This window comes from Mesorhizobium wenxiniae (genome assembly GCF_002284535.1).
Classification (GTDB): domain Bacteria; phylum Pseudomonadota; class Alphaproteobacteria; order Rhizobiales; family Rhizobiaceae; genus Mesorhizobium; species Mesorhizobium wenxiniae.
The window spans coordinates 225,114-281,331 of sequence record NZ_NPKH01000024.1 but is presented as its reverse complement, the minus strand read 5'-3'; the positions used below and the strand labels follow the sequence as shown (position 1 = coordinate 281,331).

Genomic DNA, 56,218 nt, shown 5'->3' with positions numbered 1-56,218 from the left:
GACGGGAAGCGCGAAACGCAGCTTGTGGGCCCGACCGTGTTCGGCGGCGGCACTGCGCACCCGCTCCATCAGCTGGCGGATCTCGTTGAGCGAACCTGGCGCCAGTTCGAAGACATCGGCATGCCGCCCGGCCACCTTGAGTGCCGTTCCGGACTGGCCGCCCATGCGGAGGGTCACGTCAGCGACAGTCGGCCCCTTGCGCGGCACATAGCCGCCCTTGACGCTGTAGAAGGCGCCTTCATGATCGAACGGCCTGTCGTTCGACCACAACCGCTTCAGCAGCGCCAGATATTCGTCGATCCGCTGCCAGACGACCGTATGACCGACCGGACGTGTTTCGGCATCGTCATCGTTCAGCGGCTCGCTGAGCATCCTGAGCGACAACCGCGCGCCGCTTTTCGCGTCGAGCGCCGCCAGTTGCCGTGCCGCCACCGTCGGCTCGATCACACCGGTCCAATGCGTGAGAACGACCTCGAGTGAGGACGTGCGGTCCAGCGCCCGGGCGGCAATATCCATATTGGTCAGCAGCCCGGCCGGATCGTCGACGACGATCTTCTGGAAACCGATGTTCTCGATCAGCGACAGCTTTGTCGCGGTTTCCGCGAAATCGTAGAAAAACGGCACGGTTGAATCGGCGGGGTGAGTTTTACCGGGAACATGCGTGAACTCGATCGGCATTGCCATCTCCTCCATCACGTTGGGATCACTGGGCGCGCAAAAGCGCACCTGAATTCGGTTCATTCAACTCCGGTATTCTGAAAGCGGCAGGTCGCTACCTGATTTATTCAGAGCCCGATGACTCGGGACTGCATGGTCAAGGTATGAGGCCCAGAACGACTGCCCCGGTGAACACGAACGCAAGGGCAAAGACGAGATAGGCAAAGGCGCCCGAATAGGCCGGCCGCCAGGTCTGGTCAGAACCGAGCCTTTGGCCTTTGCGGGCAGTCCGGGCGTTCCGGAAATAAAACATATCGACCTCCGTCTCGGCGGTTAATCTATAAAAATACTAGACTTTGTCGAGTGCTATTTTCCAGCGATACTTGGAATTTTTTTCTCAAACCGGATGACAATTTGGTTTGTTTGCTGCTTAGCGCGGCGCTTTCCGGGCCGATGCCCGATGGCAAAACGCCAGGCTCGTGCGGGCGGAGGGACAGGGATGGGCGGAGCGGCCGCCTATTTGGCGGGCGGCCTGTAAGCTTCCAGGCCGAACAGCATCAGCACGAGCGACACCAGGAAGAACCCAACCGCCACGCCAAGCGCGATCTTGGCGTAGAGTTTATAAACGTCGCCCATGATGGTGCCGAACACCCGTCGCGCCGGACCATCGGCTGGGCGCGATTTCTCATCGAGGTAGAGCCAGACTTCGGTGTGCTTGGGATTCTTGCTGGCTGCGGTCATAGCTTTCCACATCAGTGCCAGAACCATGGTCAGCGTGAGGAACGCGCCGGAGCGAAATGCGGATACCGGGTTGAAGGAGAAGCCGACCATGACACAGCCGATGGCAAGCGATCCGAACATTACGGCGCGCCCGATGCACTCCACAGCAATCCGCCTGATCTCATCCATCGGCTGCCTCGGCAACAAACTCGCCGACAGTGCGCGAGCGCTGCGACCGTATCAAATCACTTTAAGGCGAATGTGCCGCCTGGACGGGTGGTCCTCCGGGATTCAGTATGGCCATGCGGGCGCGCAGCTCCAGGCCGACCGGGGCATCTTTGCGAACGCCACAGCATGAAATTCGGCCATCGACGCGGCCCGCCGGCGCGCTCTATGCTGCAGGGCAAGCAGGATCGACCTTTCCGGCATCAACAGGGCGCTGTCTCGGCAGAAATCCGGCAGAGGAAGGCTATCGGCTATGCCGAAGGGGACGGAATTGAAGCCGGCGACCGGCGCGACACCGCTGATAGCAATAGCGGCTGCCGCTGTTGACACCGAAACAACCGGGCCCGATGCCACCAAGGCGCGCGTGGTCCAGATTGGCGCGATCGGCATCGCGCATGGCAAGGTCGTCCGGCAACCTCGGTTCGATCTCCTCATCGATCCTGACGAAGCAATCCCGTCCGAGGCTTCGCTCGTCCACGGCATCACGGATGGCGATGTTAACGGCGCCGGGAGCTTTCCGGATGCATGGGGGCAATTCCAGAAGTTCGTCGGCGACCGCATCCTCGTCGGCCACTCGATCGGCTTCGACCTGGCGGTATTGGAGCGCGAATGCCGACGCGCCAGTTTGCCCTGGAAAAAGCCTCGGGCGCTGTGCGTCCGGCTTCTTGCAACCATAGCAAATCCCAATCTGGCGGACCATTCGCTGGAGACGATCGCCGCCTGGCTTCGCCTGGAGATAGCTGGCCGCCATTCGGCTCTGGGCGATGCGATCGCGGCGGGAGACATCTTTGCCGGGTTGATACCGGAGTTGCGCAAGCGCAACATCCGAACACTCGGAGAGGCCGAAGTCGCCTGCCTTGCCCTTTCGGATGCTCTCGAAGCCGGCCATCGCGCCGGCTGGGCCATCGCGACCCCAGGCTCCCGCGTTTCAGCCGGTTGATCCCTATGCCTATCGCCATCGCGTCGGCAGCCTCATGAGCAGCCCGCCAGTCGTGGTGAAATCGACCAAACCGACAAGGCAGGTCATCGACCTCATGGTCAAGCGCAAGATCAGCTCGGTCCTGGTGTCCGACCGAGGAACGCCGGATCGACCGATTGAGGAGTATGGCATCGTTACCGAGCGTGACCTGCTGCGCCGCATATCGTCCGACGCCGAGCGGGCTTTTGACATGCCGGTCGGAAGCATCGCAACGCGACCGCTGATAAGCATCCGCGCCGCCGCCTTCGCTTATCGGGCGATCGGCCGCATGGATCGGCTGAAAGTCCGCCATCTCGCCGTTCACGACGGGGGCGTGTTGGTCGGCGTGCTTTCGGCGCGTGACCTGCTGAGGCTGCGCGCCGCCGCTGCCATCGATCTCGACGACACGATCGAACATGCCAAGGACGCCGCCGAACTGGCCGCCACCTGGTCGATGCTGCCGGGCGTGGTACGTTCGCTCATCGGCGAAGCGATCGACCCGCGCGCGGTGGCGGAAATCATCAGCGATGAACTTTGCTCGCTTACCCGCCGCGCCGCCGTGCTTGCCGAACAACAGATGCAGATCGAAGGTCACGGCCCGCCGCCCTGCGCCTACGCCGTGCTCGTGCTCGGCTCAGGCGGCCGTGGCGAAAGCCTGATAGCCCCCGACCAGGACAACGCAATCGTCTTCGCAGATGGCGAGCCGGGCGGGGCCGAAGACAGCTGGTTTAAAAAGCTCGGCACCAAGCTCGCCGACATGCTCGACATCTCAGGCGTGCCGTATTGCAAAGGCGGGGTAATGGCCGCGAACGCCGCATTCCGCGGAAGCCTCGACATCTGGAAGGGGCGCGTCGAAGATTGGGTTCGCCGCCTACGGCCGGAGGATCTGCTCAACGTCGATATCGTCTACGATCTGCGGCCGGTTCACGGTGACACGACGCTGGCCGCGCAGTTCATCGAATATGCGTATGACCGTGGCCACGCCGAGCCGGTATTCGCGAAGCTTCTCGGCGAGCAGATGACAACCGGCAATCCCTTCACTGTTTTTGGCGGCTTTCAGCTTGAAAATGGCCGGCTGGACATCAAGAAGTATGGCCTTTTTCCTATCGTCGCGACCGCACGCACGCTTGCAATTCGCCACGGCATCCGCGAGCGGAGCACGCGTGCCCGGCTCGAGAGACTGATCGCGCAGGATATCGGCGGCGAGCGCGACATGAAGGCGATGCTGGCCGGCCATTCCATGCTGATCGGCTTGCTGCTCGCTCAGCAGACGCATGACATCTACGCTGGTATACCTGTATCCAACCGTATCGAGATCAATGCCCTGACGCGCGAGCAGCAGGCAGAGCTCAAGAGCCTCATCAAGCGCCTCCAGTCGGCACCCGACCTGGTGCGGGACCTGATGTTCGCATAGCCGGCGACGCTCGGACGGTGCGAGGCCGAACGGGGAGCCCTGGATATCGGCGCGCCGGAACAAAGCTCAGATGCGCGCGGCACCCAGCAACTCGTCGACGAGGGCGCTGCGGTCAGCCTGCGCAAGGAAATCCTCATGCGCGCGCAGCAGATTCATCCTCAGGAAGTTGAAGATATAGTCATAGTCGTTGGTCAGGAGATTGGGGTGGATCGGGACCATCTCGAAAACCGTTCGCGCCAGCGGCTCGGGGATTTCGCGCACCGGCCGCGGCGGACCGATCTGCGTGGCGGCGAGACGTTGACGTGTGAGCTCGGTGGCGTCCTCCCAGAAAGTCGGGGGCGAGCCGTCCGGAACGGCATATTTGGAGAAGCTTGCCAAGGCCACTTTTTCCAGCGCCGCTGGCAGGCCTCGCTGGCGCAAGCCGGCGGGCTCGCGCAGCGCACCCTCCACCATTTCCGCCACGATGGCATAGCAGGCAGGGTAGGCGCGCCAGCGTGAATGGTTGAGCGCCGCCTGGAACTCCTTCTCGCTGAACAGCTTCTGCCAGTAGACCCCTGCCCTGACGCGGCAGAACTCGACGATGCTTTTCTGCGCCAGGAAGGCGGCGCGCGAATCCATGAAGTCAGCCAGGTCGCTGACGCTGCCGATCGGGTGCGGCTTACGCAGGAACTCGGGCAACAGGTTGGTCAGCAGGCCCATGACGCTCTCCCTTCGGTTTTGTTTCCAACCGATGTTGATCGTTTAGCCTCCGCGACGCCGCACCGCCAGCCCTCTTACCGATTCAAGTCCTCTCACCGGTTCTCCAGTCCTCTCACCGATTCTAAAGTCGTATGAACAGAAGCGGCAAGAAGTGTTACTCCTATAAAGTTACGGTCACTGATTCTATACCTGACCGCTACACATGCCGGAGGGCTTCCGCCTTAGCGGAAGAGGCAAGCTTTAAACGGCGCCTTGCGGTCGAAACGGTTCGCAAGCTGCCAACCAAGGGAGGTTCAACGCTATGGCGACACCAGACCGCGTAAGTTATTGGAACAAGACCAAGAGCCTCATGTTCGTCATGCTGGGCCTGTGGGTGTTCTTCGGTTACGTCATCCACATGTTCGTGGAGCAACTCAACACCATCGTCATTTTTGGTTTTCCGCTCGGCTTCTACATGGCCGCCCAGGGTTCGCTTATCGCCTTCGTCGTCATGCTGTTCTGGTTCGCACGGCGCCAGAACGCGATCGACGAAGAGCATCATGTCAATGAAGATTGATCGGGGGGAACGTCAATGGCTAACACAACATCTACCACCGCAAGCGGAGGCGACTTCACCTCCAATCTTGGCCGCATCTACGGCCTCTACACCGGCGGCTTCATAGCCTTCATCATCCTGATGGCCATCTTGAGCGCCATGGGTGTCGAAAATGTTGTAATCGGCTACCTGTTCATGGGCTTTACCATCGTCATCTACGCGGTGATCGGCGTCCTGAGCCGCACCATGCATGTCGGCGAATACTACGTCGCCGGGCGTCGCGTACCGGCGCTCTACAACGGCATGGCGACGGGCGCCGACTGGATGTCGGCGGCTTCCTTCATCGGCATGGCCGGCTCGCTCTACCTGCTTGGCTATGACGGCCTCGGTTTCGTGCTCGGCTGGACTGGCGGCTACGTGCTCGTGGCCATCCTCGTTGCGCCCTATCTGCGCAAGTTCGGCGCCTACACGGTTCCCGACTTCCTGTCGGCGCGCTACGGCGGCAATCTCGCCCGCTTCATCGGCGTGATCGTTCTGTTCTCATGCTCGTTTACCTATGTGGTCGCGCAGATTTTCGGCACCGGATTGATCTCGGCTCGCTTCCTTGGCATCGACTTCAACGTAGCAGTCTATGTCGGCCTCGCCGGCATTCTGGTGTGCTCGATGCTCGGCGGCATGCGCGCCGTCACCTGGACCCAGGTCGCCCAGTACATCGTGCTGATCATCGCCTACCTGATCCCCGCCATCTGGATGTCCACGGTGAAGACGGGCATTCCTATCCCGCAATTGATGCAGGGCCAGGCGCTGGCGAACATCACCGCGCTTGAGACGGCGCAGGGCATCGCGGTGCATCACATCACGCCATTCGTGCATGGCGGCTATGACGCCAAGAACTACTTCCTGCTCATTCTCTGCCTGATGGTCGGAACAGCGTCATTGCCGCACGTCCTGATGCGCTACTTCACCACCCCGTCGGTGCGGGAAGCGCGTGTCTCGGTCGCCTGGTCGCTGCTGTTCATCTTCATCCTGTACTTCACCGCGCCCGCCTATGCGGCATTCGCCAAGTGGACGATGCTCGACCTGGTGGCGTCGGGCCTGACGCCTGAAAACATCGCCGAGAAAGCCGGATGGATGATGCGCTGGGCCGCTGCCGACAATACGCTCGTGCAGATCTGCGGCAAGGCGGCGACAGACACCGCGGCGATCGTCGCGGCCTGCGCCGAAAAGGGCGTCACGACCCTTTCGTTTGCCGACATCAACCTCAACGCCGACATGATCGTGCTGGCCACGCCGGAAATGGCCGGCATGCCTTATGTCATCTCGGGCCTCGTCGCCGCCGGCGGCCTTGCCGCCGCGCTGTCGACTGCGGACGGCCTGCTGCTGGCCATCGCCAACGCGCTCAGCCACGACATCTACTACAAGATGATCGACCAGAATGCGCCTACGTCGCGGCGTCTGATCGTGTCCCGCATCTTGCTGGTTATGGTCGCGGTGCTGGCCGCCTACGTCGCGTCAACCAAGCCGTCGGACATCCTGTCGATGGTGTCGTGGGCGTTCTCTCTTGCCGCCGGCGGGCTCTTCCCGGCGCTGGTGCTCGGCGTCTGGTGGAAGCGGGCCAATTCGACCGGCGCTGTCGCCGGCATGATCGCAGGCTTCGGCATTACCCTCTTCTATCTGGTGATGACCCAGTACGGCGCCGATTTCGACAAGGCGACGCCGAACATGGAATTGTGGTGGGGGGTGAAAAACATCTCGTCGGCGACTTTTGGACTGCCGGTGGGCTTCGCCGTGATGATCATTGTCAGCCTTCTCACCAGGGCGCCGTCACGGGATATGCAGGATTTCATCGAGGAAATCCGTGTCCCTCGCGGCAAGCAGATGATGGAAGAAAAGATTGCCTGATTGCGCATAGTGATCGGCGCAAGAGGCGGGGTCCGGTGACGGACCCCGCTTTCATTTCGGGGACGTCGCTGGCATAACGCGGCGCCGCCGCCGCTTGGAAAATCGCCCATGAACGATTTCTGGTCCTATTGGTATTTCCACATACCGAATTTCATCCTCGCCGCGGTGATGTACACGCTGATGGGGCGTCTCCTGCTCGGCCTCTTCGTGCCCGAAAGCTGGGACAACTACATCTGGCGCTTCTTCAAGTCCGTCACGGACCCGGTCCTGCGGATCGTGCGGACCGTCACGCCGTCGATCCTGACCCAGCCGGTGGTGATCGTCTTCAGCGTGCTCTGGCTTATGGCCTTGCGCGTCGGCTATCTCGTTTTTCTGATCAATTTCGGCATTGCGCCGATGGCTTCACAAGGGGGTTGAGGCAATGGACAGAAACGCTCTTGTGCCGGTCATGGCGGTCGCCATCGTCAACGGTATCTTTTCGCCGTGGGTGCTGTTGGTGTTCCTGTTCTATCCGGTCTGGTATCCGGGCTGGGCGCCTCCCTTAAGCCAGATCGTTTACATGGCAAGTGCGCTGATCCTGTCGACGATGACCATCATGCTCGCCGGCGTCCCGGCCGCGCTCTATGAGCGCTGGTCGGCGTACCCCAGGAGCATCGTCGTCTCGTCCATCTGGCTTGCCGGCACGGTTTTGTTGACGCTGCCGGCGCTGCCGAATGTGATGCGGGCGCTAAGCGGCGGCTGAGAATTTCCCGCCCCAGCCTGTCAGCGTTCTTCCCTGCGGAACGGCTTGAGCAGCGCCGAAGGCGCGACGGCATTGCGCGACATCACCGCCATGGCGACGATGGTGAAGATGAAGGGCAGCATCAGGAACGCCTCATAGGGGATGTGGCCGAGCCCGCTCGCCTGCATGCGCAGTTGCAAGGCATCGACGAAGGCGAATAGCAGGGCGGCCCCTGCCGAACGCCAGGGGTCCCAGCGACCGAAGACGACGAGCGCTATCGCCACCCAGCCACGTCCGGAGACAAGGCCGAAGGTGAAAGCGTTGAACTGCACCATCGACAGGAAAGCCCCGGCCAGCCCCATCAGGGCGCCGCCGAGGATCACCGCCTGGAAGCGCGTGGCGATAACGCCGACGCCGGCCGAATCGGCGGCGCGCGGATTTTCACCGACCATGCGCACGGACAGGCCCCACGGCGTCCGGTAGAGCACGAAGGCGGCCAGGGGAACGGCTGCCATCGCCATGTAGACCAGCGAAAACTGGTTGAACACCGCCGGTCCGAGCACCGGGATGTCGGAGAGAACAGGGATCGGCAGCGTCTCGAAACTCTTGATGCTGGGCGGCACCGATTGCTGGCCGAAGATCAGCCGGTAAAGGAAATAGGCGAGGCCCGACGAGAACAGCGTCACGCCGATGCCGCAAACATGCTGGCTGAGGCCGAGCGCCACCGTGAACAGCGCATGCACGGCACTCATCAGCGCACCGGTGACAACTGCCGCAAGCACGCCGAGCCACAGGCTGCCGCTGAGGCTGGTCGCGGTGAAGCCGGTCATCGCCGACAACAGCATGATGCCTTCGATCCCTAGATTGAGCACGCCGGCGCGCTCGGAGAACATCTCGCCCAATGTTGCGAAAGCCAGCGGCGTGGCAATCCGGATGATGGCGGCCAGGAAGCCGACCTGAAAAATCTGTTCGAGCACGACGCTCATTTTGCTGTCCCCACGCGGCGGATGCGGTAGGCGGTGAACAGCAGCGCCACCAACATGGCGAGCAGCGCGGTTCCCTGGATGACATCGCTGAGAAAGGCCGGAACGCCGGTGGCTCGCGACATCGCCTCAGCGCCGGTCATGACGGCGGCGAGGAAGAGCGCCGCCGGCACCACGCCGAGCGGGTTGAGCCTCGCCAGCATGGCGACTACGATGCCGGAATAGCCATAGCCCGGCGAGATGTCGCTCATCACCTGGAAATGCACGCCGCCGACCTCGCCGACGCCGGCAAGCCCGGCCAGCGCGCCGGACAGCAGCGCCGTCGAGATCAGCACGCGCTCGACATGGATGCCGCCATAGCGCGCAGCTTCTGGATTTTCGCCGATGACCCTGATCCTGAAGCCGAGCGTCGTGCGCGCGATCAGGAACCAGATGACCGGCGCAGCAAGGAACGCTGCCACAACGCCGAGATGCAGCCGCGTCCCTTCGAGCAGCACCGGGAAATTCGCGGAATCCTCGATCGGCGGCGAGATCGGGTAGCCGCTGAATGTGTCTTTCCACGGGCCCTCGATCAGCGCCATCAAGGCGTAGAAGATGACCGAGTTGAGCAGCAGCGAGCTGACCACGTCATCAACACTAAATTTGACGCGCAGCGTCGCCGGCACCAAGGCGACTGCGGCACCGGCGGCAGCGCCTGCCGCCGCCATGAGAAGCATGGCGAGCGGCCCCGGCATCGGGATGGCGCCGACCGCGCAGCTCGCCACCGCACCGGCCAGCAACTGCCCCTCGGCGCCGATGTTCCAGAATTTGGCACGGAAGGCGACGGCGACGGCCAGCCCGGTAAAGATCATCGGGGTCGCGCGCACCAGCGTTTCGGTGATGGCGTAGCTGTCGCCCAGCGACGCCGAGAACATCACACCATAGGCTTCGATGACGCCGGCACCGGCCAGCGCGATGAGGCCGCTGCACAGCACCAGCGTTGCTCCGATCGCCAGCAGTGGCAGAGCGAGATTGAACCAGCCGGGCGTGCTGGTGCGGGCTTCGAGGCGAAACATCAGGCTGTCCCCTCCGCCCCGGTCATCATCAGGCCGAGCCGCGCAATGGTGGCGTCGGCGCTGTCGAGCGTGCCGACGATCCGTCCCTCATACATCACCGCGATGCGGTCGCAGAGCATGAGCAGCTCTTCGAGATCCTCGCCGAGGACGATGATGCCGCAGCCCCCGCCACGCATGTCGAGGAACTTTTCGTGGATGAAGCGCGCCGCACCGATGTCGAGACCGCGCGTCGGCTGCGACACGATCAGCACCTTGGGGTCGAAGGCGAGCTCGCGCGCCAGCAGCGCCTTTTGCAGATTGCCACCGGACAGCGCTCCGGCCCGCGTCATCGGTCCGGGGCAGCGTATGTCATAGGCCTTGATCTGAGCTTCGGCGAAGGCGCGGATCGCATCCGGCCTGAGCAGGCCGTTGCGGCTGAACGCCCCCGTGCCGATGCGCGGCAGCACCATCGAATCCGCCAGCGGCAAATTGGTGACCAGACCGGTCGTCATCCGGTCTTCCGGGATGCGCCCGAGACCGAGCGCTTGCACCTCGCGCGGCGAGAACCGCGAGACCATTTTGCCGGCTATCGTCATCCGGCCGGCATCGGGCGCGCGAACGCCTGAGATCACCTCGGCAAGCGCCCGCTGGCCATTGCCCGCGACACCGGCAATGCCGAGGATCTCGCCGGCACGCACGAAGAGCGACACGTCGCGGAGCGCCATGCCGGAATGCCGCGACGTCGAGATGCCGTCGAGGGTCAGCACCGGGGCACCTGGCGTCGATGGTCCCCTGGCCGGCGGAACGATTTCGTGGCCGCACATCAGCCTCGCCATCTCCGAGGATGTCGTGCTTGCGGGGGTATCGACGCGCCCGGTCACGCGGCCATGCCGCAGCACCACGCAGCGATGGGTGAGCGCCCTAACCTCGTTGAGCTTATGCGAGATGAAGATGATGCCGAGGCCCTGGGCCGCCATCGAGCGCAGCGCCGAAAACAACCCATCGACCTCTGTCGGCGCCAGCACCGCCGTCGGCTCGTCTAGGATCAGCAGCCTTGCACCGCGAAACAACGCCTTGACGATTTCGAGCCGCTGCTGCTCGCCGATCGACAGCACCGAGACGGGAAGGTCCGGATCGAGCGTGAGTCCATGCTGCCGGCCGATCTCGTTGAGCCGCGCCAGCCCGCCGGCGCGGTCGATCCGGCCCGACTTTCCGGGGATGCCGATCAGCAGGTTTTCCAGCACCGAAAGCCGCGGTGCGAGATGAAAGTGCTGGTGCACCATGCCGATGCCGGCGGCAAGCGCGTCGGCCGAGCTGTTGATCGTCACCGGCCGGCCCTGAACCAGGATCTCGCCGGCGTCGGGCGCATAGGCGCCGAACAGCACGTTCATCAGCGTCGTCTTGCCGGCGCCGTTTTCACCCAGCAGCCCGAGAATCTCACCCGGCGCGACGCTGAGATCGACGGCTTCGTTTGCCTTGACGGAGCCGAAGCTCTTGGAGATGCCGCGCATTTCGATGAGTGGGGCAGGCGTCGGCACGGATACTCCTGATGAGAGATGGCGCCGATAGCCCTCCCCCTTGAGGGGGGTACCGAGCGAAGCGAGGTGGGAGGGGTCACCTCAACTGCCTCGACCTTTACACCGATAAGGTCTCGACCTTAACACCGATAAGGATGGAGCGCGTCACAGCGGGCCCCACCCGGCCCTTCGGGCCACCCTCCCCTCAAGGGGGAGGGCTGCGCCGCTCAATCCGAAACCGGCGTGTCCTCGTCGACGTTGACGCGGAAATTGCCGTCGAGGATCTCGGCCTTCTTCTTCTCGACCAGCTCCTTGACGTCGGCGGGCAGCGTCTTGTCGAACTTGTGATAGGGCGCCAGGAAGGAGCCGCCCTTGGCCATGCGCGAGAAATCGCCGTAATCCTGCGCGGTGAAGACGCCGGCCTTAACCAGTTTGATCGCGTGCTCGACCGTCGGGTACATGTCCCACACCGGGCCGGTGATCACTGTATCCGGGCCGAGGTTGGACTGGTCGGACATATTGGAGATGGCGAGGATCTTCCTCTCGACCGCCGCTTCGATGACGCCGAAACGTTCGGCATAGATCACGTCGACGCCGGCGTCGATCTGGGCGATAGCCGCTTCCTTGGCCTTTGGCGGGTCGAAGAAAGAGCCGATGAAAGCGACCTTCCTCTTGATGTTAGGATTGACTTCCCGGGCGCCGGCAAAGAAGGCATTGACCAGCCGGTTCACTTCCGGAATGCCCATCGCCGCGACGGCGCCGATCGTGCCTGATTTCGACATCTTTCCGGCGATCAGGCCGGAGAGATAGGCCGGCTCGTGGATCCAGTTGTCGAAGACTGCGAAATTCGGCTCAGCCGGCCCGGCGCCGGAGCCGAACAGAAAGGCGACCTTCGGAAATTGCTTGGCCGTGCGGCGGGATTCGCGCTCGGCGGCAAAAGCGTCGCCGAGAACCAACTCATAGCCGCCTTGCGCGTATTCGCGCATGACACGGCTGAAGTCGGCCGTCTGCACCTTCTCCGACCATTTGTATTCGATGCCGAGTTCCTTCTCGGCCCTCTGCAGGGCGACATGGATCTGGTGGACCCATGGCTCCTCGGTCGGCGTGGCGAAGATCGCCGCCACCTTCAGCTTCTTGTCCTGCGCCAAGGCACTGCCCGGCAGCATCACTGCCGCCAGGCCAAACGCGCCGAGCTCCAGGACGCTGCGTCGCGAAAGTCCTTCGCGTTTCAATTGGATTTTGCTCTTCCCATTTTCCATTGCATGCCCCTCTGTTCGACAGCCATGTCGAGCCGACTGTTCGGAAAAAATAACAAGACAGGGAACTATGGAACGACGCCGGACCTTTGTCCACATGGTCAAATTTGGGGTAGCATCTCAGTTTGAAATTTGACGCGACTGAACGTGTAGCCAAAGGACGTAAGGCTCTATCTGAAGCCTTCGCGCTGTTGACAGGATGCTTTCCCACGTTTTTTGCGGTTCACAGCCATTTGCGATCATGCTCGGCGCGTTGTGAAAGGCGTCCGCAAGCATCCGTGCCTTTTCCGGTTTGTCAGTCCCTCGAATTTCGACGAGAACGTAATGCAAAATTATGAGGATTGTATCGTTGGTAATGGGCTGAGGATCGCTCAATTCAAGCAGCCTTCTTGCAAGGGCCACGCTCTCCGGCTTAGGCGCAACGGCATCCATCATTTCGCAAAGATCTCCCATTGACCAGAGCGCCTTTTGCATATCGGGTTAACGAGATAGGCGGCTCCGGAGCTCCCCGGCCAAGGCGACCGAAAGGGCTGGATCAAGCCCGTTCGAGCGCTATCGCAATGCCTTGGCCGACGCCGATGCACATGGTGGCGAGCGCGTAGCGGCCGCCGCGCTCGCGAAGTTCCAGCGCCGCCGTGCCTGATATGCGGGCACCCGACATGCCGAGCGGATGGCCGAGCGCGATGGCGCCGCCATTCGGGTTGACGTGCTCCGCGTCCTCGGCGATGCCGAGCTGGCGAAGCACGGCGATGGCTTGGGAGGCAAAGGCTTCATTGAGCTCGATGACGTCGAAGTCTGTCGGCTTCAGGCCGAGCCGGGCGCACAGCTTCTGCGTCGCCGGCACCGGGCCGATGCCCATGATGCGCGGCGCCACGCCTGCGGCCGCGCCTCCAAGAATGCGGGCGATCGGCGTCAGGCCGTATTTTTTCACCGCGGCTTCCGAGGCGACGATCAGCGCCGCGGCACCATCGTTGACGCCCGACGCGTTGCCGGCCGTGACCGTGCCGCCGTGCCGGAACGGCGTCGGCAATTTCGCCAGCACCTCGATCGTCGTACCCGCGCGTGGATGCTCATCCTTCGAGACGATGACCGCGTCGCCCTTGCGCTGCGGGATCGTTACGGGAGTGATTTCCTTCGCCAGCCGGCCATTGGCCTGCGCGGTCACCGCCTTGTCCTGGCTGCGCAGGGCAAAGGCATCCTGGTCCGCGCGGGAGACGGCATACTCTTCTGCGACGTTCTCGCCGGTTTCCGGCATCGAATCGATGCCGTACTGCTCCTTCATCAGCGGGTTGACGAAGCGCCAGCCGATGGTGGTGTCATGGATCTCGGCATTGCGCGAAAAGGCGGTCTCCGCCTTGGGCATGACGAAGGGAGCACGGCTCATCGATTCGACGCCGCCTGATATCATCAGCTCCGCCTCGCCGGCCTTGATGGCGCGCGCGGCGATGATGACGGCATCCATGCCCGAACCACAGAGGCGATTGACGGTCGAGCCGGAAACCTCCTTGGGCAGTCCGGCGAGCAGCAGCGCCATGCGCGCCACATTGCGATTATCTTCGCCGGCCTGATTGGCGCAGCCATAGATGACGTCGTCGATATCAGCCCAGTCAATGCCGGGATTGCGTTCGATCAAAGCCCTCAAGGGAACCGCGCCAAGGTCGTCGGCGCGGACCGACGCCAACTGCCCACCGAAACGTCCGATCGGCGTGCGGATATAGTCGCAGATATAAGCCTCGGCCATCTATGCAGCTTTCTCTCTTGCGTTTCCCTGGTGCGGGCCCACTTGCCGATCCTCAATGCTTGATGCGGTCGCGCATCGCATACCAGAGCATGCCGAGCACATAGAGCGGACCGCGCAGCGCCGTGCCGCCGGGAAACGGCATTGGCCTCAGCGTCGAGAACAGATCGAGCCGCGACGCATCGCCGGTGATCGCCTCGGCGAGCAGCTTTCCCGACAGGGTCGACAGGATCACGCCCTTGCCGGAATAGCCATGCGCAAAATAGACTTCGCCATAGTGGCCGACATCCGGCAGGCGCGATGTCGTCACCGAGACCAGCCCACCCCATGCATGATCAATGCGGCGGCCGCGCAATTGCGGAAAGGTCTTTTCCATATGCGGCCGCACGAAGCCGGCAATGTCTGCGGGCGGCGACGGCGTGTAGCGCTCGCCGCCGCCGAACAGCAGGCTTCCGTCCGCCGACAGCCGGTAGTAGTTGACCACGAAGCGGGTGTCGGAAACGGCGACATTGCTTGGGATGACGTCGCTCGGGTCGTCCAGCGGCTCGGTGGCGACGATGTAGTTGCCGACCGGCATGATGCGGCTGTTGACGCGCGGCTCGAGCCCTTGGAGCAGGGCGTCGCCGGCCAGCACGACATGCCTGGCCCGGACCGAACCCTTGGCCGTCGCAACCCTGATGGCAGGTTCTCGCTCCAGCCGCAGCGCCACCGAATTCTCGTGGATGGTGACGCCCGCCGCTGCCGCGGCGCGAGCAAGACCCAGCGTGTAGTTCAGCGGATGCATATGGCCACCGAGCTTCTCGTACATCGCGCCGTGATAGGGCGTGTTCACCATTCCACGCGCCTGCGTTGCCGACAGCATCTCGACGTCATGAAAGTTCATCACGGTGGCAAGGCACTCGGCCTCTTCCTCAAGGCCGCGCAGATCGGAGCTGTTGACCGCACCGGCCAGATGGCCGGTGAGCCGGAGGTCGCAATCGATGGCATGGCGCTCGATCAGGTCGAGCACCAGCCCGCGCGCCTCGAGGGCGAGATCGAAAAGCGCCCGCGCCCGTTCGGGCCCATAGAGCTTGGCCAGACCCTTGGCGCCCTTGCGCAGGCCGGGAATGACCTGGCCGCCATTGCGCCCCGACGCCCCCCAGCCGATCTTGCCGCCTTCCAAGAGCACCACCTTCAGCCCGCGTTCGGCGGCATGAAGGGCTGCGGACAGGCCGGTACAGCCGCCGCCGACCACCACGAGATCGGCGTCGACGTCGCCCTGCAGCGCCGGATGATCCGGAGCCGGATTGGCCGTCGCGACATAGTAGGATTTGCCGATATCCAGGCCGGAGTTGAAGCCCATCATCAAACCTTGAGCAGCAGATGATCGCGTTCCCAGCTGGTGACGACGCTTTGGAACAGGTCGAGCTCGACGCTCTTGACGCGCAGATAGGTCTGGACGAAATCCTCGCCGAGCAAGTCCCGAACCGGACTGCACGCGGCGAAACGATCGAGCGCCTCCTCCATGGTTTTCGGCAGCGTGCTCTTGCTGCGATAGGCGTTGCCCGATGCCTCGGGCGAACGCGAGAGCTTTTCCTCGAAGCCAAGATAGCCACAGAGCAGCGTGCCGGCCATCGCCAGATAGGGGTTGGCATCGGCGCCGGGCAACCGGTTTTCCACCCGCCGCGCGGCCCGCCCGCCGGCCGGCACGCGCAGGCCGCAGGAGCGATTGTCATGCGACCACTCGATGTTGGCGGGCGCGCTGTGGTTCGGCCGGATGCGGCGGAACGAGTTCACATTCGGCGCAAACAGCGGCATCACCTCGGGAATATATTTCTGCAGGCCGCCGATGAACTGCCCGAACATCTCGGTGTCGGAATCGTCACCGGCAAACAGCGTATTCCCGGCCTCGTCGATGACCGACATGTGGAGATGCATGGAGCTGCCGGCTTGTGCGGCGATCGGCTTGGCCATGAAGGTCGCATGCATGCCATATTCCTGCGCGGCCTGGCGGGTCATCCGCTTGAACAGCAGCACCTTGTCGGCCAGCGGCAGCGCGTCGCCATGCAGAAAATTGATCTCCAGCTGCGCCGTGCCTGATTCGTGGATCAGCGTGTCGAGCGGCAGCCCGGCCGCGGCGGCATAGTCGTAGAGCCGCCGGATCACCGGCTCGAATTCCTCCAGCGCCGCCATGTCATAGGGATGCTGTACGGTTTCGGAGCGGCCATTGCGCCCGACCGGCGCGCTCAACGGCCGATCGGGATCGGGATTGGGCGCGGTCAGGTAGAATTCGAGCTCCGGTGCCACCACCGCCCGCCAGCCGCGCTGGCGATAGAGATCGAGCACGGCTCTCAAGACATGACGTGGCGAGGCCATCCACGGCCGATCGTCTATGTGAAACGCATCGGCGAAGACATAGGCTTTCCCTGCTCCGGCACCGGGTGCCAGGCAGAGCGTCGCAACGTCCGGCACCATCCGCATGTCGGGGTCCTGATAGCCGAAGCCCTCATCGTTGGAACCGGAATAGCGGCCGTCGATGCAGACCAGGAAGGCGCTGCTTGGCAGGTAGAGCGCGCGGTCTTCGAGCGACTTCAGGAACTTGGCCGTCGGCAAGGTCTTGCCGCGCAGCACGCCGTTCACATCCGGCACCAGGCACTCGACTTCCCTGATCCCCTGCTGCTCCAGCCATCCCTTCGGATCGTCCGTCGGGGTCATTTGCGGTGCATCCGTTGTCGTGGTGTTGAGCATCAGGTCACGTCCTTACGAGGGCGAGAATGGCTTCGGCGGCGATTTCGGTTCCCGGCGCCCGTGCCATGGTGACCGCATTCTCCTTGAGGCGAAAGCGCATCCCGCTGTCGGCCATTAGGCCAAGGATGGCATTTTCCAGTTCATCGTCGCTCCAGCCGTCGCGGCTGATGTGGCGGCCAACGCCGGTTTCCTCAGCGCGTCGCGCATTGTCATGCCCGTCCCAGCAATAGGGCATGATCAGCGACGGCACGCCGAAACGCAGCGCTTCGCAAAAGCTGTTGTTGCCGCCGTGATGGATGAAGAGATCGGATTTCGCGACGACCGACGGCTGCGGAAGCCAGGCGTCGAGATAGACATTGTCCGGAACCGCGCGATAGGTGTCGCGCAGACCGCCGACATTGACGATGAACCGAGCCGGAAGCCGGTCGAACACGGCAAGCATGCGCTCGATCAGGCCGACATCCATGGCGCCCAGGCTGCCGAAGCTGAGATAGACCAGCGGCCCGTCATTGCGCGGAAAGACCGGCACATCGAACGGCCCTTCCGAACGGACGCAGCCTTCGAGATAGACGAAGCGGGCCGGGTCGAGCTGCTCGGCGCGCTGCCTGCGCACGATTGTTGGGGTCAGCAGCAAATTGAGGTCGGGCGAAGCTTCGAGAAAAACGCCCTTCGGCAAGGGCGCAAGACCGGCGTCGATCCGAAGCCGGTTGAACCGATCATGCGCCGGAGCGACCGCTGCCAGATAGCGCGCCTCGAAGGCCGCGCGGCTTGGGTCGTCGGCGGCGAGACCGGACAGATAGGGTGGTACATCGGCGTCGGGAAGCTCGGTCTCGGCGCAGGAGACGACGCGCACCCATGGGCAGCCGGCGGCGGCCAGCGCCGGAAACATGATGACATTGTCGAGCACCACGGCGTCCGGCTTCAGCCGGGCCAGCAATTGGCGCAGCGGCGCCTCGGCATTGACCGCGGTATCGACGATCGCTTCCCAGGTCGGGGCGACGTAGGTTTCGAGCTGATCGATCGGGCTCAGCCTGAAATGCGGCAGATGCCGGCGCACGAAAGCTTGCCAGTAGCTCTGGCGTTCGCTGTCGGTCAGCGGCTCGTCGGTCGGCAACTGGTATTCCTGAAAACCATAGTCGGCGAACACACCGGAAAAGCCGGCGTGACAGATGAACACCGGCCGGGCGCCACGGGCGCGCAAGGCTTGCGCGATACCGACGCAATTGAGCGCGGCGCCGAAGCTCGCTTCGGGAAACAGCGCTATGGTCGGGCTGGCTTTGCGCGTCACTACGGTCCTCGTGAGTCCGGCCGGCTGATCATGCCGAACAATGCGGGGGCCCCACGACTGGCCGCCTGCGGCCGCTGGCTGCGGGAGAGCCGCAGGTGGACGCGAAGCAGATCGGCTGCAACCTCATACTGCCGGCTTTCCAATTGGTCGAGTATGGACAGGTGCTCGCGCAGCGATTGCTTCAGCCGGAAGACGTTGACGCCGGCATAGGTTCCCGGAAGCCGGCGCAGCCTGAGATGGTCGGACAGCGCGTCGGTGACGAACCGGTTGGCGGCGCCGTCGGCGATCATGCCATGAAAATCGATGTCCAGCCGCTGGAACTCTCTGATATCGAAGGCGGCATCGGGCAGCGCCAGCAGCGTTTCCATGCCCTGGCGCAAGGCTGCCGCGCGCGTCCCGTCCAGCCGAAAGCCGGGCGCCAGAATGGCGGCGGGTTCCAGCAGCAGGCGGAACTCATAGCTTTCCCCTTGTGCCTCCGGATCGTCAGGCGCCCGCCTGAACAGCCAGGCCTGCCCCGGTGCACGGTCCAGAAGATTTTCCTCCGTCAGTTTCTTTAGCGATTTTAGTACCGTCTTTCGTTCGGCACTATAGCGCCGCATCAGCGCGCCGATGGTCACCGTTTGATCCAGCCGGCGCGCCGATCGATCGCGCAGGATCATCTCCGCGAGCTCGTCTTCCTCGGCGCTCGGCAGGTCGGCTGAAACGGTCGCCTGGTTGGTGAGGTCGACGGCCAGCCGATAGCCCGATTCAGCCTCCCAGCGCACGACACCCCTTTCGGTGAGCAGGCGCAAAGCGGCGCGCACCGGGGTTCGAGATACGTTGCACAGCGAGGCGATCTGCTGTTCCGGGAGATGAGCGCCGGCCTCGAAGCCGCGCTGCCGGGCCACATCGAGAATGCGCTGAGCGAGATCGAGATGGTTGGTGCGCGGTCGTCTGGCGGCGGCTTGCATGGCGATTTCTCATGAACGGCTTGACCGCTACGGCCTGACCGATCGCGCTTATAGCGCGTTCGGCGATTTCGCAGCGACGTGCCAAATTATGGATTGACGTACTTTTTTCTGCAATAGTACTGTGAGGTCAAACGGCAACAAAAAGACCGGGGAACAGGATCGAAGCGGCGGCATGGTCGCAAGCGCTGGTCCGACGATTGATTGAATGCGACGATCAACCAGAATGGGAGTCTGTCATGACCGCCTCAACCCGCCTGCGCCATCCGTTAAAGATATCTTCGGTCGCGCTTGGTCTCGCCCTGGCGTTGTCGGCGCCGGCGGCCGCCGCCGACCTCGTCATTTCCAACTGGGACGGCTACATGGCGCCGGATGCCATGGCCGCCTTCAAGGCCGCAACCGGCGTTTCCGGCGAAGTCGTGGTTCACGCCACCAATGAGGAGATCATGGGCAAGCTCGTGGCTTCGGGCGGCAAGGGCTATGACGTGGTCTTCGTCTCCTCGCCCTTTGCCGAAGTGCTGAACAAGCTCGGCCTGATCGAGGCGATCGACCACGCGAAGATCCCCAACCTTGCCAATCTCTATCCCGAGGCGACGAAGCTGCCGCACGATGCCGGCAACAATTTCTCCGTGCCCTACACTTGGGGCACCACCGGCCTCTGCTACCGCTCGGATCTGGTCAAGACCGAGCCGGCCAGCTGGAACGATCTTCTCGCCCCCTCCGACGACCTCAAGGGCAAGACCACCATGCTGGCGACCGACCGCTGGCTGCTGGCCGCCGGCCAACTCGCCAAGGGCTATTCGGTCAACGAGACCGATCCGGCCAAGCTCGCCGAGGTCAAGGACCTGCTGATCTCGGCCAAGAAGACCTTGCTCGCCTATGACGACACCACCTTCTACTCGAAGCTGGTCTCCGGCGAGGCGTTGATGGTGCAGGCATGGGATGGCTGGTGCAATTATGGCATCGCCGAGAAGCCTGAGATCAAATACGTCATCCCCAAAGAAGGCTCGGACCTGTGGGTCGACACGATGGTGGTGATGAAGGCTTCGGCGAACAAGGACGCCGTCTTCCAGTTCATCAACTTCATGCTGGACGCCAAGAACCACGCCTGGGCGGCCCAGAACATCGACTACAAGGTGCCGAACAAGCCGGCTATGGAAAGCCTGCCGGCCGATTTCCTCGCCAAGTTCCCGAATATGAGCATGCCCGTGGCCGAGCTGGTCAAGTTCGAGCAGTTGCGCGACGTCGGCGATGCCCAGCGCGACTATTCGAAGATCGTGAGCGAGATCAAGGCCGCGCAGTAATCGGCATCAAAGTCAGAGATCACGGTCGACGGCGGGCTTCCGCCGCCGACCGTCGAGTGCGGTATCGCAATGGTGTCCCAAATCAGACTTCGCTCTTCCTTGCTGATGGCGCCGGCGCTGGCCTGGCTCACTGCCTTGATGGTGGTGCCATGCGCGCTGGTGTTGGCGCTCGCCTTCTTCCGGCGCGGCATCTATGGCGGCATCGAATACACGTTCACGCTAGAGAATTTCGGATTGGTGTTCGACCCGCTCTATGCTGGCATCTTCCTCAATTCGGCGCGCATCGCCGGCACGGCAACCCTGATCGCGGTGGTGATCGGCTATGCCGCCGCCTACGCGATCGCGGCAGCACCGCGCCGGCTGCAGCCTGTGTTCCTGTTCTTCGCCGTCTTGCCTTTCTGGTCCAATTACCTGATCCGCACCTATGCCTGGATCGTTTTGCTCAACCGCGAAGGATTGATCACTCAGCTCTTGCGCTGGTTCGGCTACACCGGCGAGCCGCCGTCGATGCTTTATACCGAAGGCGCCGTCATTGCCGGTCTGGTCTACAATTACCTGCCCTTCGTCATCCTGGCCTGTTACGCGCCGCTGTCGCGTCTCAATCCGGAGCTCGCCGAGGCCTCACGCGACCTCGGCGCTTCGGCGATGACCACATTTCGCCGGGTCATCCTGCCGTTGACGGTGCCGGGCATCGCCGCCGGGGCGGTGTTCGTCTTCGTGCTGTCGATCGGCAATTTCGTCACGCCGGCGCTACTCGGCGGCGGCCGCTTCCAGATGATCGGCAATCTCGTCTACGACCAGTTCCTGACCGCCAATGACTGGCCCTTCGGCGCCGCACTTGCCATGGCGCTGATCGCCATAATGCTGCTAGTGCTGACGGCGCAGGCCCTGGCTGCGGATCGCGCCGCAGGCCGTGCCGCCGAGGCGAAAGGAGGCGCCGATGGCTGAGCGCTCCCCCGCCACGCGGCGCACGCTCTGGCTTGTGCTTTCGCTGGTCTTTGCCTTTCTCTACATCCCGATCGCGGTGCTGGTGGCGCTGTCTTTCAACCAAGGCGGGCTGCCGACCGTCTGGTCGGGCTTTTCACTGAAATGGTATGCCTCGTTGGTCGGAAACGCCGCGATCCTTTCCGCTGCCCTCAACACGCTGATCGTGGCGCTCGTCTCGACGGCAATCGCCACCTTGCTCGGCACGCTGCTGGCGATCGGTGTCGAAATACGCCGGCAATATGGGAGCGGCCTCGAGGCGCTGATCTTTGCGCCGATGATCATTCCCGACATCGTGCTGGCGATCGCGCTGCTCAGCTTCTTCTCTTTGCTCGATTTCACCCTGGGCCTGCACACCATCATCCTCGCCCATGTCGTCTTCAACCTCGCCTTCGTCTGTTCGGTGGTGCGCGCGCGGCTGAAGAGCTTCGACTGGTCGATCGTCGAGGCCTCCGCCGATCTCGGCGCCTCCGCGCTCACCACCTTCAGGCGGGTGACATTGCCGGTCATCCTGCCGGCGGTCGTCGCCGGTGCGCTGCTCGCCTTCACGCTTTCGGTCGACGAGTTCATCATCGCCTTCTTCACATCAGGCGCCGGCCGCGCCTCGACTACGCTGCCGATGCAGATCTATTCGATGATCCGCTTCGGCATCACCCCGGAGATAAACGCATTGGCGACCATCGTCATGGCGGTCAGCATCACCGCGCTAACCCTGTCGCAGCGGCTCAACCGCGGGGTGATCGGCCAATGAGCGAACCCCGCACGCTGCTGGCGATCGACAAGGTGTCGAAGAATTTCGGCCGGGTGACCGCCGTCGACCGCATTTCGCTCGAAATCCGCGAGAACGAGTTCTTCGCCTTGCTTGGACCTTCGGGCTGCGGCAAGACCACGCTGCTGCGCATGCTGGCCGGCTTCGAGACGCCCAATCACGGGCGCATCCTGCTCGACGGGCACGACATCGCCAGGACGCCGCCCAACAAGCGGCCGGTCAATCTGATGTTCCAGTCTTATGCGCTGTTTCCGCATATGAGCGTCAGGGCCAACGTCTCCTACGGCCTCGAAATGGAACGCTTGCCGGCAAAGGAAATCCGCTCCCGCGTCGACGCCATCCTGGCGACGACCGAGCTCATTCCTTTCGCCGACCGCAAGCCGGAGCAACTGTCGGGCGGGCAGAAGCAGCGCGTCGCGCTTGCCCGGGCGCTGGTCAAGCGGCCGCGGCTGCTGCTGCTCGACGAGCCGCTCGGCGCGCTCGACAGGAAATTGCGCGGCGCCATGCAGCTGGAGCTGAAGCGCCTGCAGCACGAGGTCGGCATCACCTTCGTCATCGTCACCCATGACCAGGAGGAATCGCTTGTCATGGCCGACCGCATGGCGGTGCTGAGAGACGGCAAGCTGCTGCAATGCGACACGCCGCATGCGGTCTACGAGCATCCCGCCGACCGTTTCGTCGCCGACTTCATCGGCGTGATGAATTTCGTGCCGGGCAAGGCCACCGCCGACGGGGTGAAGGCAGCGGACGGCACACGGATCGTCGGAACGGTTCCCTCGCCTCTTGCTTCCGGCGCAGCGGCGGTCGCTTCAGTGCGGCCCGAGCGAATCCGGCTTTTCCCGTCGCCAGAGACAGCCAACCGGATCGCCGGCACCGTCGAGGCGCTCGCCTATCACGGGCTCGACCTGCAGCTGCATGTCCGCACCGCTCTGTCGCCAAAGCCGTTCCTGGTGCGCGTCACCGCCGACGCCGCCGACCGGCGCCCGGTCTCGTCAGGCGATGCGGTCGAACTCGGCTGGGATGCCGCCGACGTCAGAATTTTCGCAGATTGATTGGAAGGAGAAGCTTGATGGCTCAGAAGACGATCGCGTTTTTTCCGGAAGCAGCCTACGGCCCGGCGCTCAATTCGGTCGGCATCGCCCAGGCGGTCGAGGCGCACGGCCACAGAGCGGTGTTCCTGTCGGACCCTGGTTTCCTCGATGTCTACAAGGGCTACGGCTTCGAAGCTCATCCGGTGAACCTGTCCGAGCCGATGCCGCCCGACCAGATGGCAAAGTTCTGGGAAGACTTCATCAACGGCCACATCCCGAACTTCCGCAAGTCGCCCTACGACCAGGTCGACAACTACGTGAAGGATTGCTGGGCGGCGATTGTTGACAGCGCCAAATGGGCTGAGAAGGACCTGCCTGGTGTTCTTGCGACGATCAAGCCGGATGTTATCTGCGTCGACAACGTCATCCTGTTCCCGCCGATCAAGCAGTATGGCAAGCCGTGGGTGCGCGTCATCTCCTGCTCGGAAAACGAAATCGAGGACGAGGATATCCCGCCGCATCTGTCCGGCTGCGGTGAGAATGACCACGCCTGCCATCGGCGCTACCGCGATCATTTCAACGCGGTCATCAAGCCGATCCATGACGACTTCAACGCGTTCCTAAAGGCGAACAACGAGGCGCCGTATCCGATCGGCCAGTTCTTCGAGGCTTCGCCCTATCTCAACCTGCTGCTCTATCCCGAGGCGGCAAAGTTCAAGCGCCGCCATCCGCTCGACCCGGCAAAATTTCAGTATCTGGAAGGCTGCGTGCGGCAGGAGAAGCCCTACACCGTGCCGACCTTCGCGAAAAACAATGACGGGCCGCTGCTCTACGTTTCCTTCGGCAGCCTTGGCGCCGGCGATGTCGATCTGCTGAAGCGCATCATCGCGACGCTGGGCAAGACGCGCTACCGGGCGCTGGTCAATGTCGGGGGATACAAGGACCAGTACGCGCAAGTGCCCGTAAACGTCATCGTCGAGAGCTGGTTTCCGCAGCCCTCGGTCATCCCGCTGGTCGATGCGGTGATCCACCATGGTGGCAACAACTCGTTCACCGAGTGTCTCTACTTCGGCAAGCCGGCGATCATCATGCCCTATGTCTGGGATGGCCACGACAATGCGACGAGGGTCGAGGAGACCGGCCACGGCTTCGGCATGCCGCGCTACGACTGGAGCGATGCCGAGCTGATCGCCAAGATCGAAACCTGCCTGACGGACCCGGCAATCAAGGCCAAATTGGCTAGGACATCGGCGCAGATGCAATCGCAGAACGGCCCGGAGAAAGCGGCGGGGCTGCTGGAGAAACTTCTGTGACCGGGCTTATGGGTATGGCGTTCCTTCGCGCCCCCCTCTGTCCTGCCGGACATCTCCCCCACAAGGAGGGGAGATTGGCTGTCATCAGTGCTTTCGGCATCGCCAACTTCGCAAATGGGGCGCTCTCGGCGAGGCTGCCGATCTCCCCCCAAGTGGGGGAGATGTCCGGTAGGACAGAGGGGGGCGCCGTAGAGCGAAGGCCTCTCGAAAATGAGCGTCGCACCAACGGAGTACCCACATGACCTCCTCCGCGCCACATCTCCACCAGGCTTCCACCCGCGCCGACCTCATCGACTGGGGCACCCAGCCCAATGTGCTGGAAGGTGCTTCGCACTCGGCCGGCAGGCTGGTCCACAAGGGGCCGAACAACCAGCCGGAATCCGGCATCTGGGTCTGCACGCCCGGCCGTTGGCGGCTGGCGATTCCGCGCGACGAATTGTGCCATTTCGTTGCCGGCCGCGCGACCTACCGATCAGATGACGGCGAGGTGATAGACGTCTCCGCCGCCACGGTGGTCATGTTCCCGGCCGGCTGGGCGGGTGAATGCACCGTCCACGAAACCATTCGCAACATCTACATGCTGGCCTGAAGCCAGCCACTGGAGCTTCACGACATGCCGACACCGATCATGAAATCGCCGCTCGCCCTCACCGACCTGGTCGACTGGGGCGTCATCCCCACCATGATCGAGGGCGAATCCCGCACCTCCGGCAAGCTGCTGCACAAGGGACCGGAGGGCCGCTCCGAATGCGGGCTATGGGTCTGCACCCCAGGCAAATGGCACTGCCATGTCACCCGCGACGAGTTCTGCCATTTCCTCGAGGGACGCTGCACCTATGTCCACGAATCCGGCGAGGTGATCGAGATCGAACCAGATACTGCGGCGTTCTTTCCGCAGGACTGGAAGGGCGTTTGCACTGTCCACGAGACGATCAAGAAGGTCTACATGATCCGCTGAGCGGGTTGAAAGGAAGACCATGGAATTCTCCGCTGACCGGCCAACCTTTTTCGTCAATCCGGATTATCGGCCGATGACCGGTGCGGCAAAACCAGTAATCGATCCGGCGACGCTGGAAACCGTGGGCGCCATCGCTGCCGCAGCCGATGGCGAGATCGACGCCGTGCTCACCGCGGCGACCAAGGCGCAAACGGCGTGGAAGAAGCTCGACGCCAAGAGCCGCGCCAGACACCTGCATGCCGTCGCCAACGCTATCGAGGCGGCCGATTTCACGCGCTGCGCCGAGCTGATGGTGCGCGAGATGGGCAAGCCCTATCCGGAAGCGATCGGCGAGATCGCCAATTGCGCACCGATCTTCCGCTATTACGCCGAAATGGCGCGTGACGACGCCGGCAAGGTCGCCGGCACGACGCAGGCCGGTTCGTTCCAATATGCGCGCTACGAGCCCTACGGCACGTCGGTGCATATCATGCCCTACAACTTTCCGATCCTGTTGATGTGCTGGACCGTCGCCGCTTCGCTTGCCGCCGGCAATGCCTGCGTGATCAAGCCGGCCGAGGCGACGACATTGTCGACGCTGGATTATTTCAAGGTGTTCCGCTCACTGCCGGAGGGCCTGATTTCCTGCCTCCCCGGCGGGGCGGCCACCGCACAGGCGCTGATCGCTTCCGACCGTACCCATGCGGTCGCCTTCACCGGCTCGGTCGCCGCCGGCAAGGCCGTTGCCGTCGCCTGCGCCGAGCGCATGAAGCCTTGCGTGATCGAGGCCGGCGGCAGCGATCCGCTGATCATCAGCCAACACGCCCCGCTGGACGTGGCGGCGGCCGGCAGCGTCACCGCCGCGTTCCACCTCACCGGCCAGGTCTGCACTTCGGCCGAACGGTTCTTCGTCGTCGATGCCATTCACGATCGCTTTGTCGATCTGTTTGCCGAGAAGACACGGACGCTGCGCATCGGCAACGGCCTCGACAAGACCGAGATCGGGCCGCTGGTCAGCGAGGCGGCGCGGGCGAAAGTCATGCGGCTGGTCGACGATGCGATCCGAAGCGGCGCCAAGGCGGTCACCGGCGGACGCATTCCGCCGGCGCACAATGTTGGCTGGTTCTACGAGCCGACAATCCTGACCGGCATCACTCCAGACATGACGATCGTGCGCGAAGAGTGTTTCGGACCGGTCGCCGCGATCTACCGGGTCAAGGATTTCGATGAAGCGATAGAGCTTGCCAATGACAGCCCGTTCGGGCTCGGCGCCTCGGTCTTCACCACCGATCTTGCCGAAGCGCATGAGGCTGCGGAGCGGCTCGAGGCCGGCATGGTCTGGGTCAACAATCCGCTGATCGACAATGACGCACTGCCGTTCGGTGGCTGGAAGGCGTCGGGCCTCGGCCGCGAACTTGGACGCCAGGGGCTGGATGCCTTCCGCCGCTCGAAGATGGTGATCATCGACCACAAACCAGCGATCCAGGACTGGTGGTATCCCTATCCCGACAGCTGGTTCCGCGAAGCCGGCGGCCGCAAGCACGTGTGAGGTGACCCGGCCAGGCGCATTGTCCCGAAATGTCAGCCGATGCTTTCGCCGCCGTCGATCACCAGCGCCTGGCCGGTCATGAATGACGAGCGATCGGAGACGAGAAACAGGATCGCTTCGGCTATTTCTTCGGCGCTGGCCCAGCGCTGCATGGGAATCTTGGTGCGGACATAGCGTTCGATCGCATCCCGCCCGCCCATCTGGGCGATGAAGGGCTCGTTGAAGGGCGTATCGACCCAGCCCGGACAGAGTGCGTTGACGCGGACATTGTGCGTGGCATAGTCGAGCGACATCTGCCGGGTCATCGCCACCACGGCATGTTTTGAGGTTGCGTAGGCGATCATCTCGCGGTCGTAGAACACACCTGAATTCGAGGCGGTATTCAGGATGACGCCGCCGCCCTGTTCGATCATCGACGGCATGACGAGCCTGGCAGCGAGGAACTGCGCCCGCACATTGATCCGCCACGAGGCATCCATGCCGTCGACGCCGACTTCGGTCAGCGTGCCGCCGACCTGGACCCCGGCATGGTTGTGCAGGATGTCGATCCGACCATGTTTGCCGAGTGTATCCGTTATGAGTTGCTCGACCGCCGCGTCCTCGCCGACATCGGTAACGACCGCCTCGGCGCGGCCGCCGGCTGCTCGGATGTCGGAAGCCGTGGCTTCGCCCGCATGTTGATCCCTGTCGGCGATCACCACCACCGCGCCTTCCCTGGCCATGATCATGGCGCCGGCGCGCCCGATGCCCGACCCGGCGCCTGTCACCACGGCGATGCGATCTCTCAGAATCATGATGCGACTTTCAGTTTGATGGTTTGCGTTGGCGCAGTTGCCATTGGGCAAGCACCACAAGCAGCACCGAGGCGACGAGGACGATCGTCGCGATGGCGTTGATTTCCGGAGTGACCCCGCGCCGGATCGAGGCAAAGACATAGATCGGCAATGTCGTCTGCGCGCCGGCGACGAAGAAGGCGACGATGAAATCGTCGAAGGAGAATGTGAAGGCGAGCAGGAAGCCGGCGATCACCGCCGGCATGATCTGCGGCAACACGATGCTGCGGAAAGTTGTCAGCGGGGTGGCATAAAGATCACTCGAAGCCTCGACCAGATTGCGGTCGAGGCTGCCGAGGCGTGTGCCGACGATCATCGCCACCAGCGCCATCGAAAACAGGCCGTGCGCGGCGATGATCGACCCGTAGCCAAGCGCCAGCCGTGGCGGCTGGTCGTTCGGCCACAGCGATGCGAGAAACGGATTGACGATCCCAAATAGCTGGACGAGCGCGACCAGCGTCGAGATGCCGATGACGACGCCCGGAACTACGATCGCAGCACCCAAAAGCGCATCGAATATGGCCCGTGTCCGCGCGCCGACACGCGCCAGGCCAAGCGCCGCCGCCGTGCCGCACAGCGCCGCGAGCAACGCGCTGGTGGTGGCGATGAACAGGCTGTTCTTCAGCGCTTCGACCAGGAAAGGGTTCGACAGCGCCTTGCCGTACCATTGCACCGAAAAACCGGTGAGCTCGCTGGCGTGACGGCCGGCATTGAAGGAGAACAGCACCACCAGCGCGATCGGCAGGTACAGGAAGGCAAAGACCGCAACGACGAAGGCGCGCATCAGATCAGGTCCACCCGACGCGCGCCCGAAAGCCGGGTCGAAATGCGGTTGGCGGCAAGCAGCACCACCACCGAAACCAGAACCAGCGTGATCGCGATTGCCGATCCGAACGGCCAGTTGCGCGATTGCAGGAACAGGTCGACCAGCGCGTTGCCGATGAAGAAGACCTTGCCGCCGCCGAGCAGCGTCGGAATCAGATATTCGCCGAGCAGTAGGATCATGACCAGCGAGAAGCCGGTCATCACACCCGGCAGCGACAGCCGCAGCGTCACACCAAGGAATGTCGAGACTGGTGTCGCGCCGAGGTCGGCGGAGGCTTCCAGCAGCCGGCGATCGAGCCGCTCGAGGCTGACATAGATCGGCAGGATCATCAGCGGCAGATAGCCATAGACGATGCCGAGCAGGACTGCGCCCGGCGTGTTGATCAGCCGCACATCTTCGAACCCGCCATAGGCCAGCAATGCCGGGATGCCGCTCCCGCCCAGAATATACATCCAGGCGTAGGTTCGCATCAGTAGGCTGGTCCAGAACGGGATGACGACAAGCGCAAGCAGGATCAGCCGCCACCGCTCCGGCGCGCGCAAGGCGAGGTAATAGGCGACCGGATAGGCGACGAGAAGACTGGCCAGTGCGCCCGCCGGCGCCAGCACCATCGTATTCCAGAAGGCGGTCGCCCGCGCCGGAAGATTGACATATTGCGCCAAGGTGAAAGCAGCCTGGTAGCCGCCTTCCGGCGCCCGCTGGCCGACGCTGAAAACGGCGATCGCGACGAACGGCAGGACCAGAAAGACCACCAGCCACGCGGTTGCTGGACCGAGCAGCAGCGCGGTCAGGAGATTGTGACGAAGGACATTGCTGCGCATTGAAAAACCGCCCCGGTGCCGGCGGACATCTGCCCGCCGGTAGAGTTGCCTGCATCGGACCTATGGCCCGCCCGGTTCAAGCCGACTTGAAGCGCGCCATCAGTTCGGCCCGGCCCGGATCGGTCAGCGTCGCAGCCGCACCGAATTCCAGCGGCTTCAGCAGATCCGCCGCCGGGTAGAGGATCGGATTGGCCAGCACTTCCTTTGGCAGCAGCGCATTGACCCGGGCATCGGTGGAGGGCGCACCGTTGGCCAGGTGCTCCTTGACCGCGACTTTTGGGTCCATCAGGTAGTTGAGCAGGGCATAGCCGGCGGGCTTGTTGGGCGCATCCTTCGGAATGGCGTAGAAGTCGGTCCAGATCTCGCCGCCCTCCTTGCCAATCACATAAGCGATCTCCGGAATGTCGCGGTGAAGCTGTGCCCCGTCATTAGTCCAGCACATCGTCATCCAGGCGTCGCCGGCACGCATCGACGGCTGATAATCGCTGGAAACCGCGAACAGATGCGGCTTGACCTTCAGCAGCAATTCTTCCGCCTTGGCGAGTTCGTCCTGCTTCAGCGAGTTGAACGAGAAGCCGAAATATTTCAGCGCATTGCCGATCGTGGTGAGCTGGTAATCATGAACCATGGTCCGGCCGTCGCCTTCCGCCATAGCCGTGTCCCAGAATTCCTTCCAGCTCGTCATCGGCTTGGTGAGCTTCTTGGTGTTGACGGCAAAGCCGGTGGTGCCCCAATTCTTCGGCACTGCGTAGGCCACGCCGTCGATCGTGCCTTCCCCAGTGAAGCGTGGGTCCTGTTGCGAGCCGTCGAAATTGGCGAGCTTGGCCATGTCGAGCGCTTCGATGATGTCGAGTTTCTTATAGGTGGAGATCGTGTAGTTGGTCGGCACGAAAAGGCTCCAGCCAGAAGCGCCGGCCTGCAGCTTGGCCAGCATCTCCTCGTTTGACCCGAACACATTGACCTCGACGGCGACGCCCGTCTCGGCCTTGAAATTCTCGAACGTCGCCGGGTCGTGGTAATTGGGCCAGGTGGCGATCGACATGCGGTCGCCAAGACCCCCTTGGGCGAAGGCCGGCGAGGGCATAATGCCGAGCTCGCGGGCCATCACCGCCGTTGCGATGCCAAGACCGGTGAGGCCAAGGAATTCGCGGCGGCCGATGGAACCGCGCTTGAGGCGCATCAATTGATCGACGAATTTTTCGGGGCTTATCGGCAGTCCGTCACGATATGATTTCGACATGTTTGTTTTCCCTCTGGTTGGTCCCGTTGTTCTTGGGGTCCGGAAACGCGAGCGGCGTTCCGGCTGTAAAGCCGATGGCGACGGGTTCACCCGGCTTGAAGAGATTCTTACTGCCGATCAGGTGATCGGCCTTGGCGAGCAGCGTTCCGATACCCCCGACCTCGATCGCATATTCCGCGGTCGAGCCCAGAAAGATCCGGTTGCGGATAATGCCGTTGAGCCGGCCGCTTCCCGGCGCGCCGAGGCTTAAAGATTCAGGACGCAGGCTGACCGCAACGGCTTCGTCCTGCCGCAGCGAAGTCCGCTTGCGCGCGGCTATGACGGTACCGTCGGCAAGCGCTACCTCGACGAGGTTGCCCGAGTGCCCGGCGACCTTGCCGCTCAAGAGATTGGTCTTGCCGACGAAGTCGGCGACGAACAGGTCGGCGGGCTCGTCATAGATTTCGCTGGGCTGTCCGAGCTGGACGATGCGCCCGCCATTCATGACGCAGACGAAATCGCTCATCGACAGGGCTTCTTCCTGGTCGTGCGTGACAAGGACGAAGGTGATGCCGATCTCGCGCTGCAGGTTCTGCAACTCTATCTGCATGTCTGTGCGCAACTTCTTGTCGAGCGCCGCCAGCGGCTCGTCGAGCAGCAGCACCGCCGGCTTGTTGACCAGCGCGCGCGCCAAGGCGACACGCTGCTGCTGGCCACCGGAAAGCTCGTGGATCTTGCGGCGGCCGTAGCCGGCAAGCCGCACCATGGCGAGCGCCTCGCCTGCCCTCAGGCTGATCTCCCGCGACGCCAACCGCGGCCGCGCCTGGCGCAGCCCATAGGCGATGTTGTCCTCGACATCCAGATGCGGGAACAGCGCATATTGCTGGAACACCATGTTGACCGGCCGCCGGTAGGGCGGCGTGCCGGCCATATCGCGGCCGCGGATGAACACCGCACCTTCGCTCGGCTGTTCGAAGCCGCCGATCATGCGCAGGCAGGTTGTCTTGCCGCAGCCGGACGGCCCGAGCAGAGCGACAAAGGCAGATGGCGGGATGGCAAGATCGATGCCGCTGACCGCAGTCACGCTGCCGTAGCGTTTGGTGACCCCGCGAAACTCGATATCGGGTACTGCGGTCAAAGCTGCGGGCTCCAGCGAAGGCGATTTTCACGACGCTATCAGAGCCAACGGTGACTAGTATATACCTCGCAGGTGGTATACTTGGTCTATTTTCTCATTTAAAGGGGTATAAATTGAACGTATCGCGCAGCGACGAATACAACCAGCTCGCTGCGCTCATCGCTGCGACACGGGAGACGAGCGGCGAGCTTTTCGGCAAGGCGATGGTCACCTGGCTGCGGCAGCATGTCAGCTTCGATCACTGTGTGGTCTTCGGGTATCGCGGCGCCTCGCGGCCGCCGCTGCTGTTCGAGACGTTTTCGCCAGCCGAAAGCCACGTCTTCGTCGCGCTCTATCAGGAGGGGCCTTATCTGCTCGACCCGTTCCACCATGCGGCGGTCGAGCGCAAGGAAGGTTTTTGGCGCATGCGCGAGCTGGCGCCCGACCGCTTCTATGCCAGCGAATATTACCGCTCCTACTATAGCCAGACCAAACTGGCCGAAGAGGTCGGCTTCTTCGTGCCGCTGCCGGGAAAAGACGCGCTGGTGGTCTCGCTGATGCGACTGCATGCTTCGGGACCCTTCGGAACCGCCGATGCCAGATTGCTGCGCGACATGGCGCCGGCGGTGATCGGTTTCGCAAGGCTGCGCTGGCCGGCCCTTCCGGCCGACGAACCGGCAGAGACGAAGCAGGACGAGGCGATTGCGCCGGTCAACGAGTTCGAACGTGCTCATATCTGGAAGAGCCTTTCGCTCACACCGCGCGAAAAGCATGTCGTCGATCTGGTGCTTCAGGGACATTCGACGGAATCGATAGCCAGGGCGATGCGCATCGTACCGGGAACCGTAAAGGTCCACCGCCGCAACATCTATCGCAAGCTCAAGATCAAATCGCAGGCTGGTCTTTTCGCGCGTTTTGTCGAGATCATGGACGCGCGGATTCGGTAGTCCACGATTTTCTAAAATGGCCTCGCTCAGTTTAGCTGGCGACGCCTTCCCAGGCGCCGGTTTCAGCCATCTGTCTGAGCAGCGGCGCCGGCTTAAAAAAATCCTTGCCGGTCCGCTCGTGCCAGTGGTCCAGCCGTCCGATGATCTTGTCGAGTCCTTCGAGGCCCGCCCAGAACATCGGCCCGCCCTTGCCCACCGGAAAGCCGTAGCCTTTTACCCAGACGACATCGATATCGGAGGCGCGGGCAGCGATCCCTTCCTCGAGTATCTTCGCCCCCTCATTGATCATCGGATAGAGCGTCCGCTCGATGATCTCGTCAGCGCCGATCGCGCGCGGTGCGATGCCCTTCTCGGCAGCCTTGTCGCGGATTAGCGCTTCGACCTCGGGATTGGGAGCCGGCGTACGCGAGCCGTTCTCGTAGAGATAAAAGCCTCTGCCGGTTTTTTGGCCGAAATGCCCCTGTTTGCACAGCGTGTCGGCGATCATTGCCGTCTGGCCGCGTGCCTTGCGGTTGCGCCAGCCTGTGTCGAGGCCGGCGAGATCACCCATCTGGAACGGCCCCATCGGCCAGCCGAAATCGGTGAACACGCGGTCGATCTGCTGTGGCGTTGCACCTTCCAGCAAAAGCGCCTCGGATTCCGTGCCCCGCGCAGCCAGCATGCGGTTGCCGACGAAGCCATGACAGACGCCGACCACGACCGGCACCTTGGCGATCCGACGCGCCAGTTCGACGATTGTCGCCAGCACATCGGGCGCGGTCTTCTCGGCGCGCACGATTTCCAACAGCTTCATGACGTTGGCCGGCGAAAAGAAATGCATGCCGACGACATCCTGCGGGCGCGAGGTCGAGGCGGCGATTTCGTTGACGTCGAGATAGGAGGTGTTGGTGGCCAGGATCGCGCCTGGTTTGGCCACCGCGTCGAGCCTGCCGAACACCTCCTTCTTGACCGCCATCTCCTCGAACACCGCCTCGACGATCAAGTCGCAATCGGCGAGGTCGTCATAGGCGGTGGAACCCTTGAACAGGCCGAGCCGCTGACGCTTGTTGTCTTCGCTGAGCGAGCCGCGGCTGACCGACACGGCGTAGTTCTTGTCGATCATCGCCAGCCCGCGTTGCAGCGCTTCCTGCGTCGCCTCCAGCACGGTGACGGAGAAACCGCCATTGGCGAACGCCATGGCAATGCCGCCGCCCATGGTGCCGGCGCCGATGACGCCGACCCGCGCGATCTTGCGCCTGACAATATCCTTGCCGGCAACCTTCGCCGCCTCCCGCTCGGCGAAGAACAGATGACGCTGCGCGCGCGACTGGTCGCCTGCAACGAGCTTGGCGAACAGTTCGCGTTCCGCAACCAGCGCTTCTTCGAACGGCAGCGTCATGGCGTTGCGGACCGACTGCGCGCAGGCGATCGGCGCTGCGAGGCCGCGCGCCTTTTTGGCGAGTTCCGCCGCCGCCTTGTCGAATGCAGCCAAGTCAACCTTGTCGAGACGGCCATCACGGTCGCGCACCGGCGTGAACGGTCCACCTTTGCCAGCCATTTCGCTGGCGAAACGAACCGCCTGCCCGGTTAGGGCGCCGTCGAAGACGGCGTCGATCAGGCCGGCGGCAAGCGCCTCGGCCGCGCCGATCGGCGTTCCCGAGACGATCATGCTGAGCGCCTTGAGCGGCCCGACGAGGCGCGGCAGCCGAACAGTGCCGCCTCCGCCAGGCAGCAAGCCGAGCTTGACCTCCGGCAAGCCGAGCGTGGCCTGGCTGTCGGCAATGCGAAAATGGCAGCCGAGTGCCAGTTCCAGGCCGCCGCCGAGCGCTGTGCCGTGAATGGCGGCAACCGTCGGCTTGGCGATGGTTTCCAGCATGGCAATGATGGCGCGCAGATCCGGCTGCTGCACCGGCTTGCCGAACTCTGTGATGTCGGCGCCGGCGATGAAGGTCCGCCCGGCACAGGCGATGACGATGGCCGAGACATCGGGCTCGTCGCGCAAGGAAACAAGCGCCTGCATCAGCGGCTCGCGAACATGGAAGCTCAGCGCGTTGACCGGCGGATTGTCGATGGTCACGACGGCGACGCCGCCGTCCCTTGTAACGCTCACGAAATTGGACACCCAAATCTCTCGCAATGATGACGGCCGAACCGCGCCGACCGATTTACAGGGCCAATGCCCGGATGGGAACCGGGATGTTTTGCAGCAGGCTCTCGTCAGGACCGGCCGACAGGGACTGACGCTACTTCAGCGCAGCGCCTTCTGGCCGCCCGCGGCGGTGATGACGCCGACGATGATCAGTCCGGTCAGCAGCAGCCGGACGCCGGCGCTGACGCCGAACGTGTTGAGCATGGTCAAAAGCAGCACCAGGAACAGGGCCGCGCCCCAGACACCCGGCACGTTGGCCTTGCCGCCGGCCACCGACGTGCCGCCGATGACGACGACGGCGATCGAGGCCAGCAGGTACTCGTTGCCGATGTCGACATTGGCGCCGCGGAAATAGCCGGCAAGCAGCGCCCCGTCGAGGCCGCCGAGCGCGCCCGATAGCGTGTAGGTGAGGAAGCGAACGCGGCCGACATTGACGCCGGCCAGCCATGCGGCGCGGATGTTCTGGCCGATCGCCAGCACCGAACGGCCATAGATCATGCGCTGCAGCGCGATTGCAGCGCCGATGGTGAACAGCACGGTGAGGATCGCCAGCACCGGAATGCCAAGAATCTGCCAGTTGGTGAAATTGGCAAAGCCCGGCGGCGGCTTGATCTGCAAACCGCGGCCATAGCTGATGTCGATCGACTGGATGATGAAGCTCGCCGATAATGTGGCGATGATCGGCGGAATGCGCAGCGCCCAGATCAAGAGATAATTGGCGGCGCCGATGGCCATGCCGCAGGCCACCGCCGCCAGCAGCCCGACAGCGATCATCGCATCATTCCCGTCCATCACCTTCATGGCGACGGCGCTGGCGAGGCCGATATTGGCCGGCAGCGACAGGTCGACATTGCCTGGTCCGAGCGTGATGACGAACATCTGGCCGACACCGACAATGACGGTGAAGACGGCCAGAGAAAGTGCCGCCGTGATCATGCCGCCGCCGCCATATCCGCCGGTGAAGGCAATCGTCGCCAGCCACACCAGCAGCACGCCGATGAAGGACCAGATCCAGGGTTTGGCGAGCAGCAATCGCAATGATGCCATCGCTCACCTCTCCCTACGGCTGATGAGCATCCGGGCCGCCAGCACGATGATGAGGATGGCGCCATTGGCGGCAACCTGCCAATCGGGCGGGATGTGCATGAAGGTGAGCAACGGCGACGCGGCGAGCGCCAGCGTCAGCGCCCCGATGACCGCGCCGATCGGCGATACCCGGCCGCCGACGAATTCGCCGCCGCCGAGGATGACGCCGGCGATCGCAAGCAGCGTGTAGCCATTGCCGATATTGGCGTCGGCCGAGGTGGTGATGCCGATCAGGGCCATGCCGGACAGCACCCCAAACAGGCCAGCCAGTGCGAACAGCACGACCTTGGTCTTGAGCAGCGACCAGCCGGCGCGTTCGAGTGCGGCGGCATTGCCGCCCGATCCGCGCAGGATCACGCCATAGGAGGTGCGCATCAGCCCGAAATGGACGACCGCCGCGATCAGCAGCGCCGCAATGATGGGAAAGGGGATGAGAGGCGGCTTGAAGGCCATGAGCGACAGCAGCCAGTCCGGCGCTTTGCCGCCGGGCTTCGGCAGGATGAGGATGGCCAGACCCTGCCAGACAAAGCTCATGCCGAGCGTCACGACGATTGAAGGCAAATTGCGCAGATAGATCAGCGCGCCGAGCAGTGCATAGACGCCGATCGACCCGAGCAGGATCAAGACGCCGACCAGCGGCGCATCCTTCAGCCACGTCGCCGTGACGCAGCCGACGAAACCGACAAAAGTGCCGATCGACAGATCGAGTTCGTTGCCGGCGATGACGAACATCTGCGCGATCGTCGCCAGGGCGATCGGGATCGCCAAATTGAGCATCAGGCTGAAGCCGAAATAGCTGATGGCGCGCGGGTTGAGCCAGGCGATCGCCAGCAGCACCAGTACCAGCGACAATGCCGGCAGCAAGCCGCGCAGCAGGCGCGCCCGCGCCAGCCTGTCACGCTCGGAGGAACCTTTGAGGCCGGTCTCGATGGGTGCTGCCGTCATCTCAGGCAGCGTCGCCGAACGAGGACTGGATGATCTTTTTCTCCGTCAGCTCGTCGCGACGAAGGTTGGCGACAATCCGGCCGTTCTTGAAGACGTAGATTTGGTGGCAATTGTCGAGCTCTTCGGTTTCCGTGGTGTACCAGAGGAAGGTGCGGCCGCGGCCGGCCTCTTCGCGCACGAGGTCGTAGACCTCGAGCTTGGTGCCGATATCGACGCCGCGCATCGGGTCATCCATCAGCACAATCTTTGCGTCGGAACCGAGCGCCCGGGCAAACAGGGCCTTCTGCTGGTTGCCGCCGGACAGCGAGAAGATGTTATTGTTCATGTCGGGGGTGCGGATGCCGATTTTCTTTCGCCAAAAGTCGGCGAGTTCGGCTTCGCGCTGCGGCGAGATCAGCAGGCCGTTGCGCAATCGCTTCAGCGAGCGGATGCCGATGTTTTGCGCAATCGACCATTGCGGGAAAATCCCGTCCGACTGCCGGTCCCCGGCCACCAGGGCCACCGGCGCGGTGACCTCGATGCCGGTTTTGGAGCGCGCCGCGGCGGCGAAAATCGCGAGCAGCAGATCGGTCTGTCCATGGCCGGCCAACCCGGCAAGGCCGATGATCTCGCCAGCATGCGCCACAAGTTCGTTGCCGTCCTCTTGGCGCGCTGGGCGGGCCCGGACCCGCAACGGGCCGGTCTCCGGCTTTTGGGTCGCGATCTCGGCCGCTATCTTCTCACGCGCTTCCGCTCCACCCATGGTCGTCACCAGCCTGTCGCGATCGAAAGCCTTCGCCGCATCTGACGCAACGACCTTGCCGTCGCGCATCACCACGATGCGGTCGGCATGCTGCAGCACCTCGCCCAGAACATGCGAGATCAGGATGCAGCTCCGGCCAGTTGCGACAAAGCGCCGGACGAAGGCCAGCAACTGGCCGGCCGTATGCGCGTCGAGCGAGGACGTCGGCTCGTCGAGGATCACCAGCTCGAGCGGATCCTGCGTCACCGTGAAGGCACGCGCCACCTCGACCATCTGCCGCCTGCCGATGGAAAGGTCGCTGGCGATGTCGGAGGCGGAGATGCTGTGGCCCGGAAATATCTCGTCGAGCTTGGCCGTGATCAGATCGGCCGCCTTGCGCCGCCAACCGAGGCCGCGCAGCGCCGGGTGGTTGATACGCGTGTTCTCGGCGACGCTGAGGTTCGGGCAGAGCGAGAGTTCCTGGAACACGCAGCGTATGCCGAGCTGTTGCGAGCGCGGCACCGAATAATTGTCCTCGACATGGCCGCGCACCGCGATCCGCCCGCTGTCGGGCACGAGTGTGCCCGCCACCATATGCATGAGCGTCGACTTGCCCGCGCCATTATGGCCGACGAGGCCGACGCACTCGCCGGCGCCAACGTGGAAATCGACGCCGGCGAGCGCCCTGACGGCGCCGAAATGTTTTTCGGCTCCGTCCAGTCTGATGATGTCCATATTGGAGGCGCCGAAACGTTTTTCGGCGCCGTTCAGTCCGACGATGTCTGTGTTGTCCTCGGGCATCCCTAGCGATGTCCAGTTAGCAATGCAGCTGACAACGTGCCACGCTCACTTGATGTTGGCTTTGATCGCCGCGATGGCGTCTTCCTGCGTGTATTCGTGGCTGGCCACACCACCCTTGGGGATTTTCGGCAGCGCGGCCTCGAAAGTATCCTGGGTGAAGGCGAGGTATGGCACCAAGAGATCATGTGGCACATCCGTGCGGCCGTCGAGCACCTGTTGCGCCACCCAGAAGGCCAGCGACGATACGCCTGGCGCAATGGATGCCGACCACGTATGGTAGCCGTCCTTGTCCTTCTGTTCCTTCCACCATTGCAGCTCATCCTGACGATTGCCCATGATGATGGTCGGGCGCGGTTTGCCGGCGGCGGCAAAGGCTTGTGCCGCGCCATAGCCGTCGCCGCCCTGATCGACGACGCCGACGATTTCAGGCAGCGACGGCAGGATTGTCGCGACAGCCTTCTGTGCTGTGGTCTGATCCCAGTCGCCGGTCACCGAACCGACGATCTTGAACTTGGGATGAGCGGCGACGCCTTCCAGAATCCCGGCATGGATGGCGTCATCGATCGACGTGCCGGCAAGGCCGCGGATTTCCAGCAGGTTGCCGCCCTCGGGATGGAACTTGGCCATCTGCTCGACTTCCTGCCTGCCCATGTCCTTGAAGTCGACGACCACTCGATAAGCGCAGGGCTCGGTAACGATGCCGTCAAAGGAGACGACGACGATGCCGGCATCGCAGGCCTGCTTGATGGCGCCGTTGAGCGCGTCCGGCGAGGCGGCGTTGATGACGATGGCGTCATAACCTTGCAGGATCAGGTTCTGCACCTGGGCCGCCTGGGTCGGCACTTCCTTGTCGGCCGTCGTGAAGATGTCCGCGGCTGCCACCACCCCGTCGGCGACCGCCTTCTTGGTGACGATGGCATAGCTGTTGAGCATCGCCTGTCGCCACGAATTACCGGCATAATTGTTGGAAAAGGCGATCTTCTTGTCGCTGGTGTCGGCAAGCGCGTTACCTGACGCGAGCATCGCCGCAAGGGCACTCAAGACGAGTATCTTCTTCATGTGTTATCCTCCCATGGATTGCTGATCGTGGTTGGCTGCTGGTGGCTGTTATGACGGCCCTCGTTTCAATATTGTCAGACAAATTTAGATGGGCGCACTTGTCAACAGCGATCGGTGACGGTTTGACGATCAACTTGCGGTGCAATGATTGAAAAGGCTTCGGCTCCTGGTCTAGGGGTGGGGCAGGAGACCGAAATCGAGATGGCAGTGACGCCGACTGATGCGCTGGGCGCACCCGGAATTCCGGCGCGCTGGACGTCAAGCGCCAAGAGCGGCGTCGGAACCGCGCTTTCTCGGGCCTGCCCTATCTGGTTCACGATCAGCCACGGCATTCTCAACGAGGTCTATTATCCCAGCCTCGACAGCGCCTGCACCCGCGACATGGGGCTGGTCGTCACCGGCCTCGGCGGCTATTTCTCGGAAGAAAAGCGCGATGCCGTGCACAGCGTCGAGCCGTTCGAGGATGGAGTGACCGCCTACAGGCTGGTCAACATCGCCGCCGACGACACCTACCGGATCGAAAAGCGTATCATCACGGATACGGAACGTCCCGTTTTGCTGCAGGAAATCAGTTTCACGCTGCTGAGAGGCCCGGTTGCCGACCACCGCGTCTACGCATTGCTGGCACCGCACCTGGTCAACGCCGGCATGGGCAACACCGCCTGGGTCGGCGACTACGAGGGAAGGCCTGTCCTGTTTGCGTCCGGGCGTCGCGTCTGCCTGGCGCTCGCCTCGTCGCTGCCTTGGGGAGCATGCTCGGCCGGCTATGTCGGTGTCTCCGACGGCTGGCAGCAACTGCGTCGTGACGGCCGGCTCGACCCGGCCTGCCGAAGGGCCGAAGACGGCAATGTCGCGCTGACCGGAGAGATCGGCTTTTCGGCTGTGAACCCAAAGGCCTTGCTGGCCCTGGGTTTCGGAACGACGCCGCAAGAGGCGGCGGAAAATGCCTCGGCCAGCCTGAAGCGGGGTTTTGAGCCCGCAGCCCAATCCTATGTCAAGAAATGGCGGGATTGGCAGGCTGGCTTGCTGCCGCTGGACCGGCATGTAGCAGGGACCAACACCTATCGCGTCAGCACAGCGGTTCTGGCGACGCACCGGTCATCCCACGGAGCAGCCGTCGCCAGCCTGTCGATCCCATGGGGCTTCAGCATGGGCGACGACGATCTCGGCGGCTATCATCTGGTCTGGCCGCGCGATCTGGTCGAAACCGCGGGCGGCTTCCTGGCCGCCGGCGATCCGGCGCAAGCGCTTGAGATCCTCGCCTATCTCCGCTCTATCCAGCAGCCGGATGGGCATTGGCCGCAGAACGCCTGGCTCGACGGATCAGCCTATTGGCCCGGCATCCAGATGGACGAATGCGCCTTTCCATTGCTGCTCGCCGACGCGCTCCGCCGCGCAGGGCACCTGGCAGACGCCGCGTTGCTCTCCTTCATGCCGATGATCGAGCGCGCCGCTTCCTATGTCGTGCGCAACGGTCCCGTCACCGGCGAAGACCGCTGGGAAGAGGATGCCGGCTACAGTCCGTTCACGCTCGCCGTCGAGATCGCAGCACTGCTCGCCGCGGCCGACATGTTCGACGTTTGCGGCAAAGAAGAGCCGGCAAACTATTTGCGTGAAACCGCCGATGTCTGGAACGACCAGATCGAGCGCTGGACCTATGTCACCGGCACTCCACTCGGCGAAGAGGTCGGCGTCGCGGGCTACTACGTCCGCATCGCGCCGCCCGACACCGCCGGCGTGGCGTCGCCGAAGGACGGCTATGTGCCGATCAAGAACCGGCCGCCCGGCGATACCGACCGGCCGGCCGAAGCGATCGTCAGCCCGGATGCGCTGGCGCTTGTCCGCTTCGGCCTCAGGGCTGCCGGCGATGCGCGCATCGTCGACACCGTCAAGGTCATCGATGCGCGGCTGCGTTGCGACCTGCCGCAGGGGCCTGTCTGGTATCGCTATATCGGCGACGGCTATGGCGAACATACCGACGGCGCGCCGTTCGACGGGACCGGCCAGGGCCGGCCCTGGCCGCTGCTGGTCGGCGAGCGCGCCCATTACGAACTGGCCGCGGGCCGCAAGGACAAAGCAGCGAGCCTGCTGAAGTCGTTTGAAGGCTCGGCCGGGGCTGGCGGCCTGCTGCCGGAGCAGGTCTGGGATGGTCCCGACATGCCGGAACGCGAGCTGTGGCACGGCCGACCATCGGGCAGCGCCATGCCGCTGGTCTGGGCGCATTCGGAGCACATCAAGCTGCTGCGTTCGCTCAGTGACGGCGCGGTCTTCGACATACCGCCGCAAGGCGTGAAGCGCTACATTGATGACAGTAGCGTGGCGCCGCGCCGGACATGGCGCTTCAACAACAAGGCCCGCACTATGCCCGCCGGCAAGATGCTGCGCGTCGAGCTGCTGGCGCGGGCGGTGGTGCATTGGAGCAGCGACGATTGGGCGACCGCCCATGATACCGCGACGATCGAGAATGCCTTCGGCATCCATTTTACGGACTTGCCCGTTGCCGATGCTTCGCCGGGCAATACGATCGTCTTTACTTTTTTCTGGTCCGATGCCGGCCGTTGGGAGAATGTCGACTTTTCCGTCGGCATCGGCGAGCCGGACTAGAGCATGATCCCGAACCGAAGGTCAGCGTAGCAACAAGTGGAAACCGGTTTCGGAAAAGATCATGCTCCCACGACAGAGCCAGTAGATCTTCTATCCCTCAAGAACCAGGACGAGAACCATGCAGATCGGAATGATGGGACTGGGCAGGATGGGCGCCAACATGGTGCGGCGCCTGCTGCGCGATGGCCACGAATGCGTGGTCTACGACATCAACCCGGCCAGCGTTGCAGCCCTTGTGACGGCTGGCGCGATCGGAGCGGCTTCGATGGAGGAGTTCGTCGGCAAGCTGACCAAGCCGCGCACCGCCTGGCTGATGCTACCGGCGGCGATCACCAGCCGGATCGTCGACCAGGTCGCCGACCTTATGGAGCCGGGCGACATCATCGTCGACGGCGGCAATTCCTATTATCACGAGGCTGTCGACCATGCAGCCCGCCTGGCATTGAAAGGCCTGAACTATGTCGATGTCGGCACCAGCGGCGGCGTCTGGGGCCTCGAACGCGGCTATTGCCTGATGATCGGCGGCCCTGACAGCGCGGTCCAGCATCTCGACCCGGTCTTCGCCACCCTGGCGCCGGGCGCCGACGCCGGGGGGCCGGCCCCTGGGAAGGCTGCAGGAACCGCCCCCTTCGGCTATCTCCACTGCGGACCGAGCGGCGCCGGCCATTTCGTCAAGATGGTCCACAACGGCATCGAGTACGGCGTCATGGCCGCCTATGCCGAGGGCATGAACATCCTGAAGTCGGCAAATGCGGGCAAGAGACAGCGGACGGCCGACGCTGAAACCAGTCCATTGGAAAACCCGCAATACTACCAGTTCGACATCGATATCGCAGAGGTGGCCGAGGTCTGGCGGCATGGCAGCGTCATCGGCTCCTGGCTGCTCGACCTCACGGCCGGCGCGTTGAAGGCCGACTCGGCGCTGACGCAGTTCGGCGGACGAGTCTCGGATTCAGGCGAAGGCCGCTGGACCTTGAAGGCGGCGATCGACACCGGCGTGCCGGCGCCGGTTCTGTCCTCGGCCCTGTTCGACCGCTTCTCCTCGCAAGGCGAATCCGAATTCGCCGACAAGCTGCTGTCCGCCATGCGCTATGCCTTTGGCGGCCATGTCGAAAAGCCGAAGACCGGCTCGTGACAGGGAAGGCACGCTCATGAACCAGGAACGGTCCGACACGCTGGTGCTTTTCGGGGCGACCGGCGATCTCGCCCACAAGAAGATATTCCCGGCACTTTACACCATGGTCGCCAAGGGAACGTTGACCGAGCCGGTGATCGGCGTCGCTTTCGACGCCTGGGACGTGAAGCAGTTGCAGGCGCGCGCCCGCGACGGCATCGTCATGGCCATCGGCAAGGTCGACGAAAAGATCTTCGCGAAACTGGCGTCGCTGCTTCGTTATGTAAGCGGCGACTACCGTAGCGCCGCGACCTTCGAGAAGCTGAAAACCGCGCTGGGAACCGCACAGCACCCGCTGCATTACCTGGCGGTGCCGCCGACCATGTTCGAGACGGTCATCCAGGGGCTGGGACAGTCGAGCGCGGCCCAGGGCGCGCGCTTGATGGTGGAAAAGCCTTTCGGCCACGATCTGCAATCGGCGCGCTGGTTGAACCGGGTCCTGCACCTGGTATTCGAAGAGCAGTCGATCTTTCGCATCGACCATTATCTCGGCAAGGAGGCGATCCAGAACCTGCTCTATTTTCGCTTCGCCAATTCTTTTCTCGAGCCGATCTGGAACCGCAATTTCGTCGAGAGCGTGCAGATCACCATGGCCGAGGATTTCGGCGTCGAAGGCCGCGGCCGCTTCTATGACGAGGTCGGCTGCATCCGCGACGTCATCGAGAACCATCTGCTCAACATCCTGCTGCTGCTTGCCATGGAGCCGCCCGTTGGCCGCTCGGCCGACGATCTGATTGACGAGAAGGTGCAGGTGCTGCGGGCGATCCGGACGCTGACCAAGGACGATGTCGTGCGCGGCCAATTCAAGGGCTATCTCCGCGAGCCGGGCGTCGCGCCGAATTCGCCGGTCGAGACCTTTGCGGCGGTGCGGTTTTTCGTCGACACCTGGCGCTGGCAGGACGTGCCCTTTTTCATCCGCGCCGGCAAATCAATGCCGGTGCACGCCACTGAGGTCATCGTCCGGCTGAAGCGGCCGCCGCTTAATGTCTTCGACCCGATCAAGCCCGACGATGCCAACTACGTGCGCTTCCGCATCGACCCGCAAGTGGCGATCTCGATCGGTGCCCAGCGCAAGGCTGCCGGTGACGACATGATCGGCGAGCAGGTCGAACTCACCGCGCTCGACGACAGCAAGGGCGACATGCCGCCCTATGAGCGGCTGATCGGCGACGCGATGAACGGCAACGGCCAGTTGTTCACCCGCCAGGACGCCAGCGAACTCGCCTGGCGAATCGTCGGCCCGGTGCTCGGCGACACCACGCCGCCTCATCTCTATGAGCCGGGGACATGGGGGCCAGCCGATGCGATGACCGGGTTCGGACCGCCGAACGGCTGGATCAATCCGGCGAAATGAACTCGAGAGGCGACGCAATGGCCAAAGCGGCGAAAAAGCCTGCACCGGACAGCGAGAAGATCGTACTTGCGATCGATATTGGCGGCTCCCATGTCAAGATCCTCACCAGCGCCGGCGGCGAGGAGCGCAGAACCGATTCCGGGCCGGGCCTGACGCCGCAGCAGATGATCGCGGCCGTGCAGACGCTCGCCGACGGTTTGCCCTACGACGTCATTTCGATGGGTTATCCCGGCCCGGTGCACCACAACAGGCCGCTGACCGACCCCGCCAATCTCGGCAAGGGCTGGGTCGGATACGACTTCGCAACGCAGTTCGGCAAGCCGGTGAAGGTGATCAACGACGCGTTGATGCAGGCCGTCGGCAGCTACGAAGGCGGGCGCATGCTGTTCCTGGGTCTGGGAACGGGCCTGGGTGCTGCGATGATCGTCGACAACGTCGCCCAGCCGATGGAACTCGCGCATCTTCCCTACAAGAAGGGCGGCAGCTTCGAGGACTATGTCGGCGAACGCGGCCTTGAGAAGCGCGGCAAGAAGAAATGGCGCAAACACGTCTTCGACGTCGTCGAGCGGCTGCGCGCCGCCATGCAGCCTGACTATGTGGTCATCGGCGGCGGCAATATCGACAAACTCGACGAATTGCCGGCCGGTTGCAGACGTGGCGACAACACACGCGCCTTCGAAGGGGGATTTCGACTGTGGCGCGACAAATCCCTGATTGTCTGATATTATGGACGTGTGGGTTCAGACCTGTTGATCCGGCCCCGCCGTTAGTATTGTTGTTCAAAATAATGGGCAACGTGGTGCGGCGTCATTGCGTTACGCGAATTTGCCGACTAGGAAGTCTGCGACCCCACGGACGGAGAAAATAGATTGACCGACGACAGCAACAAAGCCCGCAAGGACATCGACCTTCTCGAGCTGACCGCTCACATCGTGTCCGCTTACGTCGAGAAGAACCGCTTGCCCGCTTCCGGCCTCGGCGATCTCATCGCGAGCGTCAGCGCGTCGATAGGTGGGCTCGGACAGCCCGCCGCCCCGGTCGCAGCACCGCTGATCCCCGCCGTCAATCCCAAGAAATCGGTGACGCCGGACTACATCATCTGTCTCGAAGACGGCAAAAAGTTCAAATCCCTGAAGCGCCATATCGGCGTTCATTTCGGGCTGACGCCGGATGCCTACCGCGCCAAATGGGGTTTGCCGGCCGACTATCCGATGGTTGCCCCAACCTATGCGGCCTCGCGCTCGCAACTGGCGAAGGCGATCGGCCTTGGTCGCAAGGCCGCCCCGCCGGCGCCCGTCAAGAAGACCAGGAAGCCCAAGGCCACGGTTTAGCAGGACGACATCAGGTCTGGTCGCCCCGCCCCGCGGTAACGCCACAGCGCGGCGCCAAATTGTTTTGATCCAGGACAGGTTTTTTGCACGCGCTCTGGGCCGAACTGCGCTAAAGACGTCTTGGTCGGACCAGCGCCCATCGTGGAAGTGCCCCGCCGGCCGACTTCTTTGCCACGGGGCCTAGATCCATGACATCCGAACTGCATCCATCGCCCGACCAGCGCTATGCCGCCTTCCGCCACAAACCCTTCCTGAGCTATTGGGCAGCGCGCTTCCTCTCCACATTCGCCACCCAGATCGTATCCGTCGCCGTCGGCTGGCAGGTGTACGACCTGACCCGCGATCCGTTCGACCTCGGCCTTGTCGGCATTGTCCAGTTTCTGCCCTCGCTGCTGCTGGTGCTGGTCACCGGAGTGGTCGCCGACCGTTTCGGCCGCCGGCTGATCATGGCGCTGGCGGTGCTGCTGGAGGCGATCTGCGCGCTGGCCCTGCTGCTGCTGACGCTGCGCGGCCTTAGCGGGCCGGGCTTGATCTTCAGCGTGCTCGCCATGTTCGGCATCGCGCGCGCCTTCTTCGGACCAGCCGCGGCGTCGCTGTTCGCCAATCTTGTGCCGCCAGAGGATTTCGGCAACGCGATCGCCTGGAATTCGTCAGCCTGGCAGACTGCGACCATCGTCGGGCCGGTCGCCGGTGGCCTGCTCTACGGACTTTCGGCGGAAGCGGCATACGCCACCGCTGCCGTTCTGATGTTTGTTGCCGCAGTGCTGGTCTTCAGCATCCCGAAGCCAGCCCAGCGCAGCGAGACCGACAGGCCGACGATGCAAACCTTGTTTGCCGGCTTCGGCTATATCTGGAGCGAGAAGATCGTGCTCGGCGCCATTTCGCTCGATTTGTTTGCCGTGCTTTTGTCCGGCGCCACGGCACTGCTGCCGGTTTATGCGCGCGACATCCTGGAACTCGGCCCATGGGGCCTGGGACTGTTGCGTTCGGCGCCGGGCATCGGTGCCATCTGCGTTGCCATCTGGCTGGCTGGGCATCCGATCCGCAACCATGCCGGCGTGGTCATGCTCGGCTTCGTCGCGCTGTTCGGCGCCTTTACCGTGCTGTTCGGCCTTTCCACCATCACCTGGCTGTCGATCGTAGCGCTCGCCTTGCTCGGCGCCACCGATATGTTCAGCGTCTATATCCGAGAGACGCTGATCCAACTGTGGACGCCGGACAAGGTTCGCGGCCGCGTCAACGCTGTCAATCAGGTTTTCGTCGGCGCCTCCAACGAGCTTGGCGAATTCCGCGCGGGCACCATGGCGGCGTTGATCGGCACGGTGCCCGCGGTGGTGATCGGCGGCGTCGGGGCAGTCGTTGTCGCCGGGCTGTGGGCGGTGCTGTTCCCGCAACTGCGCAAGGTGCGCCACCTCAACGGGCGAAACTGATCCGAATACGGGGCCTGCGAACTCCGAATGACCCCCGCTAGCCACGCCTCAGCTCTCATCGATGCGACGAATGCTATTCGGGTGTTGCAACGCGAATTGGGCGGGCACCGATCTTTGCCCCCGTGACAGCATCCACGGCCACCGGCTCGATTTCTTCTCCTGTCTCCGCGTCGAGGTATCGCGTCAACCTGCCTTCGCCACGGTATTTGCGTCCCCACGCACCCAGTAGGACGAGTACCGGCAAGAAATCGCGTCCGGCGGTCGTCAGCACGTACTCATCGCGCGGAGGCCGCTCCGAGTAGCGCCGCTTTTCCAGCAGTCCCTCCTCCGTCAGCGTCGCCAGCCGCCGGGTCAGAATGGTGGGGGCGATGCCCAGACTTTTCCGAAATTCGTCGAAGCGGGTGAGGCCCAGGCTCGCGTCGCGAAGGATCAACATGCTCCACGCATCGCCGACGCAGGTGAGGCCGCGGGCGATCGGGCAAAAGGCATCGGAAAGATTTTTCATGTTCATATCTTTTTGATAGTGACTTCCTATCGAAATGATAGTAACATCGTTTTGAAATCCAATCCAGCACAAAAAAGGAGTGCCTTCGATGAACAGGACCAATTTTGACGCCCCCAATCCAGAACTTAGCCGTCAGCGCGTGCAATCGGCGCATCATATCGCTGCAGGCCAGCCGAGATCGGCAACATCCAAACGGAGCCTCGCGACGATCAACCTCATCGGTGGTGTGGCGGCATTCTTCCTGGCCGCGTCTCCGTTGCATGCCGGTGAGCTGTCGGCCATGGCCGGGGAGAGTATCGATCTCGGCGATTTTCGCGGCGTCTTACACTACACCGCCGAAAATGACGGCTATCGGGTGATCGCAACGATAGCGGATGGTGAGGCCGGGCTCCCGGTGCGCTTCTCGGCCACGCTCGCCGAAGGGCAGTCGGCTACGATATCCGTGCCGCGGAAATTGGGTGAGCCTGACCAAAGCCTCAAGATTTCGCGCTCCGGCGACACGCTTACCGTCACCGAGGTGGGATCGCTATCCGACCAGCGAACTGGGGCAATTACCAAGTAATACCCCTCATCCGGATCACAGGGGCATGCGCCGCATCTCCGTTTGTGCGCACGCCTGCAGCCGGCAATCCAGCACAAAGAAAGAAGTGATTTCAATGAACAAGACCAATCTTGGCGTCGCCCTGGTGACGGGGGCATCCACCGGCATCGGGCACGCAACGGCCAAGGCCCTGCAGAACGCGGGCTTTCGCGTGTTCGGAACCAGCCGTCGCGCGGTCGCCGACGGATCCGACGGCGTTACCATGCTGACCTGCGACGTCACCGATGACGCGTCGGTTTCGAAACTGGTCGATGACGTGTTGGCCGAAGCCGGGCGCATCGATCTGCTCGTCAACAATGCCGGCATGGGTCTGCTTGGAGGCGCGGAGGAGTCCTCGGCCGTCCAGGCTCAGGCGCTGTTCGACGTGAACGTCTTCGGCGTCCTCCGCGTGACCAACGCGGTCCTGCCGACAATGCGCCGTCAGGGGAAGGGCAGAATCGTCAATCTGAGTTCCGTGTTGGGCTTGATCCCAGCACCCTATTCCGCGCTCTATGCATCGACCAAACATGCCATCGAAGGTTATTCCGAATCGCTCGACCATGAATTGCGCCCTTTCGGAATTCGCGTCGTGTTGGTCGAACCCGCCTACACCCGTACGTCTTTTGAAGAAAATCTCGCCAGGCCCGATCAGTTGCTTGAAATCTATGACTCTGCGCGCGCTGGGATGAACGTGATCCTGCGGAAAGCGATTGAAGCAGGCGATGCTCCCGAAGTAGTAGCCGAGACGGTCTTGAAAGCAGCGACCGAATCCCGTCCGAGGAGGCGCTATGCGGCGGGAAAAATGGCGCGCCAGGTCAGCTTCCTGCGCCGTTTCGTCCCCGCATCCGCATTCGACAAGAGCCTGCGAAAGCAGAATGGGCTGCCGGTCTGACGTCGACATCAACGACATCTGTTTCGGTCGAACCGGCAGGCGTTGTTAGCGCGCGGGCCCGCGCCCGGCACGCGCTAGATTAATTCAGTGCAGGTTTGCCGAAGATCGTCTGCAGGAATTCGCCGAGCCAGCGCTTCAGATGCATGTCCCAGATTAGCCGGCCGCCGAGATGGTCGCGGCCGGGCTGCGCGCCGGGCAGTTCGAAGCGATGCGCGCCGCGAACGACCCAGCGCTGCATCATCGCCCTGGTCAATTCGCCATGGAACTGGATGCCCCAGGCATTGTCGCCATAACGAAAGGCCTGGTTGGGATAGGTTTCGGCCGTCGCCAGCAGCGTCGCGTCCTTCGGCAGCGAGAAGCCCTCGCGGTGAAACTGGTAGACCATCTCAGGCCAGCGCATCAGCTTCTTGCCATCCTCCGTCGCTTTCAGCGGATACCAGCCGATCTCGACCAGCCCCTCGCCATGCCCCTCGACCTTGCCGCCAAGGTGTTTGACCAGCATCTGCGCGCCGAGGCAGATGCCGAGCAACGGCCGGTTCTCCCGGAGCGGAACTTTCAGCCAGTCGGTCTCGCGGCGGACGAAGTCGTCCTCGTCATTGGCGCTCATCGGTCCGCCGAACACCACGGTTCCGGCATGACCGTCCAGTGTTTCCGGCAAGGCGTCGCCGAGCGGCGGGCAGCGGAGATCGAGGTCGAACCCCTCTTCGATAAGCATGTGGCCGACGCGCCCGGGGCTCGAACTCTCCTGATGCAGCACGATCAGGATTTTTGGTCTCGGCCTCGGCGTGGATGGCATGGGTATCCTGTCTATTCGTCGCTCGACGTTCCAGTAGCACCCGGCGCTTCGGCGGCCGCCTTGCGGCGTGCCTCGACGCGGTCGTGGCGTTCGACTTCCATCAGCTCGGCGACCCGCCAGACGATATTGTCCTCGAGTTCGTGCAATTCGCCATCGGCATAGACGATCTCCCACATGAGGCCGATGAAGGCTTTTCGCGCGTCCGGATCGAGCTGACGCTTCAAAACACTGGTGAAGGCGTAGAGGTCGATCGCCTCATTGTCGGCCCGCTCGCCGGCAGCGGCAAGCGCGTCGAGCTCGTCGCCGCTAATCGAATAGCTTTCCGCCAGCACCGCCTTGAACCGCTCCCATTCGGCATCCTGACGCACGCCGTCGGCACTCATCACATGGTAGAGAAGGGCGGAAGCGGCAACGCGCGGATCATCGGCATTGTTGCGGGCGCTGCCAGCTGCCGGCAGGTCCTTCAGAAACGACAGAACGCGTTCGAACATGTGATTCCTACTTCCCATCGGCCAAAACTATCAAGCTCAGCCGAATCAAAACAATCGAAACTTGCGTGGAGATTTTTGGTCTTGGTCGTCCGGATCGACGCCGGGATCGTCGGGCAACCGGGCCAGTTCCTCCGCCGGTTCGACAGCTTCGGCATCCGGCGGCACCGCGGCAAACGCCGTGGCGTTGACCGGCGCAACATCGTCTTCGCCACTTTCCGAGGCCGCCGCGGTGGTCGGTCTTTCGGTCGAACCAGCGGGGTTCAGCTCGATTACATTTTCTTTTGCCGGCTCGATGGGCGCCGCAATCGTCGGCACTGCGGCGTCCGGCGCGTCCTCATCACTGTCGATGAGCTGGCCGAGCCGCTCCATCGGCGCCCGCCACTCAAAGGCGTCAAGCTTGCCGGTGATCGGCGACACCGGCGCCCAGCGTTCGGAGACGACGCCGTCGGCAACCCAGGCCGGATCGCGCGGTGCACGCACTGCCTTGGACAAAAGTTGCCGAATCTTGCCCTGATCGCCGGTCTCGGCCTCCTCAATGTCGGCCAGAAGCAGATAGGCGCCTTCGCGGCGATCCATGCGTATGGCTGCCTCGGCCTCTTTGCGGGCGGTTGAAAAGTCCTGCGCGTCGAGTGCGGCGCGTGCCACCGCCAGCGATGATTCGGCGTGGTTCTTCTTCATCTCCTGCAGCTTCTTCGCCCGGTTCAGGCGGTCGAGCACGGCATCGCCCGGCCGGGCGTGGGTGTAAAGCTCCGCGATCTCCGGATGCGGCTCGGCTTTCCACGCCGCTTCCAGTATCTTCGCGCCCTTGCGCACATCATTCTGTCTGAACAGCAGTTTGGCTGCGATCACCGCCGCCGGCGCGAAATCCGGCCGCAGCCGGTTGGCCTCGAGAGCAGCGGTTTTGGCGGCATTGGGATCGCTGTCGATCAGCGCCTGCGCCTTGGCAGTGAGCAGCACGGCGCGACGCCGGTTGGCGGCGTCGCGTTCGATCTGGCGCGTCGATTTCTGCGCCTCGACCAGTTTCAGCGCGCCGTCCCAGTCGCCGCGCCCGGTCAGATCTTCCAGCGTCGATTCGGCGGCCCAGGCCAGCTGCGGCGCCATCGCGGCGGCGCGGCCGGCATAGTGCCGCGCCGCGTTGCGATCGCCGAGGCGCTCGGCCTCGAGGTAGAGCCCGCGCAGGCCGAGCAGCCGCATTTCGGGATCGTCGAGCATGGTCTCGAACTTTTCGCGGGCACCCTCATGGTCGCCTTCGAGCAGCGAGGCTTGCGCCTCGAGCAGGTGGATCAGCGGCTCCTGGTCGGAGCGAATGAGCTTTGCCGCTTCCTTGGTCTTCTTGCGGGCGAGCGCTCCGTCACCGGCGCCGGCGGCGATCATGCCGGTCGACAGCGCCTGATAGCCACGGTCGCGACGGCGCACGCGGAAATAGCGCGATATGGTGTAGGGGCTGTTCCACAGCGCCTTGAGCAACCACCAGACGATCATCACCGCGGCGACCACGGCGACAACTGCCACCGCCGCCACCATCAGGCTGACCTGGTATTGATAGCCGCTGAAGGTGACGACCATCTCGCCCGGCCGGTCCGCCAGCCAGGCGAAACCCAGCCCGAGCACGAAAACGACGGCGAGGAAAAGCAGAATGCGAATCATCGGGTTTTCCTCACGCCTTCATCGCACTGGCGATCAGCGCCTCGATCTGCGTCTCGACTTCGGTCCGCGCCTTCAGTTTGCCGGCAAATTCGGCGCCGGCGGCCTTGGCCGCCTCGGGCAGTGTGTCGTATTCGCTGAGCGCCTTGGCGTAGTCGCCCTGGTTGACCGCCACCTCCATACGCGCGACGGTTTCCGGCGCCCCGGCGCCTTCGACGGCGCCGATCGGCCGGACCTTGACCAGCGATTCGGCGCTCGACAACAGGTTTTGCAGGAAGCCGGCATTCTGGTCGACGGGCTCCGAGGCAGCGACCATGGCATTGGCCGCGGCGGGCATTTCGGCGGCGATCTCAGCCCGGGTCGAAACGCCCTTCTCGGCGTAGCTACGCAAGGTCGCGAGCTCCGGCGCATCGGGTGAAATCGCCGCAAAGGTTTCGAGTTCGGCCGCGAAAGGCGCACCGCGGTCGAGTGCTGCCTTCAGCGCCGATGCGGCAATGGCGAGCGCGATCTTCGGTTGCGCTGCCTGTGCCTCGAGCTTGCCGGAAAGATGCGACACGGATTGTTCCAGCGCCGCAAGCCGGCCTTCCTGCGCTTTCGCCGTCTCGCCGGCGGATTTCACCAGTGCGTCGAGCCCGACCAGCTTTTCGTTGAGCGGGCCGAGATCGACCGGCGCCGTATTGCCGGTCTGGCCAAGAGCCGCAATCTCCGTCTCGATCTGCCTGACCTTGTCGCCAAGGGCCGCAAGCCCGGCAGTGTCGCCTGCTCCGCCCTGCTCGACCGCCGATTTCAGCGCAGCGACATCCCTTTTGACCTGATCCAGGGCCGACGACAGCCCGTCCACCTTGGCCGATGCATCATTGTTGCCGGCTGTATCCTTGAGCCCGGCGATCTCGCTCCTTAGCGAAGCGATTTCGCCATTGATGCCATCGAGCGATACGCCGCCCGAGGAGGCATCGCCAGCCCCTGGCGCGCCGAGTAAGCCGGCAAACTGCAGCCCTCCGGCGGCGGCGAGCGCGATGACGCCTCCGATAATGCCGGCAACGATGCCGTTGATGCTGCCACGCTTCGGCTGCGCCATGTATTCATTCCCTGTCTGGGTTTCTTTCGGCGCTTCATCGGTCCCGCTGCTGGTCCCCGTCCCGCTGGCTTTGGCGGATGCGTCGTCGAAACGGTAGTCGAAGGCCCGGCTCGCCGACGCCTCCGAGCCGGCCGGATAAGTCGGTTTGGGTCCTTCGGCACCTTTGGCGCCACCCTCTGCGGGCTCTTCCGAGCCGGCCGGCGGGGCCGCGTCGGCATGTTCCCACGGCTCGATGTCGGTCTGATCGGCATGCACGGGTTCATCAGGCGCTTCCGGCTGCGACGCGTTTGCCGCTTCCTCCGCCTTCGCCTCGTCGGTCCGCCCGTTGGCGGCATCCTCGTCGGCAACGCGCGAGACGGCGCCGGGTTCGAGCTCGATGGTCACCGGCTCACGACGGCTTTTCGAATGCCGCATCTTCGGCGTCTTGACCATGCTTGGGCTCCACAAAATTCGCTTCGGGATGGTTCAGAAAGGGTCTAGCACATCACCAAGCGATGAAAAGGGCGGCGTGATGACGCCGTGGCTTCGGGGTCGGTTTTGGCGAGACGCCGCAGGACCCGTATCTGCGCTTCAGGGAGATCGGAAACAAGAAAACCCGCCTTGGCGGCGGGTCGCCGGCGCGAATGGGCACGACAAGCATTTGTTAGCACAGCTGCCGGCACAAAGCAAGAACAAACATGCCGATCCAGGCAGTCGCCCCAGGCTGACGCCCGGGACGGGCAGGCAAGCAGCGGCAGGCGCCGGTCAGCGCCGCGCCTGCAAAAGGCCCAGCAGCGCATCTTCGCTGGGCTCAGGCGCTATCCGGATCCTGTCGCCGGCGACATCGTCCAACGCCGCGGCAATGCGCGCCGACAAAGCGAAAAAAACCGTCCTCTCAAAAACGCCAAGCAGCGCCGGCCGGCCGGCCAGTGCCTGCATCGCTGTGGCCGCATTGGCCGAATAGAGCAGCACCGCCTCGACCGGCAGGCCGGACAAGCGCGCAAGAACGGCTTCGTCGGAATAGTCCAGCGCGACGGTGTCATAGGTCTCGACGGTGCGGACGTGAACGCCTGCCGCCTGCAGCCGCTGCTCGAAACCCGGAAACCGCACGCGCCCGCACAGATAGACGATGGTCTGTCCGGCGTAGCCGCCGGCAAGCGCATCCGTCAGCGCCTGGGCATCGCCGGGGCCTTCGCTGACGGAGAAGAATCCCGCAGCGTGGGCCGCTTCCGCGGTCCTTTTACCGACGGCATGGCAGGGCAAGCCGGCGAGCGCTGCGATGATTTCCTTCGGCGCGTGACGCACGGCATTGGCGCTGGTGACGGCAACGGCCACGGCATTGTTTGGGACCCCGTCCGCATCGACCGGCAGAGCGACCGTTTCGGTCAATGGCAGCAGGATCGGCGGAAAACCCTGGTCCAAAAGCCGCTGCGCCGTGCGCGAGGCGCCCGGTTCCGGCCTCGTCACCAGGACACGAACCATGTCAGGCCCAGCCGTCGAAGAATTTTTCGCCGGCCCTGGCCCGTACGGTCCTGGCGGCATCCTCGCCGATGTGGGTGGCATCCTGCACCGGGCCTTCCGCCTTGACCTCATGGGACCGCGTACCGTCCGGCGAGATTATCAGGCCGGCAAAGACAACCGTTCCGCCCGATATCGTCGCATGGCCGGCGATCGGCGTGCGGCACGACCCGTCGAGCGCTGCCAGGAAAGCGCGTTCGCAGGCCAGCGCCTGTCCGGTCGGCAAATCATGGATTGCCGTCAGCATCTTTTCCACATCGAGGTCGCCGATGCGACTTTCGATGCAGATCGCGCCCTGCCCCGGCGCCGGCGGAAAGGTGTCGAGCGGCATCAGGTCGGTGATGACATTTTCGAGCCCGAGCCGCTTCAGCCCGGCATAGGCAAGGATGGTGCCGTTGGCAACGCCCTCGTCGAGCTTGCGCAGCCGCGTCTGCACATTGCCGCGGAACATCACCACGTCGAGGTCCGGCCGCATCCGCCGGATCAGCGCCTGGCGCCGCAGCGACGACGAACCGACCTTTGCGCCGTGCGGCAATCCGGCGATCGTTTTCGCCGCCTTGCCGACGAAAGCGTCCCGGGCGTCCTCGCGTGGCAGGAAGGCGGACAGTTCCAGCCCGTCGGGCAACACCGTCGGCATGTCCTTCGACGAATGCACGGCGATGTCGATACGGCGCGCCAGCAGCGCTTCCTCGATCTCCTTGGTGAACAGGCCCTTGCCGCCGGCTTCCGACAGCGGCCGGTCCTGGATGCGGTCGCCGCTGGTCGAGATGACGACCACTTCAAATGCCTCAACCGGCATGCCGTGCGCGGCCATCAGTCGCGCCTGCGTTTCATGCGCCTGCGCCAGCGCCAGCGGGCTGCCGCGTGTTCCGATTTTCAAGGTTGTTTGCATGGCGCGCCGTCCGTGATAACCCCCGGCAGATTGAGGCCGTTTTCCGGGCTTCCTCCTAACGGGGAAAGACTGGTTGCACAATCTCTAGGGGATAGCGACGAATTGATCCGCGTTCTGGGCATTGAGACGAGTTGCGACGAGACCGCCGCGAGCGTGGTGGCGCTGGACGGCGGCGGCGCGCCGAAAATCCTGTCCGATATCGTGCTCAGCCAGATCGAGGAGCATGCCGCCTTCGGCGG

General features: G+C 63.5%; 55 protein-coding genes (2 of these 55 only partly in view). 24 read left to right on the top strand and 31 right to left on the bottom strand.

Annotated elements, in window-relative coordinates:
• The 3 genes from CIT31_RS20745 to CIT31_RS20735 all read right to left on the bottom strand — a co-directional run.
• Positions 1 to 678 carry the 5' portion of an LLM class flavin-dependent oxidoreductase gene (locus CIT31_RS20745; protein ID WP_095520193.1) on the bottom strand. It extends 297 nt beyond the left edge of the window, so only the first 678 of its 975 coding nucleotides appear in the window; the start codon lies at positions 676 to 678; the stop codon falls past the left edge of the window.
• Positions 679 to 814: 136 nt separating this feature from the next.
• Positions 815 to 970: a hypothetical protein gene (locus CIT31_RS20740; RefSeq protein ID WP_095520139.1), complete on the bottom strand. Its 156-nt coding sequence runs from the start codon at positions 968 to 970 to the stop codon at positions 815 to 817.
• Between the two features lie 203 nt (positions 971 to 1,173).
• On the bottom strand, positions 1,174 to 1,566 hold the full coding sequence (locus tag CIT31_RS20735; protein WP_065010246.1) for a hypothetical protein: 393 nt from the start codon (positions 1,564 to 1,566) through the stop codon (positions 1,174 to 1,176).
• 289 nt (positions 1,567 to 1,855) lie between these two features.
• On the opposite strand from CIT31_RS20735, the gene CIT31_RS20730 reads away from it, so the two are divergent.
• Together CIT31_RS20730 and CIT31_RS20725 are read left to right on the top strand one after the other, a co-directional pair.
• Positions 1,856 to 2,542 carry a 3'-5' exonuclease gene (locus CIT31_RS20730; RefSeq protein WP_095520138.1) on the top strand — a complete coding sequence of 229 codons (687 nt, stop codon included), beginning with the start codon at positions 1,856 to 1,858 and terminating at the stop codon, positions 2,540 to 2,542.
• 34 nt (positions 2,543 to 2,576) lie between these two features.
• Positions 2,577 to 3,974, top strand: coding sequence for a DUF294 nucleotidyltransferase-like domain-containing protein (locus tag CIT31_RS20725; protein WP_165778513.1), 1,398 nt, complete (start codon positions 2,577 to 2,579; stop codon positions 3,972 to 3,974).
• A gap of 66 nt (positions 3,975 to 4,040) precedes the next feature.
• Here CIT31_RS20725 and CIT31_RS20720 read toward each other — a convergent pair whose 3' ends face one another.
• Positions 4,041 to 4,673, bottom strand: a complete 633-nt coding sequence (locus tag CIT31_RS20720) for a hypothetical protein (RefSeq protein WP_065010247.1) — start codon at positions 4,671 to 4,673, stop codon at positions 4,041 to 4,043.
• A 301-nt stretch (positions 4,674 to 4,974) separates the two neighbouring features.
• Here CIT31_RS20720 and CIT31_RS20715 point away from each other — a divergent pair, with 301 nt between their 5' ends.
• From CIT31_RS20715 to CIT31_RS20700, 4 genes are all read left to right on the top strand, one after another.
• Positions 4,975 to 5,229 (top strand): DUF4212 domain-containing protein, encoded by a 255-nt coding sequence (locus tag CIT31_RS20715; protein ID WP_065010248.1) that lies wholly within the window; start codon positions 4,975 to 4,977, stop codon positions 5,227 to 5,229.
• Positions 5,230 to 5,244: 15 nt separating this feature from the next.
• Complete coding sequence (locus tag CIT31_RS20710; RefSeq protein WP_095520136.1) at positions 5,245 to 7,110, top strand: sodium:solute symporter family protein; 1,866 nt, start codon at positions 5,245 to 5,247, stop codon at positions 7,108 to 7,110.
• Between the two features lie 108 nt (positions 7,111 to 7,218).
• On the top strand, positions 7,219 to 7,527 hold the full coding sequence (locus tag CIT31_RS20705) for a YggT family protein (RefSeq protein ID WP_095520135.1): 309 nt from the start codon (positions 7,219 to 7,221) through the stop codon (positions 7,525 to 7,527).
• A 4-nt stretch (positions 7,528 to 7,531) separates the two neighbouring features.
• Entirely contained in the window at positions 7,532 to 7,852 is a 321-nt protein-coding gene (locus CIT31_RS20700; RefSeq protein WP_095520134.1) for a hypothetical protein, read from the top strand.
• 20 nt (positions 7,853 to 7,872) lie between these two features.
• Here the strand turns inward: CIT31_RS20700 and CIT31_RS20695 are convergent, their stop codons facing one another.
• The 10 genes from CIT31_RS20695 to CIT31_RS20650 form a co-directional block, all read right to left on the bottom strand.
• A complete protein-coding gene (locus CIT31_RS20695; RefSeq protein WP_095520133.1) occupies positions 7,873 to 8,817 on the bottom strand; it encodes an ABC transporter permease in 945 nt (314 codons plus the stop codon).
• Entirely contained in the window at positions 8,814 to 9,869 is a 1,056-nt protein-coding gene (locus CIT31_RS20690) for an ABC transporter permease (protein WP_029349211.1), read from the bottom strand. The genes CIT31_RS20695 and CIT31_RS20690 overlap by 4 nt, the downstream gene beginning before the upstream one ends.
• The gene (locus CIT31_RS20685) at positions 9,869 to 11,359 is read right to left on the bottom strand and encodes an ABC transporter ATP-binding protein (RefSeq protein WP_095520132.1); all 1,491 of its coding nucleotides are present in this window, start codon (positions 11,357 to 11,359) and stop codon (positions 9,869 to 9,871) included. The genes CIT31_RS20690 and CIT31_RS20685 overlap by 1 nt, the downstream gene beginning before the upstream one ends.
• Positions 11,360 to 11,592: 233 nt before the next feature.
• Positions 11,593 to 12,624, bottom strand: coding sequence for a BMP family protein (locus CIT31_RS20680; RefSeq protein ID WP_095520131.1), 1,032 nt, complete (start codon positions 12,622 to 12,624; stop codon positions 11,593 to 11,595).
• Positions 12,625 to 12,741: 117 nt separating this feature from the next.
• Complete coding sequence (locus CIT31_RS20675; protein WP_133116194.1) at positions 12,742 to 13,056, bottom strand: hypothetical protein; 315 nt, start codon at positions 13,054 to 13,056, stop codon at positions 12,742 to 12,744.
• Between the two features lie 100 nt (positions 13,057 to 13,156).
• On the bottom strand, positions 13,157 to 14,362 hold the full coding sequence (gene pcaF / locus CIT31_RS20670; RefSeq protein ID WP_095520129.1) for a 3-oxoadipyl-CoA thiolase: 1,206 nt from the start codon (positions 14,360 to 14,362) through the stop codon (positions 13,157 to 13,159).
• Between the two features lie 52 nt (positions 14,363 to 14,414).
• Positions 14,415 to 15,704, bottom strand: coding sequence for an NAD(P)/FAD-dependent oxidoreductase (locus CIT31_RS20665; RefSeq protein ID WP_095520128.1), 1,290 nt, complete (start codon positions 15,702 to 15,704; stop codon positions 14,415 to 14,417).
• Complete coding sequence (locus tag CIT31_RS20660; RefSeq protein ID WP_095520192.1) at positions 15,704 to 17,053, bottom strand: glutamine synthetase family protein; 1,350 nt, start codon at positions 17,051 to 17,053, stop codon at positions 15,704 to 15,706. The genes CIT31_RS20665 and CIT31_RS20660 overlap by 1 nt, the downstream gene beginning before the upstream one ends.
• 37 nt (positions 17,054 to 17,090) lie before the next feature.
• On the bottom strand, positions 17,091 to 18,374 hold the full coding sequence (locus CIT31_RS20655; RefSeq protein WP_095520127.1) for a glycosyltransferase: 1,284 nt from the start codon (positions 18,372 to 18,374) through the stop codon (positions 17,091 to 17,093).
• Positions 18,374 to 19,324 carry a GntR family transcriptional regulator gene (locus tag CIT31_RS20650; RefSeq protein ID WP_095520126.1) on the bottom strand — a complete coding sequence of 317 codons (951 nt, stop codon included), beginning with the start codon at positions 19,322 to 19,324 and terminating at the stop codon, positions 18,374 to 18,376. Before CIT31_RS20650 ends, CIT31_RS20655 begins: the two co-directional genes overlap by 1 nt.
• Before the next feature lie 236 nt (positions 19,325 to 19,560).
• On the opposite strand from CIT31_RS20650, the gene CIT31_RS20645 reads away from it, so the two are divergent.
• The 8 genes from CIT31_RS20645 to CIT31_RS20605 all read left to right on the top strand — a co-directional run bounded on the left by CIT31_RS20645 (position 19,561) and on the right by CIT31_RS20605 (position 27,208).
• The gene (locus tag CIT31_RS20645; RefSeq protein WP_095520125.1) at positions 19,561 to 20,625 is read left to right on the top strand and encodes a polyamine ABC transporter substrate-binding protein; all 1,065 of its coding nucleotides are present in this window, start codon (positions 19,561 to 19,563) and stop codon (positions 20,623 to 20,625) included.
• Positions 20,626 to 20,730: 105 nt separating this feature from the next.
• Positions 20,731 to 21,573 carry an ABC transporter permease gene (locus tag CIT31_RS20640; protein ID WP_095520124.1) on the top strand — a complete coding sequence of 281 codons (843 nt, stop codon included), beginning with the start codon at positions 20,731 to 20,733 and terminating at the stop codon, positions 21,571 to 21,573.
• A complete protein-coding gene (locus CIT31_RS20635) occupies positions 21,566 to 22,360 on the top strand; it encodes an ABC transporter permease (RefSeq protein ID WP_065007328.1) in 795 nt (264 codons plus the stop codon). The genes CIT31_RS20640 and CIT31_RS20635 overlap by 8 nt, the downstream gene beginning before the upstream one ends.
• Positions 22,357 to 23,430, top strand: a complete 1,074-nt coding sequence (locus CIT31_RS20630; protein WP_095520123.1) for an ABC transporter ATP-binding protein — start codon at positions 22,357 to 22,359, stop codon at positions 23,428 to 23,430. The genes CIT31_RS20635 and CIT31_RS20630 overlap by 4 nt, the downstream gene beginning before the upstream one ends.
• A 17-nt stretch (positions 23,431 to 23,447) precedes the next feature.
• Positions 23,448 to 24,722, top strand: coding sequence for a glycosyltransferase (locus CIT31_RS20625; RefSeq protein ID WP_095520122.1), 1,275 nt, complete (start codon positions 23,448 to 23,450; stop codon positions 24,720 to 24,722).
• A 238-nt stretch (positions 24,723 to 24,960) separates the two neighbouring features.
• Complete coding sequence (locus tag CIT31_RS20615) at positions 24,961 to 25,311, top strand: cupin domain-containing protein (RefSeq protein ID WP_029349233.1); 351 nt, start codon at positions 24,961 to 24,963, stop codon at positions 25,309 to 25,311.
• A 24-nt stretch (positions 25,312 to 25,335) separates the two neighbouring features.
• Positions 25,336 to 25,680, top strand: a complete 345-nt coding sequence (locus tag CIT31_RS20610; RefSeq protein WP_023800538.1) for a cupin domain-containing protein — start codon at positions 25,336 to 25,338, stop codon at positions 25,678 to 25,680.
• A gap of 19 nt (positions 25,681 to 25,699) precedes the next feature.
• Entirely contained in the window at positions 25,700 to 27,208 is a 1,509-nt protein-coding gene (locus tag CIT31_RS20605) for an aldehyde dehydrogenase family protein (RefSeq protein WP_095520121.1), read from the top strand.
• 32 nt (positions 27,209 to 27,240) lie between these two features.
• Here CIT31_RS20605 and CIT31_RS20600 read toward each other — a convergent pair whose 3' ends face one another.
• The 5 genes from CIT31_RS20600 to CIT31_RS20580 all read right to left on the bottom strand — a co-directional run bounded on the left by CIT31_RS20600 (position 27,241) and on the right by CIT31_RS20580 (position 32,045).
• Positions 27,241 to 28,002: an SDR family NAD(P)-dependent oxidoreductase gene (locus tag CIT31_RS20600; protein WP_095520120.1), complete on the bottom strand. Its 762-nt coding sequence runs from the start codon at positions 28,000 to 28,002 to the stop codon at positions 27,241 to 27,243.
• Positions 28,003 to 28,012: 10 nt separating this feature from the next.
• Positions 28,013 to 28,825, bottom strand: coding sequence for an ABC transporter permease (locus CIT31_RS20595; RefSeq protein WP_095520119.1), 813 nt, complete (start codon positions 28,823 to 28,825; stop codon positions 28,013 to 28,015).
• Positions 28,825 to 29,688: an ABC transporter permease gene (locus tag CIT31_RS20590; RefSeq protein WP_095520118.1), complete on the bottom strand. Its 864-nt coding sequence runs from the start codon at positions 29,686 to 29,688 to the stop codon at positions 28,825 to 28,827. The genes CIT31_RS20595 and CIT31_RS20590 overlap by 1 nt, the downstream gene beginning before the upstream one ends.
• 76 nt (positions 29,689 to 29,764) lie before the next feature.
• The gene (locus CIT31_RS20585) at positions 29,765 to 30,928 is read right to left on the bottom strand and encodes an ABC transporter substrate-binding protein (protein WP_095520117.1); all 1,164 of its coding nucleotides are present in this window, start codon (positions 30,926 to 30,928) and stop codon (positions 29,765 to 29,767) included.
• Entirely contained in the window at positions 30,909 to 32,045 is a 1,137-nt protein-coding gene (locus CIT31_RS20580; RefSeq protein WP_095520116.1) for an ABC transporter ATP-binding protein, read from the bottom strand. The genes CIT31_RS20585 and CIT31_RS20580 overlap by 20 nt, the downstream gene beginning before the upstream one ends.
• A gap of 113 nt (positions 32,046 to 32,158) precedes the next feature.
• On the opposite strand from CIT31_RS20580, the gene CIT31_RS20575 reads away from it, so the two are divergent.
• Positions 32,159 to 32,971, top strand: a complete 813-nt coding sequence (locus CIT31_RS20575) for a response regulator transcription factor (protein ID WP_029349248.1) — start codon at positions 32,159 to 32,161, stop codon at positions 32,969 to 32,971.
• Positions 32,972 to 33,002: 31 nt separating this feature from the next.
• Here CIT31_RS20575 and CIT31_RS20570 read toward each other — a convergent pair whose 3' ends face one another.
• The 5 genes from CIT31_RS20570 to CIT31_RS20550 all read right to left on the bottom strand — a co-directional run bounded on the left by CIT31_RS20570 (position 33,003) and on the right by CIT31_RS20550 (position 39,711).
• Complete coding sequence (locus tag CIT31_RS20570) at positions 33,003 to 35,072, bottom strand: 3-hydroxyacyl-CoA dehydrogenase NAD-binding domain-containing protein (RefSeq protein ID WP_095520115.1); 2,070 nt, start codon at positions 35,070 to 35,072, stop codon at positions 33,003 to 33,005.
• A gap of 126 nt (positions 35,073 to 35,198) precedes the next feature.
• Positions 35,199 to 36,146, bottom strand: coding sequence for an ABC transporter permease (locus CIT31_RS20565; RefSeq protein ID WP_095520114.1), 948 nt, complete (start codon positions 36,144 to 36,146; stop codon positions 35,199 to 35,201).
• A gap of 3 nt (positions 36,147 to 36,149) precedes the next feature.
• A complete protein-coding gene (locus tag CIT31_RS20560) occupies positions 36,150 to 37,130 on the bottom strand; it encodes an ABC transporter permease (protein WP_095520113.1) in 981 nt (326 codons plus the stop codon).
• A 1-nt stretch (position 37,131) separates the two neighbouring features.
• Positions 37,132 to 38,652, bottom strand: coding sequence for a sugar ABC transporter ATP-binding protein (locus tag CIT31_RS20555; protein ID WP_165778511.1), 1,521 nt, complete (start codon positions 38,650 to 38,652; stop codon positions 37,132 to 37,134).
• Positions 38,653 to 38,697: 45 nt separating this feature from the next.
• Positions 38,698 to 39,711, bottom strand: a complete 1,014-nt coding sequence (locus CIT31_RS20550) for a substrate-binding domain-containing protein (RefSeq protein ID WP_095520112.1) — start codon at positions 39,709 to 39,711, stop codon at positions 38,698 to 38,700.
• Positions 39,712 to 39,912: 201 nt separating this feature from the next.
• Here CIT31_RS20550 and CIT31_RS20545 point away from each other — a divergent pair, with 201 nt between their 5' ends.
• From CIT31_RS20545 to CIT31_RS20520, 6 genes are all read left to right on the top strand, one after another.
• Positions 39,913 to 42,315, top strand: a complete 2,403-nt coding sequence (locus CIT31_RS20545; RefSeq protein WP_095520190.1) for a glucan 1,4-alpha-glucosidase — start codon at positions 39,913 to 39,915, stop codon at positions 42,313 to 42,315.
• A gap of 118 nt (positions 42,316 to 42,433) precedes the next feature.
• Positions 42,434 to 43,450 carry a phosphogluconate dehydrogenase (NAD(+)-dependent, decarboxylating) gene (gene gnd / locus CIT31_RS20540; RefSeq protein WP_095520111.1) on the top strand — a complete coding sequence of 339 codons (1,017 nt, stop codon included), beginning with the start codon at positions 42,434 to 42,436 and terminating at the stop codon, positions 43,448 to 43,450.
• Between the two features lie 16 nt (positions 43,451 to 43,466).
• A complete protein-coding gene (gene zwf / locus CIT31_RS20535; RefSeq protein ID WP_095520189.1) occupies positions 43,467 to 44,843 on the top strand; it encodes a glucose-6-phosphate dehydrogenase in 1,377 nt (458 codons plus the stop codon).
• Positions 44,844 to 44,860: 17 nt separating this feature from the next.
• Positions 44,861 to 45,565: an ROK family protein gene (locus tag CIT31_RS20530; protein ID WP_095520110.1), complete on the top strand. Its 705-nt coding sequence runs from the start codon at positions 44,861 to 44,863 to the stop codon at positions 45,563 to 45,565.
• 147 nt (positions 45,566 to 45,712) lie between these two features.
• Positions 45,713 to 46,174 carry a Ros/MucR family transcriptional regulator gene (locus CIT31_RS20525; protein ID WP_029349266.1) on the top strand — a complete coding sequence of 154 codons (462 nt, stop codon included), beginning with the start codon at positions 45,713 to 45,715 and terminating at the stop codon, positions 46,172 to 46,174.
• A gap of 188 nt (positions 46,175 to 46,362) precedes the next feature.
• Positions 46,363 to 47,604 (top strand): MFS transporter, encoded by a 1,242-nt coding sequence (locus CIT31_RS20520; protein WP_095520109.1) that lies wholly within the window; start codon positions 46,363 to 46,365, stop codon positions 47,602 to 47,604.
• Between the two features lie 73 nt (positions 47,605 to 47,677).
• Here CIT31_RS20520 and CIT31_RS20515 read toward each other — a convergent pair whose 3' ends face one another.
• Positions 47,678 to 48,109 carry a winged helix-turn-helix transcriptional regulator gene (locus CIT31_RS20515; protein WP_095520188.1) on the bottom strand — a complete coding sequence of 144 codons (432 nt, stop codon included), beginning with the start codon at positions 48,107 to 48,109 and terminating at the stop codon, positions 47,678 to 47,680.
• Positions 48,110 to 48,197: 88 nt separating this feature from the next.
• Here CIT31_RS20515 and CIT31_RS20510 point away from each other — a divergent pair, with 88 nt between their 5' ends.
• On the top strand, positions 48,198 to 48,671 hold the full coding sequence (locus CIT31_RS20510; protein WP_245316408.1) for a hypothetical protein: 474 nt from the start codon (positions 48,198 to 48,200) through the stop codon (positions 48,669 to 48,671).
• Between the two features lie 94 nt (positions 48,672 to 48,765).
• Entirely contained in the window at positions 48,766 to 49,581 is an 816-nt protein-coding gene (locus CIT31_RS20505) for an oxidoreductase (RefSeq protein WP_095520108.1), read from the top strand.
• A 79-nt stretch (positions 49,582 to 49,660) separates the two neighbouring features.
• On the opposite strand, the gene CIT31_RS20500 is transcribed toward CIT31_RS20505, so the two are convergent.
• The 6 genes from CIT31_RS20500 to hemC form a co-directional block, all read right to left on the bottom strand.
• The gene (locus CIT31_RS20500; protein WP_095520107.1) at positions 49,661 to 50,377 is read right to left on the bottom strand and encodes a glutamine amidotransferase; all 717 of its coding nucleotides are present in this window, start codon (positions 50,375 to 50,377) and stop codon (positions 49,661 to 49,663) included.
• A gap of 11 nt (positions 50,378 to 50,388) precedes the next feature.
• Positions 50,389 to 50,868 carry a tellurite resistance TerB family protein gene (locus CIT31_RS20495; RefSeq protein WP_095520106.1) on the bottom strand — a complete coding sequence of 160 codons (480 nt, stop codon included), beginning with the start codon at positions 50,866 to 50,868 and terminating at the stop codon, positions 50,389 to 50,391.
• A gap of 45 nt (positions 50,869 to 50,913) precedes the next feature.
• On the bottom strand, positions 50,914 to 52,515 hold the full coding sequence (locus CIT31_RS20490) for a heme biosynthesis protein HemY (protein WP_095520105.1): 1,602 nt from the start codon (positions 52,513 to 52,515) through the stop codon (positions 50,914 to 50,916).
• Between the two features lie 10 nt (positions 52,516 to 52,525).
• Complete coding sequence (locus CIT31_RS20485; RefSeq protein ID WP_095520104.1) at positions 52,526 to 54,022, bottom strand: COG4223 family protein; 1,497 nt, start codon at positions 54,020 to 54,022, stop codon at positions 52,526 to 52,528.
• Between the two features lie 312 nt (positions 54,023 to 54,334).
• Positions 54,335 to 55,051, bottom strand: a complete 717-nt coding sequence (locus CIT31_RS20480; RefSeq protein WP_095520103.1) for a uroporphyrinogen-III synthase — start codon at positions 55,049 to 55,051, stop codon at positions 54,335 to 54,337.
• 1 nt (position 55,052) lies between these two features.
• Positions 55,053 to 55,979 carry a hydroxymethylbilane synthase gene (gene hemC, locus CIT31_RS20475; protein WP_095520102.1) on the bottom strand — a complete coding sequence of 309 codons (927 nt, stop codon included), beginning with the start codon at positions 55,977 to 55,979 and terminating at the stop codon, positions 55,053 to 55,055.
• A 105-nt stretch (positions 55,980 to 56,084) separates the two neighbouring features.
• On the opposite strand from hemC, the gene tsaD reads away from it, so the two are divergent.
• Positions 56,085 to 56,218, top strand: partial view of a tRNA (adenosine(37)-N6)-threonylcarbamoyltransferase complex transferase subunit TsaD gene (gene tsaD, locus CIT31_RS20470; protein WP_206073395.1) — the start only. Its footprint extends 952 nt past the window's final position; the window shows 134 of its 1,086 coding nt (coding positions 1-134); the start codon lies at positions 56,085 to 56,087; the stop codon falls past the right edge of the window.

Bases quoted from the DNA above. Each gene is read 5' to 3' on its own strand.
- CIT31_RS20740 (WP_095520139.1), bottom strand. From the start codon at position 970: ATGTTTTATTTCCGGAACGCCCGGACTGCCCGCAAAGGCCAAAGGCTC.
- CIT31_RS20735 (WP_065010246.1), bottom strand. From the start codon at position 1,566: ATGGATGAGATCAGGCGGATTGCTGTGGAGTGCATCGGGCGCGCCGTA.
- CIT31_RS20730 (WP_095520138.1), top strand. From the start codon at position 1,856: ATGCCGAAGGGGACGGAATTGAAGCCGGCGACCGGCGCGACACCGCTG.
- CIT31_RS20725 (WP_165778513.1), top strand. From the start codon at position 2,577: ATGAGCAGCCCGCCAGTCGTGGTGAAATCGACCAAACCGACAAGGCAG.
- CIT31_RS20720 (WP_065010247.1), bottom strand. From the start codon at position 4,673: ATGGGCCTGCTGACCAACCTGTTGCCCGAGTTCCTGCGTAAGCCGCAC.
- CIT31_RS20715 (WP_065010248.1), top strand. From the start codon at position 4,975: ATGGCGACACCAGACCGCGTAAGTTATTGGAACAAGACCAAGAGCCTC.
- CIT31_RS20710 (WP_095520136.1), top strand. From the start codon at position 5,245: ATGGCTAACACAACATCTACCACCGCAAGCGGAGGCGACTTCACCTCC.
- CIT31_RS20705 (WP_095520135.1), top strand. From the start codon at position 7,219: ATGAACGATTTCTGGTCCTATTGGTATTTCCACATACCGAATTTCATC.
- CIT31_RS20700 (WP_095520134.1), top strand. From the start codon at position 7,532: ATGGACAGAAACGCTCTTGTGCCGGTCATGGCGGTCGCCATCGTCAAC.
- CIT31_RS20695 (WP_095520133.1), bottom strand. From the start codon at position 8,817: ATGAGCGTCGTGCTCGAACAGATTTTTCAGGTCGGCTTCCTGGCCGCC.
- CIT31_RS20690 (WP_029349211.1), bottom strand. From the start codon at position 9,869: ATGTTTCGCCTCGAAGCCCGCACCAGCACGCCCGGCTGGTTCAATCTC.
- CIT31_RS20685 (WP_095520132.1), bottom strand. From the start codon at position 11,359: ATGCGCGGCATCTCCAAGAGCTTCGGCTCCGTCAAGGCAAACGAAGCC.
- CIT31_RS20680 (WP_095520131.1), bottom strand. From the start codon at position 12,624: ATGGAAAATGGGAAGAGCAAAATCCAATTGAAACGCGAAGGACTTTCG.
- CIT31_RS20675 (WP_133116194.1), bottom strand. From the start codon at position 13,056: ATGATGGATGCCGTTGCGCCTAAGCCGGAGAGCGTGGCCCTTGCAAGA.
- pcaF (WP_095520129.1), bottom strand. From the start codon at position 14,362: ATGGCCGAGGCTTATATCTGCGACTATATCCGCACGCCGATCGGACGT.
- CIT31_RS20665 (WP_095520128.1), bottom strand. From the start codon at position 15,704: ATGATGGGCTTCAACTCCGGCCTGGATATCGGCAAATCCTACTATGTC.
- CIT31_RS20660 (WP_095520192.1), bottom strand. From the start codon at position 17,053: ATGACCCCGACGGACGATCCGAAGGGATGGCTGGAGCAGCAGGGGATC.
- CIT31_RS20650 (WP_095520126.1), bottom strand. From the start codon at position 19,324: ATGCAAGCCGCCGCCAGACGACCGCGCACCAACCATCTCGATCTCGCT.
- CIT31_RS20645 (WP_095520125.1), top strand. From the start codon at position 19,561: ATGACCGCCTCAACCCGCCTGCGCCATCCGTTAAAGATATCTTCGGTC.
- CIT31_RS20640 (WP_095520124.1), top strand. From the start codon at position 20,731: ATGGCGCCGGCGCTGGCCTGGCTCACTGCCTTGATGGTGGTGCCATGC.
- CIT31_RS20635 (WP_065007328.1), top strand. From the start codon at position 21,566: ATGGCTGAGCGCTCCCCCGCCACGCGGCGCACGCTCTGGCTTGTGCTT.
- CIT31_RS20630 (WP_095520123.1), top strand. From the start codon at position 22,357: ATGAGCGAACCCCGCACGCTGCTGGCGATCGACAAGGTGTCGAAGAAT.
- CIT31_RS20625 (WP_095520122.1), top strand. From the start codon at position 23,448: ATGGCTCAGAAGACGATCGCGTTTTTTCCGGAAGCAGCCTACGGCCCG.
- CIT31_RS20615 (WP_029349233.1), top strand. From the start codon at position 24,961: ATGACCTCCTCCGCGCCACATCTCCACCAGGCTTCCACCCGCGCCGAC.
- CIT31_RS20610 (WP_023800538.1), top strand. From the start codon at position 25,336: ATGCCGACACCGATCATGAAATCGCCGCTCGCCCTCACCGACCTGGTC.
- CIT31_RS20605 (WP_095520121.1), top strand. From the start codon at position 25,700: ATGGAATTCTCCGCTGACCGGCCAACCTTTTTCGTCAATCCGGATTAT.
- CIT31_RS20600 (WP_095520120.1), bottom strand. From the start codon at position 28,002: ATGATTCTGAGAGATCGCATCGCCGTGGTGACAGGCGCCGGGTCGGGC.
- CIT31_RS20595 (WP_095520119.1), bottom strand. From the start codon at position 28,825: ATGCGCGCCTTCGTCGTTGCGGTCTTTGCCTTCCTGTACCTGCCGATC.
- CIT31_RS20590 (WP_095520118.1), bottom strand. From the start codon at position 29,688: ATGCGCAGCAATGTCCTTCGTCACAATCTCCTGACCGCGCTGCTGCTC.
- CIT31_RS20585 (WP_095520117.1), bottom strand. From the start codon at position 30,928: ATGTCGAAATCATATCGTGACGGACTGCCGATAAGCCCCGAAAAATTC.
- CIT31_RS20565 (WP_095520114.1), bottom strand. From the start codon at position 36,146: ATGGCATCATTGCGATTGCTGCTCGCCAAACCCTGGATCTGGTCCTTC.
- CIT31_RS20560 (WP_095520113.1), bottom strand. From the start codon at position 37,130: ATGACGGCAGCACCCATCGAGACCGGCCTCAAAGGTTCCTCCGAGCGT.
- CIT31_RS20555 (WP_165778511.1), bottom strand. From the start codon at position 38,652: ATGCCCGAGGACAACACAGACATCGTCGGACTGAACGGCGCCGAAAAA.
- CIT31_RS20550 (WP_095520112.1), bottom strand. From the start codon at position 39,711: ATGAAGAAGATACTCGTCTTGAGTGCCCTTGCGGCGATGCTCGCGTCA.
- CIT31_RS20545 (WP_095520190.1), top strand. From the start codon at position 39,913: ATGGCAGTGACGCCGACTGATGCGCTGGGCGCACCCGGAATTCCGGCG.
- gnd (WP_095520111.1), top strand. From the start codon at position 42,434: ATGCAGATCGGAATGATGGGACTGGGCAGGATGGGCGCCAACATGGTG.
- zwf (WP_095520189.1), top strand. From the start codon at position 43,467: ATGAACCAGGAACGGTCCGACACGCTGGTGCTTTTCGGGGCGACCGGC.
- CIT31_RS20530 (WP_095520110.1), top strand. From the start codon at position 44,861: ATGGCCAAAGCGGCGAAAAAGCCTGCACCGGACAGCGAGAAGATCGTA.
- CIT31_RS20520 (WP_095520109.1), top strand. From the start codon at position 46,363: ATGACATCCGAACTGCATCCATCGCCCGACCAGCGCTATGCCGCCTTC.
- CIT31_RS20515 (WP_095520188.1), bottom strand. From the start codon at position 48,109: ATGAAAAATCTTTCCGATGCCTTTTGCCCGATCGCCCGCGGCCTCACC.
- CIT31_RS20510 (WP_245316408.1), top strand. From the start codon at position 48,198: ATGAACAGGACCAATTTTGACGCCCCCAATCCAGAACTTAGCCGTCAG.
- CIT31_RS20505 (WP_095520108.1), top strand. From the start codon at position 48,766: ATGAACAAGACCAATCTTGGCGTCGCCCTGGTGACGGGGGCATCCACC.
- CIT31_RS20500 (WP_095520107.1), bottom strand. From the start codon at position 50,377: ATGCCATCCACGCCGAGGCCGAGACCAAAAATCCTGATCGTGCTGCAT.
- CIT31_RS20495 (WP_095520106.1), bottom strand. From the start codon at position 50,868: ATGTTCGAACGCGTTCTGTCGTTTCTGAAGGACCTGCCGGCAGCTGGC.
- CIT31_RS20490 (WP_095520105.1), bottom strand. From the start codon at position 52,515: ATGATTCGCATTCTGCTTTTCCTCGCCGTCGTTTTCGTGCTCGGGCTG.
- CIT31_RS20485 (WP_095520104.1), bottom strand. From the start codon at position 54,022: ATGGTCAAGACGCCGAAGATGCGGCATTCGAAAAGCCGTCGTGAGCCG.
- CIT31_RS20480 (WP_095520103.1), bottom strand. From the start codon at position 55,051: ATGGTTCGTGTCCTGGTGACGAGGCCGGAACCGGGCGCCTCGCGCACG.
- hemC (WP_095520102.1), bottom strand. From the start codon at position 55,979: ATGCAAACAACCTTGAAAATCGGAACACGCGGCAGCCCGCTGGCGCTG.